This window comes from Streptomyces sp. NPDC006261, assembly GCF_040613515.1.
In the GTDB taxonomy this organism is placed as follows: domain Bacteria; phylum Actinomycetota; class Actinomycetes; order Streptomycetales; family Streptomycetaceae; genus Streptomyces.
In genome coordinates this window covers 1-57,331 of the sequence record NZ_JBEXSI010000002.1, presented here as the reverse complement: position 1 = coordinate 57,331, position 57,331 = coordinate 1, and the positions used below count along the sequence as shown (strand labels likewise).

The window sequence follows — 57,331 nt, the reverse complement described above, 5'->3', positions numbered from 1 at the left end:
CGCCCGCATCAGGGCTGGCAGCCCGGCGGCGTCGGGGAGCTCGAGGGTGTAGGTGTGCCGGACGCGCTGTTCGCTGGGCGGTTCCACGGTGGCGGACACGATGGCCGCGTCGGCCGTGGCGATCGCCTCGGTGAGGTCGGCGAGCAGCCGGGGGCGCCCGAAGGACTCGGCGACGAGCGTGACCCGGCAGGCGGCGGTGTCGCTCCAGCCGTCCTCGTCGCGCCAGCGGGCCGCGACGGATGCGCGGCCGATCTCCCGCATCCGGGCCACGGCGGGACACTCCTGGCGGTGCACGGTGACGGCACCGCCCCGGACCACGATGCCGACCACCGCGTCCGGGGGCACCGGCGTACAGCAGCCGGCCAGGCGGGTGGGGCTCTCCGAGCCGTCGACGACGACGTTGGCGGCCCGCCCGCCGGACCGGGTGCGGGCGGGCGCGGTGGACTGGGGGCTGTCGGCCGCCGACTCCGTACGGCCGTCGGCTCCGTCCGCTCTCCCGGCTCCCGCTCCCCCGGCTTCCGGGCCCGGGGCGTCGGGGTGGGCGGAGAGCCAGCCGGTGATCGCGATGCGGGCGGCGGGGGTGCGGGCGTGGTCGAGCCACTCCGGCGACGGGCCGGACGCGGTGTCCTGGGCGAGCAGCAGCTGCACGGTGTCGCCGTCGCTGAGGACGGTGGAGAGGGTGGCGAGGCGGCCGTTGACCCGGGCTCCGATGCAGGTGTGCGCCCGCTCCCCGTGCTGGGCGTAGGCGGCGTCGACGCAGCTGGCGCCGGCGGGCAGGCCGAGGGTCTGGCCGTCGGTGCGGAACACGGTGATCTCGCGGTCCTGGGCGAGGTCGGCGCGCAGGGTGGTCCAGAAGGTGTCCGGGTCGGTGGCGGACTCCTGCCAGTCCAGCAGCCGGGAGAGCCAGCCGGGCCGGGTCGGGTCGGCGCGTTCGTCGGACGGTTCGGCCTGCTGGGCGGCGGTGGCGTCGTGGGCGTACGGGTTGCCCAGGGCGACGACGCCCGCCTCGGCGACCTTGTGCATCCGGTGCGTGCGGATGAGGACTTCGGCGACGGCTCCCTCGGGGCCGACGACGGCGGTGTGCAGCGACTGGTAGAGGTTGAACTTGGGGGCGGCGATGAAGTCCTTGAACTCGGAGATCACGGGAGTGAAGCAGGTGTGCAGCTCTCCGAGGACCGCGTAGCAGTCGGCGTCCTCGCCGACCATCACGAGCAGCCGGCCGAAGTCGGTGGGACGCAGCTCGCCGCGTTTCCTGCGGACCCGGTGCACGGAGACGAAGTGGCGCGGCCTGATCAGGACTTCGGCGCTGATGCCTGCTTCCCGCAGGGTGGCCCGGACGCTGTCGGCGATGGGGGCCAGGGGGTCGCTCTCGCCCGTCACCGCGGCGATGAGGGCGCGGGTCTCCTCGTACCCCTTGGGGTTCAGGATCGCGAAGACCAGGTCTTCGAGCTCGATCTTGAGCGCCTGGACGCCGAGCCGTTCGGCCAGCGGGATGAGGACGTCCTGGGTGACCTTGGCGATCCGGGCCTGCTTGTCGGGGCGCATCACGGTCAGGGTGCGCATGTTGTGCAGCCGGTCCGCGAGCTTGATCGACATGACCCGGACGTCGTTGCCGGTGGCGACGAGCATCTTACGGAAGGTCTCGGGCTCGGCGGCGGCGCCGTAGTCGACCTTCTCGAGTTTGGTGACGCCGTCGACGAGATAGCAGACCTCCTCGCCGAACTGCTCCCGTACCTGTTCGAGGGTCACCTCGGTGTCCTCGACGGTGTCGTGGAGCAGGGACGCGGTCAGGGTGGTGGTCTCGGCGCCGAGCTCGGCGAGGATCAGGGTGACGGCCAGCGGGTGCGTGATGTACGGCTCGCCGCTCTTGCGCATCTGGCCCCGGTGCGAGGACTCCGCGAGGACGTAGGCGCGGTGGAGGATGCCCAGGTCGGCGTCGGGGTGGTGGGCCCGGTGCGCGTCGGCGACATGGCCGATGGCGTCGGGCAGCCGGTCGCGGGAGACGGGGCCGAGCAGCGCCACCCGGCCCAGCCTGCGCAGATCGATCCTGGGCCGGCTCCGCCTGCGCGGCGCAGCGGCGGGATCGGCGGCCTCTGCACTCATGGGGGCACCTCCGGCGACGTCGACCGGCGGTGGGGAGAGGCGGACGCTTCTCCGGGCCGGTGCTTGATGCTACCGACCCCACCACGTGGCGCAGTCCGGCTCTCGCCCAGCGTGAAACGGATCACCCATTCGAGCGAAGCTCGGACCGATCACCGTTTCGAGCCGGGAGCCGCCGACCGGCCGGCCGTGCAGCGCTTACCGGTCAGACCGTGACCGTTTCCAGCCAGGCCGGGTCGATGGTGCCCTCGGCGACGATCACGGCGGCGCCGGTCATGTCGACCGAACCGTCCGGGTGCTCGGTGATGGTCAGGGTGCCTCCGGGGAGGTCCACCCGGTACGTCGCGGGGAGGCCGGTCACCGCCGGGTCCGTGCCGTCCCGGCGGGCGGTGGCGACGGCCACCGCACAGGCACCGGTGCCGCAGGAGCGGGTCTCGCCGGAGCCGCGCTCGTGGACGCGCATGGCGACGTGGCGCGGGCCCCGGTCGACGACGAACTCGACGTTGACCCCGTCGGGGTAGACCGCGGCGGGACTGACCGGAGGGGGGGAGAGCAGGTCACCGGCGTGAGCGAGGTCGTCGACGAAGGCGACTGCGTGCGGGTTGCCCATGTTGACGTTGCGGGAGGGCCAGCTGCGCCTACCGACGGCGACCGTGGCGCTCGCCTGAGGCAGCAGCGCGCGCCCCATGGAGACGGTGATGTCGCCGTCCTTGGCGAGGTGGACCTGCTTGATGCCGCCCCGGGTGGCGACGGCGAGCCCGCCCTGCTCGACGAGGCCTTCGCGTTCGAGGTAGTGGGCGAAGACGCGCACTCCGTTGCCGCACATCTCGGCGATCGAGCCGTCCGCGTTGCGGTAGTCCATGAACCACTCGGCCTCGGCGGCCATGCCCTGGGCCTCTGGGTGGGCCGCGGAGCGGACGACGTGCAGCAGGCCGTCCCCGCCGATTCCGGCCCGGCGGTCGCAGATCCGGGCGACGACGGATGCGGGCAGCGCGAGGGCGTTGTCCGGGTCGGGGACGATCACGAAGTCGTTCTCGGTGCCGTGACCCTTGAGGAAGGTGATCTGCGAAGTGCTCACAGGGCAACTGTACGAGCCACCACCGACACTCCGCGAGGCCGGACCCGCGGGCGTCCCCCCGGGTGGCGTCGGAGCAGGCGGTGGACGTCAGCGCAGACGGGCCACGCGCCACACGGCGAGGGCGACCAGTCCGGCGCCGGTGGCGACGTACAGCGCGATCACGCGCCAGTCGAGTCGGTCCCCCGAGCCCCTGGCGGGCAGGCCGGGCCAGGTGTGGCCGACGCGGCGGGCCGCCATCATGCCCCAACCGGCCGCGCAGCAGCTGATCAGGAGCCCCAGCATGGCGACCACGGCGCCACCGTCACCGAACTCGAAGGCGAGCGGGAAGGCGAACATCAGGGAGCCGACGGCGGCCAGCACGACGATGGGCGCGAGCTGCCAGATCCGCAGTTTGCGGGTGGGGCGCAGCTCGACCTCGACCTCGGGTGCCACGTCCTGCTCGTCGGGCCCGTCGGGACTCAGCCGCCCCGCGATCTCCCGCGGTGGCGGTACGTCGTGCTGCTCCGTGTCGCGAGGGCCGGCCTCCATCGCCACGCGCCCTCCCTAATCGGACTCCGCTGGTGGATCGATGCTCGATGATGGCACGGTCGCGGGGGCCGAATTGACGGCCGGAGCGTCCCGATGCCATCACGTGATCAGGCTGTGACCGCTCGTTCGATCAACGTCAGCGTCCGGTGCGGGAGTTCTGCCCGGTCACGGTGTCCGCCACCGAGCCAGTGGACGCGCGGGTCGCGGCGGAACCAGGAGTCCTGCCGACGCGCGAAGCGCTTGGTGGCGCGTACGGTCGCAACCCGCGCCTCCTCCTCGGTGCACTCCCCCGCGAGCGCCGCGAGGACCTGCTGGTAGCCCAGGGCCCGGGAGGCGGTGAGTCCCTCGCGGAGTCCGGACGCCTCCAGGGCGCGCACCTCGTCCACGAGGCCGGCTTCCCACATCCGGTCGACGCGCAGGGCGATGCGCTCGTCCAGCTCGGGGCGCTCCACGTCGACGCCGATCTGCACGGCCTCGTAGACCGGCTCGTCGCCGGGGAGGTTGGCGGTGAAGGGCTTGCCGGTGATGTCGATGACTTCGAGGGCGCGGACGATACGGCGGCCGTTGCTCGCGAGGATGGACCGGGCGGCGTCGGGGTCCGCGGCGGCGAGCCGCTGGTGCAGGAAGCCGGAGCCGCGCTCGGCCAGCTCCGCTTCGAGCCGGGCGCGCACCTCGGGGTCCGTACCGGGGAACTCCAGGGCGTCGATGGCGCCCTTCACGTACAGTCCGGAGCCGCCCACGAGGATCGGCGTACGGCCTTCGGCGAGCAGCCGGTCGATCTCCAGCCGGGCCAGGCGCTGGTACTCGGCGACGCTGGCGGCCTCGGTGACGTCCCAGATGTCCAGCAGGTGGTGCGGGACGCCCGCGCGCTCGGTGGGCGTCATCTTGGCCGTACCGATGTCCATGCCGCGGTAGAGCTGCATGGAGTCGGCGTTGACCACCTCTCCGCCGAGCTCCCGGGCGAGGAAGACCCCCAGATCGGATTTTCCGGCCGCGGTGGGGCCGACGACGGTGATGACACGGGGGGCTGAAGCGGGACGGTTCACCGGGACAGTCTCCCAAATCCCCGGCGCCTCCACGCACACCGCCCGGGGCCGGGAAGAACGCCAGGAGAACGCTGAAGGGCGCGTAAAACCGGCAAGGAGGGACAGGTGACCGACAATGGGGGCGGGAGAACGCTCCCGCAGACCGTCCTCACTGCACGGAAGGTGACCCAATGGGGTTCCTGGACAACCTGAAGGCCAAGCTGGGACCGGCCAAGGAAAAGGTCGGCGACCTCGCGCAGCAGCACGGGGGCAAGATCGAGCAGGGCCTCGACAAGGCCGCGCGCACAGTCGACCAGAAGACCAAGGGCAAGTACAGCGACAAGATCGACACGGGTGCGCGCAAGGCCAAGGAGGCCGTGGACAAGCTGGGCCAGAGGGACGGGGGCACGTCTGGCGCGTCCGGCACCACGCCGCCCCCTCCGCCGCCCGCTTCCTGACGCGACAGCGGCAGACCCTCGACGGCGGTACCGGTTCTCTCCGGTGCCGCCGTCGGGCTGTGCGGGTCAGGACCAGGCGGCGACGGTGTAGCCCACCCCGTAGGGCGCGTCCTCGTACAGCAGCCGTCCGGCGAGGCCCGCTCCCCGTGCGGCGCCGCTGAGCAGCTGCCAGGGGGCCCGGCCGGCCGCCTTGAGCTCGTACGCGAGTGTCTCGTCCAGCGCGTCGAGTGCGGCGAGGTCCGCCGAGCCCAGCGCCGCGGTCGCCCGGGCGTCGAAGGCCTCGGCCCGCTCGTCGAGATAGCCGGGCGCCTTGAGCGTGCGGCAGGCGCTGCCGTCGCCCATCACGAGGAGCGCGACGCGGTCGGCACGGGCGGCCAGCTCCTGACCGGTCCGGGCGCACTCCGCGGCGGGGGTGCGCCCGTCCACCGCGAGCCCCTCGACCGGTGCACCCGCCCAGCGGGCCCGGCTCAGCAGCCATGCGCCGACGGCGAGGGAGTCCGCGAGCGCCGGTCCCTGCGCGGCCGGGTCCGGCTCGCCCAGGGTGACGTCGAGGCCGACGCCGAAGCCCCGGAAGGAGCCGTGCCCGCCCGCCGGGTACGCCCCCGAGGACCGGCCGTCTCCCGGTCCCACGACCACGAGCAGGTCGGGGCGGGAGGCCGCGAGCACCCCCACGGCGTCCAGGCACGCGGCCCGGGCGGGATCGAGTTCGGGTGCGGCCCCGGCGGCGATCTCGGGCACCAGGAGCGGCGGGCAGGGGCACACGGCGGCGGCGGCAAGCATGCCGGTCAGCGTACTTGCCGGGGCGCGGCGCACCGCGCCCCGTCGCCCCTCGTACGGATCAGCCGATGCCGCAGGCCGGGGCGGCGGCGGCCGGGAGCGGGGCCGGGGCGCCGACGGTGGGGAGGCCGAGCATCACTCCGGCCGGCTGGGCAGTCGCCGCCGTGGTGCGCTTCTCCCACGCGTCGCCCGCGCGGGTGCCCTTCACGGCGAGCGGGGTGCCCTCGGCGAGCAGGTGGTGCGGGGCGGCGTAGGTGATCTCCACGGTCACCACGTCACCGGGGCGCACGTCCTGGGCGGGCTTGGTGAAGTGCACGAGGCGGTTGTCGGGGGCGCGACCGGAGAGGCGGTGGGTGGCGCCGTCCTTGCGGCCCTCGCCCTCGGCGACCATGACCTCCAGGGTGCGGCCGACCTGCTTCTTGTTCTCGTCCCAGGAGATCTGTTCCTGGAGGGCGGACAGGCGCATGTACCGCTCCTGCACGACCTCCTTGGGGATCTGGCCGTCCATGTCGGCGGCCGGGGTCCCGGGGCGCTTGGAGTACTGGAAGGTGAACGCGTTGGCGAAACGGGCCTCGCGGACCGCGTGCATGGTCTGCTCGAAGTCCTCCTCGGTCTCGCCGGGGAAGCCCACGATGATGTCGGTGGAGATGGCGGCTTCCGGCATCGCGGCGCGCACCTTCTCGATGATGCCGAGGAAGCGCTCCTGACGGTAGGAGCGACGCATCGCCTTGAGGATGCGGTCCGAGCCGGACTGCATCGGCATGTGGAGCTGTGGCATCACGTTGGGCGTCTCGGCCATGGCGGCGATGACGTCGTCGGTGAAGTCGCGGGGGTGCGGGGAGGTGAAGCGGACGCGCTCCAGCCCCCCGATCTTCCCGCAGGCGCGCAGCAGCTTGGAGAAGGCCTCGCGGTCCCCGATGTCGGAGCCGTACGCGTTGACGTTCTGGCCGAGCAGGGTGATCTCGGACACGCCCTCGGCCACCAGGGCCTCGATCTCGGCCAGGATGTCGCCGGTGCGGCGGTCCTTCTCCTTGCCGCGCAGCGCCGGGACGATGCAGAAGGTGCAGGTGTTGTTGCAGCCGACGGAGATGGAGACCCACGCGGCGTAGGCGGACTCGCGGCGGGTGGGGAGCGTGGAGGGGAAGGCCTCCAGGGATTCGGCGATCTCGATCTGCGCCTCCTCCTGGATACGGGCGCGCTCCAGCAGCACGGGCAGCTTGCCGATGTTGTGCGTACCGAAGACGACGTCCACCCAGGGGGCCCGCTTGACGATGGTGTCGCGGTCCTTCTGGGCGAGGCAGCCGCCGACGGCGATCTGCATCCCGGGGCGTTTGGTCTTCATCGGGGCGAGCCGGCCGAGGTTGCCGTAGAGCTTGTTGTCGGCGTTCTCGCGCACCGCGCAGGTGTTGAAGACGACGACGTCGGCGTCGCCGTCGGCGCCCTCGGGGGCCCGTACGTAACCGGCGTCCTCCAGGAGACCCGACAGCCGTTCGGAGTCGTGGACGTTCATCTGGCACCCGTAGGTGCGCACCTCGTAGCTCTTCTGGACGTCCACTGCTTCTTCGCTCCGGTTGCCGCTGCTCATGTGACCAGGGTAGGCGGTGGCCGGGTGCGCCTCCGTCCGCGCCCGGCCGGGCCTGGTCAGTGGGGCGGTGAGCTGGCAGGATCGCGCGCATGCTCCACGCTCCGTCCCGATTCGGCCGGCACCGCACCCTTCAGGCGGGCGCCGTGCTCGCGGTCGTGCTCGGGCTGCTCGCGTGGTGGCTCCTCCCCTTGGGCGAACGGGCTCCGAGCGGGTCGCTGACCTTCTCCACCGGGGTGCCGAGCGGCGTCTACCAGCGGTACGGGGAACGGCTGGAAGGCGCCCTTGCCAAGGACATGCCCGAGGTATCGATAAAGCTCCTCACCAGCGAGGGGTCCCAGCAGAACCTCGCGCGGGTGGCGACGGGAGAGGCGGACTTCACCATCGCCACCACCGACGCCGTGGCCACCTATGTGCGCGACGGCAGGCCCGGCGCCCACCTGCTGCGGGGCTGTGTGCGGCTCTACGACGACTACGTCCAGCTGGTCGTCCCGCGCGACTCCGACATCGGGAGCGTGGCCGACCTGCGGGGCAAGCGGGTCGGCGTCGGCCAGGAGGGCTCCGGCGTCCGGCTGGTCGCGGACCGGCTGCTGAACGCGGCGGGGGTCCATCCGACGCAGGACGTGACCGCTGTGCCGGCGGGGATCGACACCATGCCGGACCGGCTCGTCTCCGGGCACCTCGACGCCTTCTTCTGGTCCGGCGGGCTCCCGACGGGGGCCGTGCAGGAGCTGTCGCAGCGGTTCGCGATCAAGCTGGTCCCGCTGGACGAGGACCTGATCAAGGAGTTGCAGTCGAACGGCGGCTCCGCCCGCTACTACCGGTCGGCCACGATCCCCGCCGACGCGTACCGCTTCGCCCAGCGCGGCACATCGGTCCCCACGGTCGCCGTCGCCAATCTGCTCATCACCACCGACCGTACGGATCCGGCCATGACCGAGGCGTTCACCCGTACCGTGATCAACAGCCGGGACCGGATCGGCCGCGAGGTGCACGCCGCGCAGCTGGTGGACCTGCGGACGGCGATCTACACGGACCCGCTGGCGGTCCACGAGGGCGCCAAACGCTACTACCGCTCGGTCAAGCCCTGAGCCGGATTCGCCGGTAGCCGCAGCCCTCAGGGTCTCCGGCAGGCGCAGCCCCTGAGGGCCGCAGCAGGCACGGGCCTCAGGGGGTGAGCGGCAGCTCGCGCGGCACGGAGACGGTGACCCGCAGGCCGTGCGGCTCGTGGCGCTCGTACGTGATCGAGCCCCCGCCCGCCGCCAGCAGCACGCGGGAGATGGAGAGACCGAGCCCCGACCCGCTCACGTTCTGGTGGCGGGTGCTGCGCCAGAAGCGGTCACCGACGCGCTCCAGCTCCTGATCGGTGAGGCCGGGCCCCCGGTCGGCGACCACGACGGCCGTCGCGGTGGTCCCCGGCGTCACCGTGACCCGTACGTCCTCTCCGGCCGGGGTGAACTTCAGGGCGTTGTCGATCACCGCGTCCAGCGCGCTGGAGAGGGCCACGGGGTCGGCCCAGGCGGTGGCGGCCGGGGCCCCGTCCTGGATGAGGCGTACGCCCTTCTCGTCCGCCACCGGGCGCCAGGAGGCGACGCGCTCGGCGGTGAGCGGGACGATGTCGGTCAGCTGGAGGTCGGCCTCGGTGTGTTCGGCCAGTGCCAGGTCGAGCAGGTCGTCCAGGACCCGGGCCAGCCGCTTCCCCTCGGTGCGTACGGCGGCGATCTCCTCGTTGCCCTCGGGCAGTTCCAGGGAGAGGAGCTCGATGCGCAGCAGAAGCGCGGCGAGCGGGTTGCGCAGCTGGTGCGAGGCGTCGGCGACGAAGGCGCGCTGCTGTTCCAGTACGTCCTCGACGTTGTCGGCCATCTCGTTGAAGGACCGGGCCAGCCGCCGCAGCTCCGGGGGCCCTCCGGCGGCCGCGACCCGTGAACGCATCCGGCCGACGGCGATGTCGTGGGTGGCCGCGTCCAGGATCCGTACCGGCAGCAGCACCCAGCCGGTGAGCCGGACGGCGGCGCCGACCGCGACCAGCATGGCCAGGGCCTCGCCGACCGCGATCAGCAGCCAGGTCCGCAGGATCCGGGAGCGCATCTCGTCGGTGGGCGAGTCGATGACGACCACGGCGACGACGTCACCGTCGCGCACCACGGGGGAGGCGACGACGACGCGGCCGTCCTGCCAGGGCCAGACCTGTGGGGGGTCGTGCGAACGGCGGCCGAGCAGCGCCTCGTTGAAGGCCGTGCGTCCCTCCCCCTCGGCGGGCAGCATCCAGGTGTCCGGAGCCTTCGCCAGGGCCAGGTCGTTGCGGTAGAAGACGCCGGCCCGGATCCCGTACACCGAGGCGTAGACCTCCAGGTCGGTGGCGAGCGTCAGACGGCGCTCGTCGTAGGCCGGGACGGTGTCGGTGACGGGCTGGGCGAGGGCGGCGAAGCGGGCGGTGTCGTCGATCCGGTCGATGACCAGGCGCTGCTGCTCGGCGGCGGCCACGCTCACCGCGAGCGGGAAGCCGAGGGTGAGCAGGACAGCCGCCATGAGGGTGATGAGCAGCGGAAGGAGACGGGTGCGCACCGGGGACGTACCGGCCCGTTAAGCGGACGGCGCGACGAGCCGGTAGCCGACGCCCCGCACGGTCTCGATGAGGGCGGGCAGCCGCAGCTTGGAGCGCAGCGAGGCCACGTGCACCTCCAGGGTGCGCCCGGTCCCCTCCCAGCTGGTGCGCCAGACCTCGCTGATGATCTGCTCACGGCGGAAGACCACGCCGGGCCGCTGCGCGAGGAGAGCCAGGAGGTCGAACTCCTTGCGAGTGAGCTGTACTTCCGCGCCGTCGACGCTGACGCGGCGGGTGGGCAGCTCTATCGCGACGGACCCCAGGCGCAGGGCGGCGACCGGCGTCGGGGCGGTGTCCTCGCCGCTGGTGGTGCGCCGGGCGACCGCGTGGATACGGGCGAGCAGTTCGCCGGTGTCGTAGGGCTTGGTGACGTAGTCGTCGGCGCCGAGGTTGAGTCCGTGGATGCGTGAGCGCACATCGGCGCGGGCGGTCACCATGATCACCGGGGTGGCCGTGCGCTTGCGGATCTTGCCGCACACCTCGTAGCCGTCCTGGTCGGGCAGGCCGAGGTCGAGCAGGATGACCCCGAAGGGCTCCTTCTCGGCGGGCAGCAGGGCCCGCAGGGCCTCCTCGCCGTTGCGGGCGTGCACGACCTGGAACCCGTGCCGGGCGAGCACGGCGGACAGGGCCGCGGCGACATGGTCGTCGTCCTCGACGAGCAGCAGTCTCATGGCCCTCCTCTCCGTCTCCCCGGGCCTTCGGGCTCTCCCGGACTCGTGCACGTAACCGGTCTCGATCTCACGCCACCGTCGCACGGCGTCACCGGGCGGCACCTCGAGCTTCGCGCCCTTCACCCGGAAGATCCCTGGCGAAAACTTTCCGTTCAGCGGTGCTTCGCGTTCTTTTGCCGCACAGGGCATCCACTCCGATGACGGGCACACCAGTCAAGGGGCTGCCGGTTACAGCAGGGTTTCCGTTATGCACCCGGTACGCCCCGGCGCTGCGCGTGGCGTCCCCTTCACGCGGAGTGTCCGGTTGCCGCCGGATCGTTATGCTCAATTTCCGCTCAGATGTAATGACGCTGGTCGCACCGCGTCATTAGTGTCCTTGGCACCCGAGGAGGACGGAGCAAGAAGCCGATGAGCGGAGTTTCAGTGACCAAGGCCGCCGAGGATGCCGCGCCCGCGGGCGACGACCTTGTCGTACTGAGCGACGTCAACAAGCACTTCGGCGCGCTGCATGTGCTCCAGGACATCGACCTGACCATCGCCCGTGGCGAGGTCGTGGTCGTCATCGGGCCCTCCGGGTCCGGGAAGTCCACGCTGTGCCGCACGATCAACCGCTTGGAGACGATCGATTCGGGTGCGATCTCGATCGACGGCAAGCCCCTGCCCCAGGAGGGCAAGGAGCTGGCGCGGCTGCGCGCCGACGTGGGCATGGTCTTCCAGTCGTTCAACCTCTTCGCGCACAAGACGGTGCTGGAGAACGTCATGCTGGGCCAGACCAAGGTCCGCAAGACCGACAAGAAGGCAGCGGAGGAGAAGGCCCGGACCCTGCTCGACCGGGTCGGCGTCGGCGTGCAGGCCGACAAGTATCCAGCACAGCTCTCCGGAGGCCAGCAGCAACGCGTCGCGATCGCGCGGGCGTTGGCGATGGACCCGAAGGTCATGCTCTTCGACGAGCCCACCTCGGCTCTCGACCCGGAGATGATCAACGAGGTCCTCGAAGTCATGCAGCAGCTGGCCCGGGACGGGATGACGATGATCGTCGTCACCCATGAGATGGGCTTTGCCCGCTCGGCCGCCAACCGCGTGGTGTTCATGGCGGACGGGAAGATCGTCGAAGAGGCCACGCCCGAGCAGTTCTTCAGCAATCCGCGCAGCGACCGGGCCAAGGACTTCCTGTCGAAGATCCTTCACCACTGACGACAACGACCTACGGCATAAGGAAATCTCCCATGAAGCTCCGCAAGTCGGCCGCCGTCGCGGCCATCGCCGTCCTCGCCCTGACCGCCACCGCGTGTGGTGGCAAGGAGGGTTCCGCCGGTGACAAACCGGGCGGCACCAAGCCCGGTTCCTCCGAGGCCCCCGAGCTGCCCAAGTACACCGTCGCCACGGACGTCTCCCTGGACTCCCCGGTCTTCAAGAAGGCGAAGGAGCGCGGCAAGCTGATCATCGGCGCCAAGGCCGACCAGCCGTTCCTCGGCTTCGAGGACCAGTCGACCAAGGAGCGTTCCGGCTTCGACATCGAGATCGCCAAGATGATCGCGGCGGACCTCGGCTTCTCGGAGAAGCAGATCGAGTGGAAGACCGTCGACTCCGGCATCCGCGAGACGGCGATCTCCAAGGGCCAGGTCGACTACTTCGTCGGTACGTACACGATCAACGACGAGCGCAAAAAGCAGGTCGGCTTCGCCGGTCCGTACTACAAGGCGGGCGCCGACCTCCTGGTCCGCAAGGGCGACGACTCGATCAAGGGCAAGGAGTCGGTGAAGGGCAAGAAGGTCTGCTCGATCGTCGGTTCCACGCCGCTCCAGGAGATCAAGAAGCCGGAGTACGGCGCGAGCGTCGTCGAGCTGGCCAAGTACTCCGACTGCGTGCAGCAGCTGCTGACCAAGCAGGTCGACGCCGTCACCACGGACGACTCGATCCTCAAGGGTTACGCGGCCGCCAACTCCGGCAAGCTCCAGGTCGTCGGCAAGCCGTTCACCGACGAGCCGTACGGCGTCGGCCTGAACAAGGACGACAAGGTGCTGCGCGAGGCGATCACCAAGTCGCTGGACGACCACATCAAGGACGGCACGTACAAGAAGATCTACGAGGCGACGCTGGGCCTGTCCGGTTCGGACTACACCGAGCCGCCGGCGCTCGAGCGCTACTGACGACACCGTCCGCCGTCCCACGGCTGACCTCCCGTCACTGACGCCCCGCGTGTGACTCAGGCGTCCCGTACGCCCGCCGCTCCCCAGGGTTCGGCGGGCGTAGGGGGCGCCCCTTCCCCTGCCCTGATGCCGCTGACCGCCGACGCGGAGACCTCATGAACGTACTGCTCGACAATTTCCCAGAGTTCCGCGACGGCTTCATAGGAACCGTGTCGATCACCGCCATCAGCTCGGTTATCGCCTTGGTGCTCGGTGTCATCATCGCCGGTTTCCGGGTCTCGCCGGTGCCGCCGCTGCGGTACTTCGGCACGGCCTGGGTGACGCTGATGCGCAACACCCCGCTGACGCTGCTCTTCCTGATCTTCTTCTTCGTCGTCCCGGAGATCCTCTTCCCGGGCATGAGCCCGTTCGTGCTCGGCTCACTGGCTCTCGGCTTCTACACCTCCTCGTTCGTCTGCGAGGCGGTCCGTTCCGGCATCAACACCGTGCCGCTGGGACAGGCCGAGGCCGCGCGCTCCATCGGGATGACCTTCGCCCAGACGTTGCGCATCGTGGTCTTCCCCCAGGCCACGAGGATCGTCATCCCGCCGCTGAGCAGCATCTTCATCGCGCTCACCAAGAACTCCGCGATCGCGGGCGCCTTCAGCGTCGCCGAGCTGTTCGGCTGGCAGAAGCTGATGAGCGACCGCGGTTACGACATCGTCCCCGTCTTCATCTGGGTGGCCCTCGGCTACCTGGTCGTCACGTTTACCATCAGCGGCCTCTTCCGGCTGCTGGAGCGTCGCATGGAGGTCGCCCGATGAGCGCCAGCGTTCTCTACGACGCCCCGGGCCCCAAGGCCGTCGTCCGCAACCGGGTCTACGCCGTCCTCGGCACCCTCGTCATCGCGGCGCTGCTCGCCGTGAGCCTGGTGCGGCTGGCCGACAAGGGCCACCTGGCGCCCGAAATGTGGGACATCTTCAACTACGCGGGCATCCGGCAGAACATCGCCGACGCCCTCATCGCCACGCTCAAGGCGTTCGGCCTGGCCGCCGTCGGCTCGCTCGTACTCGGCGTGCTGCTCGCGGTGGGCCGCCTCTCCGACCACCGACCGGTGCGCTGGGCGGCGACCACCTTCATCGAGCTGTTCCGCTCGCTGCCGCTGCTGATCACGATCTACGCCATCTGGGTCGGCTTCCTCACCGACTACTCGATGTGGGCGCTGGCAGCGGGCCTGTCCGTCTACAACGGCTGCGTCCAGGCCGAGGTGCTGCGCGCCGGCATCAACGCCGTCCCCCGGGGCCAGAGCGAGGCCGCGTACGCGCTCGGCATGAGCAAGACCCAGGTCATGGCCGGCGTCCTCATGCCGCAGGCCGTCCGGTCCATGCTGCCGACGATCATCAGCCAGCTCGTGGTGACCCTCAAGGACACCTCGCTCGGCTTCATCATCCTGTACCCGGAGCTGCTCCAGACGGCGCGTCTGATCGCCTCCAACACTCAGGTGAACGAGCAGTACCCGTACGTCTCGACGATCGCCGTCATCGGCACGATCTACATCGCGCTCTGTCTGCTGCTCTCGTCGCTGGCGACCTGGATCGAGAAGCGCGGCCGCCGTGCCAAGACCGGCATCGCGGTGGCACCGGCCGTCCAGGCCCCCGGAACCATCGACGCGACGGCCGGCACGTTCGGCCCGGACGCGGGGGGCGCAGGGGGCGCGGGCACCGGAGCTGACGGTGCCGGTGGGACGGGAGTGCAGCCGAACTGACCGTCGGCCCTCTTTCCCGGCGGAAGCATTCGAGGCAGCGGCGCACGCGTCGCTGCCTCGGTCACTTGACGCAAGCATCCCCAATAGGTTGCATACGTTCTGTGATCACGCACCCGGCTTCCACTGCCACGTTCCGCATGACCGTACGGGCCGGAGGACACGCGCCGTGGACCCGGTGATCGTCGTCGGTGCCGGACCCGTCGGTCTGACGCTGTCGCTGGCCCTCGCCGCCCAGGGCGTCCCGTGCGTGCTCCTGGACGAGGGGCCGGGCACCGAGGAAGTACGTCTCGCCCGCACGGCCGTGCTGCGTGAGGACACCGCCGATCTGATGGAGCGCCTGGGCGCCGCCGACCTGGAAAAGGACGGGCTGCGGTGGAGCGGGTGGCGCTCGATGCGCCGGAAGCAGCTGGTCCGTGATGTGCCGCTGCGTACAGGCTCTGCGGAGTTGGGCGCCTCCGGAGCCGCCGGTGACTTCGGTGCCTCCGGTGACTTCGATGACGAGGGCGCGCCGCTCCTCCCGGCCCCTCTGCACATCCCGCAGCACGCGCTGGCCTCCGCCCTGCGCGCGGCGGTCGCGGCGGCGCCACTGGTGGAGCTGGTGCCGCTGAGCCGCATCGACACCCTGGAGCAGGACCGGGACGGCGTCACGGTGCACGCCAAGGGGCCCGGTTCGGCCTGGTGGCGCGGCAGCTATGTGGTCGGCTGCGACGGCGCCCGTTCGACCGTGCGCAAGCTCCTGGACATCAGGTTCCCCGGCCGTACGGCGGTGGAGCGGCACGCCGTCGCCGCGCTCCGGGCCGAACTGCCCTGGCCGGGCGAGGCCGTGCTGCACCGGCAGCCGCCATGGCGCGGCGGGGGCGCCGAGGTCGGTGCGCGGCCGCTGCCGGACGGGGTCTGGCGGCTGGACTGGCTGCTCCCGCCGCGCGGCGACCTGGTCACCCCGGACGCCCTGATCACCCGTATCCGGGACACCTTGGCCGGCTGGTGCGGCGAGACGCCGCCGTACGAGCTGCTCGACACCGGCGTCCACACCCTCCACCACCGCCTCGCCCGGCGCTGGCGGGTGCAGCGGGCCTTCCTGGCGGGCGACGCGGCGCATCTGCTGGGGGCGCTCGGCACCCAGGGCCTGGACGAGGGCATCCGGGACGCCGAGAACCTGGCCTGGAAGCTCGCCCACGCCTGGCACCACCGCGGCGGCGGCCTGCTGCTCGACAGCTACCAGGCCGAGCGCCGGGCCGCGGTCGCCGCCCGGCTGCGCGCCGCCGACCAGTCCCTGCCGATACTGCGGGGCGGCGGGGGGCTGCGGACGCTCGTACCGGGCGCGGTCCGCAGCCACGACACCCTGCTCGCCGACGGGCACCTGGGACGCGGAGCCCTCGGTGCGCCCCCTTCGTACTCGCACTCCCCCCTTGCACCACCGCACGCTGAGGCGCACACCACAGTGGGTACGCCCCCCGGTGCGCCGGTCGCCGATGTACGGGTGACGGCACCGGACGGAGCGGCCGTACGGCTGCGCGAGCGGCTCGGGCAGGGGCATCCGCTGGTGATCCTGGTGGCGCCCGGCACCGGGGTCTGGGACCGGCGGCACTGGCTGACCGCCGGCATCATGCCGCGCCTGGTGGAAGCCGTGGAGGCGCTGCCGTCCGCGGCGGAACTGCTGGTCACGGAGAGCTATCCGGGTGCGTCGGCCCACACCGTTCTGCTGGTCCGGCCCGATGGCCACCTGGTGGCCGCCTTCGCCGGCGTACGGCCCGCTGAGTTGTTGGCCGCGGCGCGGGCGGCGCTGGGCGGGGCGCCTGAGCCCGAAGGCGGGGAGAGCGGCGATGACGGGCGGGGGGCGGCACGCGGGCCGGGGCCTCGCGAGCGGGTTCACGCCGACCGGACCGCCCGGATCAATTGACCGTCACGGGCGCACATGGTGTACTCCAGATCATGACCGACACCGATGTGCGCCTGTGGCGGAGGGTTCATATGGACCTCCTCCGTTACGCGGGCTGCGTGTGTCGCCCGTCCTGCTGAATCGCCTTTCCCTGCCGGTCCGTGCCGCTTTCCGCACGGCCGGGACCTCGCGCGAACTTCCAGGACGGTCCCTGTGTCTTCCCCCTCTCCTGCCGTGCCCACGGCTGCTTCCGTGCCCTTCCCCGCCGGTTCCGCCTCTCCTGCCGCCGCCGTGGCCTTGGCTCCCGCTGTCTCCGCGCGGGTCGGCTGGGCCGCCCGTGCCGTCTCCTCCGGCCCGACGGTCGCCGAGCTGCTCGCCTTCGTGCGCCGCGCCGCCGAGGACACGGCGCTCATCGCCTCTCTTCCGCTCGATCCGGAGGGGCGCACCTGGGTCCGGCTCGACGGGCCCGGCGGCAGCGAGGCCTGGCTGATCGGCTGGCCGCCGGGGACCGGGACGGGATGGCACGACCACGCCGACTCGGTCGGCGCCTTCACCACCGCGTCCGGCACCCTCAAGGAGCACTCGCTCGCCGTACGGCTGCCCACCGACGGCTGGAAGACCCTGGAGCTGAACGAAGGGGTGGACCGGTCACAGGAGCTGGCGGCCGGTCAGGGCCGGGCTTTCGCGCAGAACCACGTGCACGAGGTCCTCAACGCGTCCGACAGCGTGCATGCCGTCTCCGTCCACGCGTACTACCCGCCGCTGCCGCGGATCCGCCGGTTCAGCCGCACCGGCGCGTTGCTCCGCCTGGAGCAGACCGAGCGCCCGGAGGACTGGCAGTGAGCGGCGACGGCCGTGGCGGGGCTGAGCGCGTGGGGGCTACGGAACGGGTGGCCGCCACGGAACGAGTGGGCATCGACGAGCTGCTGGAGCGGGTCCGGGCCGGTTACGTCCGGATCGACCCGCAGGAGGCGGCCGCGGCGGCGACGGACGGCGCACTGCTGGTGGACATCCGGTACGCGGCCCTCCGGGACCGGGACGGGCTCATCCCCGGCGCGCTGGTCGTGGAGCGCAACGAGCTGGAGTGGCGACTCGATCCGCAGGGCAGCCACCGCGCCACCGAGGCGGTGAGCCACGACCTCCCAGTCGTCGTCATCTGCAACGAGGGGTACGCGTCGAGCCTCGCGGTGGCGTCGCTGCGGCAGCTCGGGCTGGACCGGACCACCGATCTGATCGGCGGCTTCCAGGCGTGGCGTGCGGCAGGCCTCCCCGTGATGCCGGCCACCGCCGAAGGCTGATACCGAGCTGGTGAGGGAGGGGGCGGCCACGGGCGTGAGGTGGCCGCCCCCTCCCTCATCCGTGTCTCATCTCTGACCGGGACACACCCGAACGCCACACTCCAGTAGAGCCAACGCCGTGCGCGACCGACATTCGCTTCACACAGAGGCGAAATGTACGGAGATGAAGCACTTATGGCGATTCCTGTTCTCACCCCCGACCAGCTGGACGCCCAGGCGTCCCAGTTGCACGACACACAGGCGTGGCAGAGCATCGTCTCGGGGTGGGAGCTCACCGCCCCCGAACCCGGGCCACCCCCGGCGGAGCGTACGGAACCGGCCCGCGCGCAGCCCCCGGCACCGGGCCGACCGCCTTCCGACTGGCGGAGCCTGCTCTCCGTCCCCGTCGACCAGCTCATCGACGACGCACTGCGGACACTGCCGGCGGCTCCTCCCCCCGAGCGCCCGCTCCCTGGCCGGCTGGGGGCGGTCCTGCCCGATCGCGTCCACGCCTGGCGGCGGGTCGGCCAGGCAGATCTGAGGCCCTCCGTCCACCTCAGCTACGCACGCCAGATCCTGACCGAGTGGGGCTGGCAGAACACCCCGTACCGGCTGCGCGACGCCCGTGGGGCCCGCTGCGTCTGTGGCGCGCTGCTCACCGCGCACCGGCTCGGCTACGGCTCCCCCACCACCGTGAACCGGGCCGGCGCCTGGCTGATCACCGAGCTCCGCTTCCAGGGATGGCCCGGGCTGATCGGCCCGTGGAACCGCGCGCCGGGCCGCACCGCTGCGGACGCGCTGGCGCTCGTCGACGCGGCCACCCGCCGAGCGGCCGCAGCCGGACACTGACCGGCCGACGGACCCTGCCCCCGTCCCCCGCCTGTCTGGGAGCAGCCGCACTCGATCTCCTCCGAACCGCCGCTCTCCTCAGAAGGGCTCGCCCAGTCCCTCCGTGTCCTCGCCCTCCTCCTCCAGCGCCTGGCGCACCACCCGCAGGGCCATGCCTTCCCCGTATCCCTTGCGGGCGAGCATGCTCGCGAGACGGCGCAGCCGCTTGTCACGGTCCAGACCGCGGGTGGAGCGGAGCTTGCGGGCCACCAGCTCCCGGGCCGTCTCCTCCTCCTGGTCGGCGTCGAGCCGGCCGACCGCCTCGTCGATCATGGACGGGTCGACGCCCTTGGTCCGCAGCTCGCGGACGAGGGCGCGGCGGGCCAGCCCCCGGCCGTGGTGCCGGGACTCCACCCATGCCGCGGCGAAGGCGGCGTCGTCGATCAGCCCGACGTCCTCGAAGCGCGCGAGGACCTCCTCGGCGACCTCCTCCGGGATCTCCCGCTTGCGCAGGGCGTCCGCGAGCTGCTTGCGCGTTTTCGGCGTCCCGGTGAGCTGGCGCAGGCAGATGTTGCGCGCCTGCTCGACCGGGTCGCGCGGCTCCCCCTTGTCCCGCTGACCACGCGGCTCCCCCTGCTCAGCCCTCGACGAGGAAGGGGAACCGCTGCTCCTGGTGCCGGAGCGGGCACGCCAGCCCGTTTCTTCGCCGAACCCGGCGCCCGCGTCCGCTCCCCCATGTGAGCGGCGTCCGGACCGCGCCCCGCGGCCGGTCCCCGGCTCGTAGGCGGACCCCTCCGTGGGCCCGTCGGCGAGCTCGGGGCCGTTTCCGGGCTCCGCGGGGCTTCCCGGCCACTCCGTACGACGCGTCACGGCCTAGCTCTTGGCCGCCGCGGTCTTGGCCGGCTTCGCCTTGGTCGCCGCGGCAGCGGTCACCGGCTTCGCCGCACCGTCCGCCGTGGCCCCCGCAGCCGCCGCGCCTTCTGCGGCCGGCTCGGCGGACTCGGCCTCCGGACGGACACCGACACCCAGCTTCTCGAGAATCTTCTTCTCGATCTCGTCGGCGAGGTCGGGGTTGTCCTTGAGGAAGTTGCGGGCGTTCTCCTTGCCCTGGCCGAGCTGGTCGCCCTCGTACGTGTACCAGGCACCGGCCTTGCGGACGAAGCCGTGCTCCACGCCCATGTCGATCAGCCCGCCCTCACGGCTGATGCCCTGGCCGTAGAGGATGTCGAACTCGGCCTGCTTGAACGGCGGGGCGACCTTGTTCTTGACGACCTTGACGCGGGTCCGGTTACCGACCGCGTCGGTCCCGTCCTTGAGCGTCTCGATCCGCCGGATGTCCAGGCGCACCGAGGCGTAGAACTTCAGCGCCCGGCCACCGGTCGTGGTCTCCGGCGAACCGAACATCACACCGATCTTCTCGCGGAGCTGGTTGATGAAGATCGCCGTGGTCTTGGACTGGTTGAGGGCACTGGTGATCTTACGGAGGGCCTGGCTCATCAGACGGGCCTGGAGACCGACGTGGGAGTCACCCATCTCGCCCTCGATCTCCGCACGGGGCACCAGGGCCGCGACCGAGTCGATGACGATCAGGTCCAGGGCGCCGGAGCGGACCAGCATGTCGACGATCTCGAGCGCCTGCTCACCGTTGTCCGGCTGGGACAGGATCAGGTTGTCGATGTCGACGCCGAGCTTCTTGGCGTATTCCGGGTCGAGGGCGTGCTCGGCGTCGATGAACGCCACCGAACCGCCGAGCTTCTGCGCGTTCGCCACGGCGTGCAGCGTCAGCGTCGTCTTGCCGGAGGACTCCGGCCCGTACACCTCCACCACACGGCCACGCGGCAGACCGCCGACGCCGAGCGCGACGTCGAGGGCGGTCGATCCCGTGGGGATGACCTCGATGGGCTCGTTCGGCCGCTCACCGAGGCGCATCACCGCGCCCTTGCCGAACTGTCGTTCAATCTGTGCGAGTGCGGCGTCCAGCGCCTTCTCGCGGTCGGTTCCTGCCATGGGTTCCACCCGATTTGCTTGAGTCGATCGCTTCACGTCAAAGACGCTAACCCCTGCCACTGACAATGGGCCTCGACGTCCTCCCGGCCTGTGGACAACTCCACGGTCGGGCCCGGAAAAACCCGGCCGAAATCCATGAGAATGGATGTTCGATTTTGGTGTCAAGCGCACCACGCGGGGCCCGGCCGGTCAGACCACGCGGGGCCAGGGCGGCCGGAACGGCTGGCCCGACCCGTCGGAACGGTGTGGCCCCCGGCGGCCGGAACGGTTGGGTACACCTACGCATTGTTCGACCTGCCCCCATGGATCGATTCTTCCTGAGGCGGCGGTGGCTCCGCCCCTCGTGCATCTGCCGGCCCCCCAAGATCGGCATCCGCCGTACGAGGCCGACGTCCCATCGTCCGGAGCCTCCGCCGTGCCCCTTCCTTCGCCCGCACCCGGTGTTCGCCGTGCGCGGGCCCCGCCGGACCCCAGCCGGTCCGGCCAACCCCTCAGGAGGAATCGCATGGTGTCTCAAGCTGCGGTGTGGCGTGTCGCCGCTGCCGCGTGTGCCGTCGGCGCACTGATCGCCGGCGCCGGTACGGCCGGGGCGGCACCCACGCCCCCGACCGCTGAAGGCCGCATCCTCGGCGCCGACCGGGCCGGCGTGGTGAAGGGCTCGTACATCGTCACGTTCAAGGACTCGGTGGCGCGGGCCGACGTCGACAAGGTGGCGAGATCCCTCGTCGGACGGCACGGCGGAACGATCGGCCACACCTACACCGCCGCCCTGCGCGGCTTCTCCGTGAAGGTGGACGAGGAGCAGGCCCGGTGGCTGGCCGCCGACCCCTCCGTCGCCCGGGTGGAGGCCGACGGAGTCGCGTACGCCCTCGGCACCCAGAACGACCCGACCTGGGGCCTGGACCGCATCGACCAGCGTGACCTGCCGGGCGACCGGAAGTACACGTACCCCAACACCGCCTCCGATGTGACGGCCTACGTCCTCGACACCGGGATACGCAATTCGCACCGGGAGTTCGGCGGGCGGGCGGTCAGCGGCTACGACTTCATAGACAACGACGCCGTCGCCCAGGACTGCAACGGGCACGGCACCCATGTGGCGGGCACGGTCGGCGGCGCGACGTACGGCGTCGCCAAAGCCGTGAAGCTCGTGGGCGTACGCGTCCTGAACTGCCAGGGCTCCTCCGGCTCCACCTGGGCGCCGGTGCTGGCCGGCATCGACTGGGTGACCAAGAACGCGGTCAAGCCGGCGGTCGCCAACATGAGCATCGGCGGCGGGCGGACCGCCTCGGTCGACGACGCACTGGCCAGATCGATCGCCTCCGGCGTCACCTACGTCGTCGCCGCGGGCAACGACGGGGCCAACGCCTGCGACACCTCCCCGGCGGCGGTGCCGGGCGCGGTGACGGTCGGCGCCACCGACAGCCGCGACGCCCGGTCGATCTGGCCGAGCGGCAAGTCCTCCAACCACGGCACCTGCCTGGACCTGTTCGGCCCCGGCTCCGACATCATCTCCGCCTCCCATCTCGACGACACCGGATCCCGTTCCGACGGCGGCACCTCCATGGCCTCCCCGCACGTGGCGGGCGCGGCAGCCCTGCTGCTCTCCGCAAACCCGTCCTGGACGCCCAAGCAGGTCCACGACCGGCTGATCGCCGACGCCACCCCGAACAAGGTCACCGACGCCAGGACCGGTTCGCCCAACCGTCTGCTGTACGTCCCGGGTGACGGCACCACGCCTCCGCCCGCCGGCAAAACCTTCGAGAACACCACCGGCTACCCGATCCGCGACAACGCGACCGTGGAGTCCCCCATCGCCGTGACCGGCATCACGGGCAACGCGCCCGCGACGCTGGCCGTCACGGTCGACATCCGGCACACCTTCCGCGGTGACCTGCGGGTCGACCTCCTCGCCCCCGACGGCGGTGTCTTCCGGCTCAAGGACTACAACGCCAACGACAGCGCCGACGACGTGCGCGGGACCTTCACCGTGAACGCCGCCTCCAAGCCCGCCGCCGGGACCTGGAAGCTGCGGGTGAGCGACAACTGGGCCAACGACACCGGCACGCTGAACTCCTGGTCGCTGAGGTTCTGACCGGCCGGGTTCGGTGACACCCCACCGAACTGCCGGTGATCCACGGTCCCGAACCCTGGTGGATCCCGGCGCACCCGGCCGGTGAGACCTCTCCGCGAACCTCACCGGCCGGACGGGGAGTGACGTCCGCGGCGCCCGCACACGCGCCGCGGGCGTCGCTCCCCTTCTCACCACCCTCGCGAAGGGCCATCATGCGCGGAGAGCCATCACGAGGCCGCCGGGCGGCCCGGTCGAACCGCCCGCCCGTCATGCCCATGCTGCCCACGGGTGCGGAAGGAAGCCGTGAACGCCGACCCGCCGATCCCCCTCCCCGCTGCCCTGGCCGGGCGTTCCGCGCTCCTGGACGACCTTCGCGCGGAGCTCGGCCGTCGGCCCTCCGTCGTGGTGATCACCGGTGAGGCGGGGGTGGGGAAGAGCCGGCTGGTCCGCGAACTCCTCACGCGGACCCGGTCGTCGGGCACCCCCACCCTGGCCGCCCGCTGCCAGGAGTCTGACGCCCCCTTCCCGTACGCACCGCTCATCGAGGCGCTGAGCCTCTGCCGGCCCCGTCCGGGAGACCTGCCACCGGTGACCGGGGCACTGCGCGGGCTGCTGCCCGAGCTCGCGGGCCTCCTGCCGCCGGCACCGCCTCCTGCGGACGATCCGCTCGCCGGACAGCACCGCGTTCTGCGGGCCCTGTGCGCGTTGACCGCATCCCTGGGGAGGGTGGTTGTGGCCGTGGAGGACCTCCAGTGGGCCGACGAGAACACGGTCGCCTTCCTCCGTGCGGTCGTCTCCGACCCGCCGCCGGACCTGGGACTCGTGCTCACCGCGCGCAGCCACCCCCTCCCCCACACCGACGCGGAGGGAGGCGACGGGCTCCCCTTCCCGCTGCGCCCACCGGCCCATGTGGTGCCGGCCGAACGTCGCCTCGCACCGCTGTCGGTGGCGGAGACAGGCGCGATGGCTGCCGGGCTGCTCGGCACGCGGGCGGTGCCGGAGGAGTTCACCGACCGTCTGCACCGGTTGACGGGCGGCCTCCCGTACGTGATCGAAGAAGTGCTGCGCGGGTGGCCCGACACCACGGCGTGCCCTACCGGGACGGCGGGGGAGCCGGAACCGCCCCTGCCCGCGTCCGTGCGCCGTCCGGTAGTGGAGCGGCTGCGTCACCTTCCTTCGGACGCGCGGCGGGTGGTCGCCGCGGCAGCGGTTCTCGGTGACCCCGCGCCCGTACACCTCCTGGGGGCGGTCGCGGGGCTGAACGAGCAGGAGACCCGTCGTGCGCTCGCCGCGGCTCTGAAGGAAGGCGTCGTACGGGCGGCGGACGGAACCTACGCCTTCCCCTACGGACTGGCGCGCCGAGCCGCGTACGAGGCGGTCGCCGAACCGGAGCGGCCCGTACTGCACCTGCGCGCGGCCCGTGCCCTCGCCCGGCACGGCGGCGGCCCCTTCCCCCTGGTGCGGGTCGCCGAGCACTACCGGTGCGCCGGCCTCCGTACCGAGGCGGTGCGCTGTCTGGAGGCGGCCGCGGACCGCGCCGCCCGGGACGGGGACGCCGGTACGGCCACGGCCCGCTACCTCGACGCCCTGCGCGGCGGGCCCTCAGCCGTCGTCCGCGACCGGCTCGCACTGAAACTGGCCCGCGTCGCGCTGAACGCCCGGCCCGGACCGCAGGTGCCCGCCGCCCTGCGGGAGGTGCTCGACCAGCGCTCCCTCGGCCCCGGGCCGAGCGGTGAGATCCGGCTGCTCCTGGGGTTGTTGCTGCGCAACCAGTCGGGTTCCGGTCTCGAGGCGTTGGAGGAGATAGCGCGTGCCGTTCCCGATCTTCTCGCCGTGTCGACAGGACAGGCCGCACGGGCGCTGGCGATCATCGCGATCCCGTCCCTCAAGTGCTGGCCGGTCGGCGAGCACCGGCGTCTGCTGGCCGAGGCGGAGCGGCTGCTGCCCCGGGTCGACGAGGAGGACCTGCGCACGGCCGTCCTGGCCAACCGCGCCACCGCCCTGGCCCTGATGGGTGACCCGTCGGCGTGGGACGCGGTGGCCGATCTGCCCGACGCCATCACCGGCGAGGCGGCGGCGAGGGTGCACGCCAACCTGGCGGGGGCCGCGACCGCCCTCGGCCATCCGGGACGCGCCCGCGCCTTCCAGGCCCGGGCGTGGCAGGCCGTCCGGACGAACCACGCCCCGTATCTCGAAGCGTTCGTGGAGACCACGGACATGCTCACCGCCTTCACGAGCGGCCGGTGGGCGGGGCTGCTGGAGCGGGCCGAGCGCGCCGAGGAGCAGTACCAGGACGTGCCCGACTTCCACGCGGAGGCCCTCCTGGTCTGCGGCCTGCTGCGCCTGCACACCAAGGGGCAGACCGATGTGGCGCGTCGCCTCCTGGAGCGGGCCGTCCACACGACCGCGCTGGACACCGGCATCGTGCTGACATCCGCCGCGGCCGCCGTAATGCGGGTCCATCTGGCCGCCGACCGCCCCGCCCAGGCCGTCCAGGCGGCGGAGGGGGTGCTGCACCACATCCGCCGTACCGGTGCGTGGGTGTGGGCGACGGCCCTCGCGCCGCCGGCCGTCCAGGCGCTGATCCGGGACGGCCGGGACGGGGAGGCCCACCGCCTCGTCGCGGAGCTGGCCGACGGCATCGTCCGCCGGGACGCACCGGCTGCCCGGGCCGCCCTGCTGACCTGCCGGGCGCTGCTCACCGCGACGACCGGCCCGCAGACCGCGGCCGGCGGGTCCGATGCCCTGTACGCGGCCGCCGCGGACGCCTGGGCGGCTCTGGAACGCCCCTATGAGGCCGCGTACGTCAGGGAGGCGTGGGGGTTGCGGCTGCTGGCCGCCGGCGCCGCGGGCGGGCGCACGGTGCTGCACGAGGCCATCGCGGCCTACCAGGACATCGACGCAGTATGGGATGTGCTGCGATGCCAGCGCGGGTTGCGGGAGCACGGCCAGGTCACCGTCCGCAGGCCCGGCGCTCTGGGGTACGGCGACCATCTCTCGCCCCGGGAGCGAGCGGTGGCCCGGCTGGCCTCGCTCGGTCTCTCGAACCGCGAGATCGCACGCGAGCTCGTCCTCTCACACCGGACGGTCGAGCACCACGTGGCACGTGCCCTGCGGAAGCTGGGGCTGTCGTCCCGCACCGAGATCGGCTCGCAGCTCGGGCCCTGAGGAAACGGGTGCCCTACATTAGGGCGGTATGGGACCATCTTCGACACCGGAAGCGCCGGACAGTTCACCTGCACCAAACAGTTTCCCTGCACCGGACAGTTCCGCAGCACCGGACCGTGCGCCTCTTACGGGCTCCGATCTCGCCGGACGGGTGGCGCTCGTCGCCGGAGGCACCCGCGGGGCGGGCCGCGGGATCGCCGTCCAGCTCGGCGCCGCCGGGGCGACCGTCTACGTCACCGGGCGTACGAGCGGATCCGAGCGCTCCGAGATGGACCGGCCCGAGACGATCGAGGAGACCGCCGCCCTGGTCGACGCGGCGGGCGGCCGCGGGATCGCCGTCCAGGTCGACCATCTGGTCCCCGACCAGGTCAGCGCGCTCGTCGCACGTATCTCCAGCGAACAGGGTGCCCTGCACATCCTGGTGAACGACATCTGGGGCGCTGAGATCGAGTGGAACAAACCCGTCTGGGAGTCGTCACTCGACACCGGGCTGCACACCCTGCGACTGGCCGTCGACACACACGCCATCACCAGCCACTTCGCGCTGCCGCTGCTGATCGAGACCCCGGGCGGCCTGGTCGTCGAGATGACCGACGGGACGGACGAGTACAACGCGGCCAACTACCGCGTCTCCTTCTTCTACGACCTCGCGAAGGCCGCCGTGAACCGGATGGCCTTCGCGCTCGCCCATGAGCTCGCTCCGCACGGTGCGACCGCCGTGGCGCTCACCCCCGGCTGGCTCCGCTCCGAGGCGATGCTCCAGGCCCATGGCGTCACCGAGGCCACCTGGCGCGACGCGATCGCGCACACGCCCCACTTCGCCGTCTCCGAGTCACCCGCCTACGTGGGCCGGGCCGTCGCCGCCCTCGCCCGTGACCCGGAGGTGGCCCGCTGGAACGGCCGGTCGCTCTCCAGCGGGCAGCTCGCCCGGGTGTACGGCTTCACCGACGTGGACGGCAGCCGCCCCGACGCCTGGCGGTATCTGACCGAGGTCCAGGACCGGGGACTGCCCGCCGATGTCACGGGTTACCGCTGACCTCCGGCCGTCGTCCCGCGCTTTGCACCGGTCGGAGCCGTGACCGCGCTCACCGCCGCCGCGCTGTTCGCCACGCACGGTCCGGGGTTCGCGGCCCTGCGCCTGACCGGGCGGCCCTGGACACGGGCGCACCGGCTCGTCAGGCGTACCGGGGCGGGTAAGTCCCTCGCCCTGACCGCCGTCCTGATGGGCGCCCGGGGTGCCCTGCCGCCGTTCGCGGGCCCGGCACTCCGTCCGGCGGCGCACGCCGCGGACCGGGCGACGCTCATCCTGCTCGTCCCCGTCCTGCTCGCGCTCTGCCCGCTGCTGGTCGCCGCCCAGGCGTGGACCTGGCACACCTTCCGGCACCGGGTGACGCACCCTTCGTACCTCTGACTCAGGTCTGTCCGTCCGCTCCGTCGCCGCTCCGGCCGGGTCCGCCCAACGCCCGGCGTATCCGGGAGAGGGCCGACTCCCCGCGCCGCGGTGGGGGGCCGCCGTGCACCCTGGGGTCGTCGGTGACGTCGTACCGCTTCACGTAGGCCCCCAGGAACGCCTGGAGCGTGGCGACGGCGGGGATGGCGATCAGTGCGCCGACGGCTCCCAGCAAGGCCGTCCCCCCGACCACCGAACCGAACGCGACCGCCGGGTGGATGTCGACGGTCTTCGCGGTCAGCTTGGGCTGGAGGACGTAGTTCTCGAACTGCTGATAGACCACGACGAAGCCCAGCACCCACAGCGCGTACCAGGGGTTGACGGTGAAGGCGATCAGCATCGGCAGGGCGCCCGCCAGATACGTACCGATGGTGGGGATGAACTGCGAGACGAGCCCCACCCAGACCGCGAGCGCCGGAGCGTAGGGCACACCGAGGACGACCAGCAGGATGTAGTGCGCGACGCCGGAGATCAGTGCCATCAGGCCGCGCGAGTAGATGTATCCGCCGGTCTTGTCGACCGCGATCTCCCAGGCGCGCAGTACCTCGGTCTGCCGGGCCGGCGGCAGTACGGAACAGAGCGCGCGGCGCAGCCGGGGGCCGTCGGCCGCGAAGTAGAAGGAGAACAGGAAGATCGTCAGCAGGCGGAACAGCCCGCCGAGGACCGTGGTGGAGACGTCGAGCACCCCCGTGGCACTGTTCTGGACGTACTTCTGCAGCCAGTCGGAGTGCAGAAGACTGTCCTGGACCTGGACCCGGGAGAGCTCGGTGTGGAAGGTCTGGTTGACCCAGTTGATCACCGAGTCGATGTACTTGGGGAAGTCGTCGACCATGTCCACGATCTGACCGGCCAGCATCGACCCCAGGAGGACGACGAACCCGGCGCTGAAGACCATCAGGCCGATGAAGACGATGAACGTGGCCAGCCCCCGGCGCATTCCGCGGGCCGCCATCCGGCCCACCGCGGGCTCGATGGCGAGGGCGAGGAAGAACGCGATCAGCACATTGGTCAGCAATCCGATGACCTGGTCGAACGCCCAGCTGCCGAGCTGGAAGCAGGCGTAGAGCGCCAGGGCCAGGACCATCGCGCGGGGCAGCCAGCCCGGCATGCGGGCGGGCCCCGGGCCGGACGGTGGCGCCGGGGGCCCGGCGGGCGGGGCGTCGGACGGCTGGGCCGGAACGGTCTCGTCTGTCGATGACACGGGACAAGTCTCGCCTACGCCACCGACAGCCGGTTCCCCGGCCGGAGAACCGGCTGAGGTCAGCGCCTGCCGACGGGGACGTCCGCGGGCGTCAGCGCTTCTCCGCGGGCACGTCCATCGACGTGCAGACCGCCCGCCAGACGTCCTTCGCGTCCCAGCCCGCGTCCAGCGCCTGATGCACCGTACGGCCGCCGAGTTCGGCCATCACATGGTCACGGGCGAAGGAGTCCGCGTACACGGCACCGAAGTGGTCCGCCATCCGCTCCCAGAAAATCGTCAACCGCATGCCCTCAGTATCGTGCTCCTGAGAGTGCAGCCGGTCCTCGGGGCATGTGCCAGGGCACTTTTCCCCTCTACGGTCGGTCCATGGCTGGAACCGGAGCACATCCCCTCGTCCGCGCCGAGCACTTCGTCTGGCTCACCGCCCGCGTCCTGGAACAGCGGAGGTTCGCCCACCGCTTCCTCGACGGCGCCCCGGACCCCGTGGAGACGGCACTCGCCGCCTACCGCAACGAGGACGGCGGCTACGCCCACGCGCTGGAACCCGATCTTCGCGGTCCGGTCAGCCAGCCGTTGCACACCGCCCACGCGCTGAGCGTCCTCGACTCGATCGGCCGCTGCGACGGCCTGCGGGTGGAGCGGATCTGCCGCTATCTGAGCGACGTGTCGACCAGAGAAGGGGCGCTTCCCGCGTTGCTCCCTTCACAGCGTGGATATCCCGCCGCACCGTTCGTCCCCGTGGTCGACGATCCGCCGGCCGAACTGCTCGCGACCGGTCCGATCGTCGGACTGCTGCACCGCAACGAGGTGTGGCACGCCTGGCTGTTCCGGGCGACGGACTTCTGCTGGAGCGCCGTCGACGCCCTGAAGCAGTCGCACCCCTACGAGATCGAGGCCGCGATCGCCTTCCTGGACGGGGTGCCGGACCGGGCCCGCGCCGAGCGGGCGGCGGACCGGCTCGGCCGGCTGGTGCGCGGGCAGCGGCTCGTGGTGCTCGATCCGTCCCGGCGGGCGGAGTACCCGGTGGCGCCGGGCTACGCACCGGGCGAGCACCACTTCCCGCACGACTACGCCCGTACGCCCGGGTCACTGGCCCGCCGCTGGTTCACCGACGAGGAGCTGGAGCGCTCGCTCGACCATCTGGCGGCCGAGCAGCAGGAGGACGGCGGCTGGCCGGTGAACTGGCGGCAATGGGCACCGGGCACCGCCCTGGAGGGGCGGCCCCTGGTGACGCTCAGAGCCCTGGAGACGTTACGGGCCTACGGCCGTCCCCCGGGCTGACCGGAGCCTGGCTCACCCCAAGGCGCGGACGCCCGCCGTGACGACCACGGCCGCGCCGACGACCACCAGGAAGGGGGCGCGCAGGACGAGGGCGAGCGCCGCGGCGGCGAGTCCGGCCGCCCGGGCGTCCAGGACGAGCTGCTGCCCGTCGCCGAAGGTCTGCTGAGCGGTGAGGGCTGCCAGCAGTGCCACCGGCAGCAGGGTCGCCATCCGCCGCACGAGCGGTCGCTCAAGCACTCCCGCGGGGACCAGCAGGCCCGCGTACTTGGCGAGGTAGCAGCCCGCCGCGGTCAGTCCGATGGCTATCCAGACGTTCATGAGTCCCGTCCGCCCTTCTCCGTGGTCTTCTCCCGCGTCTCCGTGCCGGGTCCCCGCTTGCGCCGTCCCATCAGGAAGAGGACGACGGGGGCCGCGAGCGCGGACAGCAGGACCGGCACGCCGGCCGGCAGGACGGGCAGCAGCGTCAGGGCAAGAAGCACCGCGACACCGGCGGTGACGCGTTCGGTCGTGCTCTTGAGCATCGGTGCGAGCAGGGCGAGGAAGACGGCCGGGCTCGCCGCGTCCAGACCCCAGGCTTCCGTGTCACCCAGCGCCTCGGCTCCCATCGCACCCGCAAGGGTGGTGAGGTTCCACAGCACGTAAAGGGTGAGCCCGGTGACTGTGAAGCCGAGGCGCGCGGAGCGCCGGTCCGGCTGGGCCACGGTGACCGCGGTCGTCTCGTCGATCACCCAGTGGGCGGCGAAGGGGCGCGCCGCGCGGGGAAGGGCCAGCAGCTGGGACAGCCGTAGGCCGTAGAAGGCGTTGCGGACGCCCAGGAAGAACGCTCCGGCCGCCGCGGTGTACGGGTTGCCGCCCGCGGCCAACGCGCCGACCAGGGCGAACTGCGAGGCGCCGGTGAAGACGAAGAGGCTCAGGACGCAGATCTGGAGCAGGCTGAGCCCGGAGCCGGCGGCGGTGACGCCGAAGGCGAAACCGGAGAGCCCGACGGCGATGCCGACGGCGAGCGCGTCCCGGACGACGGCCGCGTCGGGCTTGTGCGGTGAGGTGCCGGCCTCCTGCGTCCGGGCGTCCGGGCCGTCCGGCAGGGCGCCGGGCGCCGTCGGGCCGGGCGGCCCGGCGGATATGGCACCGATCGCGCCGGTGCTCTCTGGGGGTGCTGTCTGTTCTGCCACGCGCCGCACGTTACGGGGACGGTCAGGCCCCGGTCTTGTACGTTCTTGCACGCTCGCACCACCTCTGGCTTGCACGCTCGCACCACCTCTAGGGCACGTCCGCGCTCCTAGGACACGTCGCGCCCGCGCCGGCACACGCCGCGCTCGCGCTGGTACGCGCCGGGCGGCACCCCCACGATCCGGGTGAAGTGCCGGTTGAGGTGCGGCTGGTCGGTGAAGCCGACGGCGACCGCGGCCCGGGCGGGGGAGATGCCCGCGTCGAGGAGGCGACGGGCCCGCCGCACCCGGGCGTCGGTGAGCCAGGTGTGCGGCGGCATCCCGTACTCCTTCTTGAAGGCCCTCAGCAGCGCGAACGGGCTGGTGCCCAGCTCGGCGGCGAGCGTCTCCAGCGTGGGCGGCGCGTCCATCCGCCCCTCCAGCGCGCGGCGGGCGCGTTCGGCGTCCCGCGCGCCCCCGGCCCGGGGCGTCACGCCGGGGAGCGAGCTGCCGTGCCGGGTGAGCAGGCGGACGACCAGGATCCGCAGCAGGCTGTCGGCGGCCAGCGCGTTGCCCTCCTCCGCGGCCCGGTGCACCTGGGTGATCAGCCGGGCGGCGTACGGGTCGCTCACCCGCGTCTCGGCGAACCCGACCGTGCCGCGCAGGTGCGTCACGTCGGCCGCGATGTCGTTGACGACCTGGGAGGAGGGGTAGAGCGTGTCGTACGTCCAGCCCTCGGGCCGTCCGGGGCGGGCGGTGTGCGGCACTTCCGGGTTGATCATCACGACCGTGCCGGGGATCGCGTGCACCAAGCCGCCCGGCAGCCCCACGTCCTCCACACCACCGGTGACCGCGCCGAACACGTACCCCTCGTGGCTGTGCCGGGGGAAGGTGTGGCGGACGTACCGGGCGCGCAGGAGGTCGAGGTCGGGCAGCTCCGCGTACGTCCAGTGCCGCGCCCACTCCTTCGCCCGATCCGCTCCCGCCATGGCCACATTCTCGCAGGTCCCGGCGGTGCGCCGCAGGGTGAGGGGCGGCTCCGGGCGGTGTCGCGGGCCCGTTGTCAGTGGCGGGGTGCACGATGGGGGACATGACCGGCTCCGCTCTCGACGCCTTCTCGCCCGCGACCCGCAGCTGGTTCGCCGGTGCCTTCAGCGCGCCCACCGCCGCGCAGGAGGGTGCCTGGCGTGCCATCCGCGAGGGCAGTGACGTGCTGGTGGTAGCGCCTACCGGTTCCGGCAAAACGCTGGCCGCGTTCCTCGCCTCGCTTGACCGGCTGGCCGCCGGTCCGCCGCCCGCCGAGACGAAGAAGCGCTGCCGCGTGCTGTACGTGTCCCCTCTCAAGGCGCTGGCGGTCGACGTCGAGCGGAATCTGCGCTCCCCGCTCACCGGCATCCGCCAGGAGTCGGTGCGCCTCGGCCTGCCCGAGCCGGAGGTGCGGGTGGGCATCCGGTCCGGTGACACCCCTCCCGCCGAGCGGCGCTCCATGGTGACCCGGCCGCCGGACATCCTGATCACCACGCCCGAGTCGCTGTTCCTGATGCTCACGTCCTCCGCCCGGGACGCGCTCGCCGGCGTCGAGACGGTGATCCTCGACGAGGTGCACGCGGTCGCCGGTACGAAGCGCGGCGCCCATCTCGCGCTGTCCCTGGAGCGGCTGGACGAGCTGCTGCCCCGGCCCGCCCGCCGGATCGGGCTCTCCGCGACGGTCCGGCCGGTCGGGGAGGTGGCCCGGTTCCTGTCGCCGCAGCGCAAGGTGGAGGTCGTCCAGCCGCCGTCCACGAAGGAGTTCGACCTCTCGGTGGTCGTCCCGGTCGAGGACCTGGGCGAACTGGGCGGCTCCCCCGCCACCGACGGGGACGCCGCCCAGGCGGAGAAGCCCTCGATCTGGCCGCATGTGGAGGAACGCATCGCCGACCTGGTCCAGTCGCACCGCTCCACCATCGTCTTCGCCAACTCGCGGCGGCTGGCGGAGCGCCTGTGCAACCGGCTCAACGAGATCGCGTACGAGCGGGCCACCGGCACCGCCTTCGACCCGGCCAACCCCGCCCCCGACCTGCCGGAGGCGCACGCTCCCGCCGAGGTCATGGCCCAGTCCGGCACGGCCCGGGGTGCCCCCGCGCTGCTGGCCCGCGCCCACCACGGTTCGGTCTCCAAGGAACAGCGGGCGCAGGTGGAGGAGGACCTCAAGGCGGGAAGGCTGCCCGCCGTGGTGGCCACCTCCAGCCTGGAGCTCGGCATCGACATGGGCGCGGTCGACCTGGTGATCCAGGTCGAGTCCCCGCCCTCCGTCGCGTCCGGCCTCCAGCGGGTGGGCCGGGCGGGGCACCAGGTGGGCGCGGTCTCCACGGGAGTGGTCTTCCCGAAGTACCGCGGCGACCTGGTGCAGGCCGCCGTCGTCACCGAGCGGATGCGGACCGGGGCGATCGAGGCGCTCCGCATCCCGTCCAACCCACTGGACGTCCTCGCCCAGCAGCTGGTCGCCATGGTGGCGCTGGACAGCTGGCAGGCGGACGACCTGCTGGCCCTGGTCCGCCGGGCCGCCCCGTTCGCCTCGCTCCCCGAGTCGGCGTTCACCGCCGTGCTCGACATGCTCGCCGGACGCTATCCCTCCGACGCCTTCGCCGAGCTGCGCCCCCGCGTGGTCTGGGACCGGGTCGGCGGTACGGTCACGGGCCGCCCCGGCGCGCAGCGGCTCGCCGTCACGTCGGGCGGCACCATCCCGGACCGCGGCCTCTTCGGGGTCTTCCTGGCCGGCGCGGACCCGAAGAAGGGCGGCGGACGGGTCGGTGAGCTGGACGAGGAGATGGTCTACGAGTCCCGCGTCGGCGACGTCTTCACCCTGGGCACCACGTCCTGGCGGATCGAGGACATCACCCGCGACCGGGTCCTCGTCTCCCCGGCCCCGGGCGTTCCGGGGAGGCTGCCGTTCTGGAAGGGCGACCAGCTGGGCCGCCCGCTGGAGCTCGGCCGCGCCCTGGGAGCCTTCCTCCGCGAGATCGGCGGGCTCTCCGGGGAGGACGCCCGGTTGCGGCTGCTCGCCGCCGGGCTGGATGCCTGGGCGGCGGACAACATCCTGGCCTATCTCGACGAGCAGCGCCGGGCCTGCGGCCACGTCCCGGACGACCGGACGATCCTGGTCGAGCGGTTCCGGGACGAGCTGGGCGACTGGCGGGTCGTCGTCCACTCCCCCTTCGGCGCCCAGGTGCACGCCCCGTGGGCACTCGCCCTCTCCGCCCGCCTCGGCGAGCGGTACGGAATGGACGCGCAGGTCATGCACGCCGACGACGGGATCGTGCTGAGGCTCCCCGACGCGGACATGATGGGCCTGGACCTGCTCGACTTCGACGCTCCGTCGGCCGGGGACGCGGAGAGCGACGGACCGGCGCCGGGAGCCTTCTCGTACGACAGCGAACAGCCCCCGGTCGGCGCCACCGACGTCGTCTTCGACCAGGGCGAGGTGCAGCAGATCGTCACCGACCAGGTCGGCGGCTCCGCGCTGTTCGCCGCCCGCTTCCGCGAGTGCGCCGCCCGCGCCCTGCTGCTGCCCCGCCGCTCCCCCGGCAAGCGCACCCCGCTCTGGCAGCAGCGCCAGCGCGCCTCCCAGCTGCTCCAGGTGGCCTCCGAGTTCGGTTCTTTCCCGATCGTGCTCGAAGCCGTCCGCGAGTGCCTCCAGGACGTCTTCGACGTCCCCGGGCTCACCGAACTGATGGGTGACCTGGAGGCTCGCCGGGTCCGCCTGGTCGAGGTCACCACCCAGGAGCCCTCGCCGTTCGCCCGCTCCCTCCTCTTCGGTTACGTCGCCCAGTTCCTGTACGAGGGCGACTCACCGCTCGCCGAGCGGCGGGCCGCCGCACTCTCCCTGGACTCCCACCTCCTGGCCGAGCTGCTGGGCCAGGCGGAGCTGCGCGAGCTGCTCGACCCCGAGGTCCTGACCGAGCTGGAGCGGGAGCTCCAGTGGCTCACCGAGGACCGCCGGATCAAGGACGCCGAAGGGGTCGCGGACCTGCTGCGCGTACTCGGTCCCCTGACCGACGCCGAGCTGGCCGAGCGGGGCGCCGAGCCCTCCTGGGCGCCGGAGCTGGCCACGGCCCGCCGGGCCATCCAGGTCCGGATCGGCGGGGCCGGCCACTGGGCGGCGATCGAGGACGCGGGGAGGCTGCGCGACGCGCTGGGCACCGCACTCCCGGTCGGTGTTCCGGAGGCGTTCACCGAGCCGGTGAAGGACCCCCTCGGCGATCTCCTCGCCCGCTTCGCGCGGACGCACGGCCCGTTCACCGCTGCCCGGGCCGCCGAGCGGTTCGGCCTCGGCACGGCTGTCACGGACGGCGCGCTGCAACGGCTCGCCGCCTCCGGCAGGACCGTCCAGGGCGAGTTCCACCCGGCGGGCATCGGCCAGGAGTGGTGCGACGCCACCGTGCTGCGCCGGCTCCGCCGCCGTTCGCTGGCCGCGCTCCGCCAGGAGCTGGAGCCCGTGGAGCCCGCCGCACTCGCCTCGTTCCTTCCCCAGTGGCAGCACTTCGGCTCACACCGCCTGCGGGGCATCGACGGGCTGGCCCGCGCCGTCGAACAGCTGCAGGGGGCGCCCGTCCCCGCGTCGGCCCTGGAGAAGCTGATCCTGCCGAGCCGGGTCATGGGCTACACCCCGGCGATGCTCGACGAGCTGACGACCACGGGCGAGGTCGTCTGGGCCGGTGCGGGAGCGCTGCCCGGCAAGGACGGCTGGCTCTCCCTCTACCCGGCCGACAGCGCGCCGCTGCTGCTGCCCGCCCCGCACCCGCTGGAGCTGTCGGCACTCCACGAGTCCCTGCTCACCACCCTCTCCGGCGGGTACGGCCTCTTCTTCCGGCAGATCGCCGACCAGGTCCGGGCCACCACCCACCCGGACTGCACCGACCAGCAGCTCGCCGACGCTCTCTGGGAGCTGGCCTGGTCGGGCAGGCTCACCAACGACACCCTCGCCCCGCTCCGCTCGCTCCTGGGCTCCGGACGCACGGCGGGCTCCACCGCCCACCGCGCCCGGCGCAGCGTGCCCCGCGGACGGTACGGATCGCTCACCGCCGCCCGGCCCGCCTCCCGCACCGGCCCCCCGACGGTCTCGGGCCGCTGGTCCCTGCTGCCCCCGCGCGAACCGGAACCGACCCACCGCGCCCACGCCCTGGCCCGCACCCTCCTCGACCGGCACGGCGTGGTGACCCGCGGCGCGGTGCAGGCCGAAGGGGTGGAGGGCGGCTTCTCCGCGACGTACCGCATCCTGGCCGCCTTCGAGGACAGCGGCCAGGCCCGGCGGGGGTATGTGGTCGAGGGTCTGGGGGCCGCCCAGTTCGCGATGGACGGGGCGGTGGACCGGGTGCGGGCGGCCGCCACGGCCCGCGACCGCAGGGACCCGGGCACCGCGCCCCAGGCCTTGGTGCTCGCCGCTGCCGACCCGGCCAACGCGTACGGCGCCGCCCTGCCGTGGCCGGAGTCCCCGGACGGCGCCGGGCACAAGCCGGGCCGCAAGGCGGGGGCGCTGGTGGTCCTCGTCGACGGCGAGCTCGCGCTCTACATGGAGCGCGGCGGCAAGTCCCTGCTCGCCTGGCAGTCCGACCCCGAGTCACCCGCGCTCCTGGCAGCGGCCGAGGCCCTGGCCGCGTCCGCCCGCGCCGGTGCGCTCGGCACCGTGACGGTGGAGCGGACCAACGGGGTCTCCTCCCTCACCTCGCCGCTGGGCCGGACCCTGGAGGCGGCCGGGTTCCTCGCCACCCCGAGAGGCCTGCGCCTGAGGGCCTGAGCCCAACGGGCCCGCCGGGCCCATCATGGAGGTATGCCCGAAGGAGACACCGTCCTGCAGACCGCCGCCCGGCTGCACGCAGCCCTGGCGGGGCGGGTCCTGACCCACGCCGACCTGCGCGTCCCCCGGTTCGCCACCGCCGATCTGAGCGGCCGCACCGTCCTGGACGTCACCGCACGCGGCAAACACCTGCTGACGCGGATCGAGGGCGGCCTGACGCTGCACAGCCACCTCCGGATGGACGGGGCCTGGCGGGTGTACGCACCGGGTGAGCGCTGGAGCGGCGGCCCCGGGCACCAGATCCGCGCCGTTCTGACCAACGCCGACCACACCGCGGTCGGCTACCGGCTCCCCGTGCTCGAACTGCTGCGCACCAGCGAGGAGAGCAAGGCCGTCGGCCACCTCGGGCCGGACCTGCTGGGCCCGGGCTGGGACCCCGGTCTTGCCGTGGAACGCCTCCTCGCCGCCCCGGAACGCCCCCTCGGCGAAGCGCTCCTGGACCAGCGCAATCTCGCGGGCATCGGCAATGTCTACAAGTGCGAGCTGTGCTTCCTGGCCCGCTTCACCCCCTGGCTTCCCGTGGGCGCCCTGCCCGACGGAGCCCTCCCCCGGCTGGTCGCCCTCGCCCACCGCCTCCTGGACGCCAACCGCGAGCGCCCCACCCGCACCACCACCCTCCGCGCCGAGCGCCGCCCCCGCCCCAGCACCCCGGCCCCCGCTCATGGCCGAAGGCCGCTCCCGCCCCCTCGGGTACAGGAACCCCTGTACGTCTACGGCAGGGCCCGCCGCCCCTGTCTGCGCTGCGGAACCCCGATCCGGAAGATCGTCCAGGAAGACCGGCCCACGTACTGGTGCCCGGCCTGCCAATCGGGCCCCACGCCCTGAGCAGCACAAGGCCCGAACGTCAGTTGACGACCCGTCAGGTCCAGCCGTACGGTCCCCTCATGCCCCTCTCCGCGTACGACGCGTACGACCTCACGGGCCGCTCCGCATTCGTCACCGGGGCCGCCAGCGGCATCGGCCGGGCGAGCGCCGTACTGCTGGCCGAGGCCGGAGCCACGGTCCACTGCGCCGACCGCGACGAGACGGGCCTGCGCCGAACGTACGAGGTGATCACGAGCGCGGGCGGCACGGCCCGCACCCACCCCCTCGACGTCACCGACCGGGACAGGGTCCACGCGGCCGTCCGGGCGGCGGGCGAGCTCGACGTCCTGGTCGCCGTGGCCGGGATCATGCACACCAGCAGCGTCCTGGAGACGGAGGACGACGATCTGGACCGGGTACTGGCCGTCAACTTCAAGGGGGTGCTGTACGCCTGCCAGGAGGTGGCCCGCTCCATGATCGCCCGCTCCGCGCCCGGTTCTCTGATCACGATGGCGTCCGGCGCCGTGGACTCCGCGAGCGCGGGCCTGCTCTGCTACAGCGCGGCGAAGGCGGCCGTGGTCCAGCTCACCAAGACGCTCGCCACCGAGCTGGGCCCCCACGCCATACGGGTGAACGCGGTGGCCCCGGGCTGGATCCGTACGCCGATGACCGATCGGCACGGAGCCGGACAGCAGCAACGGGCGGAGGCCACGATGGCCCGGATCTCTCCCCTGGGCCGGGTCGGCGAACCGCAGGATGTCGCCCACACCGTCCTGCACCTGGCGTCCGACGCGTCGGCCTTCACCACCGGCCAGATCCTCCGCCCGAACGGCGGCGTCGCCATGCCCTGGTGAACCCGGCCGCAAGCCGCCCAGGAGCCGCCGCAAGCCGCCGCGGCCCGCCCCGTGAAACCCGCTCCCCCGGCCCCGCGCGCTCGACCGGCACCTCCGCCGCACCCCCCGGGGCCCCCGACGCCACCGAGGCCACGTGGACCGGCAGCAGGCTCAGCCCCCAGCCGCCCGCCGCCACCGCGCCCTCCACCACACCGGCCTGCTCCGGCTGGAGCGCCAGCCGCAGCACCGCCCACCACCACAGCCCGCCGAGGACCAGCGCCGGCACCCGTCGCCGTACCATCGCTGCCCTCCTGCGGCCGACGCCCTTTCGGGCAGTTTCCCCTGGCAGCGGCACCCCTGCATCCAGAACGTACGGCCGACGGCTCCCCGCACACGTGGGTGCCCCCGCCGGAGATCGGCGGGGGCACCCGGGTTGCTCAGGCGTCCGGAAGGGTCCGGCGCTCAGGGAGCAGCGGCCGCGAGGGGCTACCTGTCGTTGTCGTCGCGGAGCGAGTCCGTGACGCCCTTCGCACGGTCGCCGGCCTCGTCGACCTTGTCCTTGGCCGCGGCCTTGGTCTGGTCGGCCTTGCCCTCGGACTCCTTGCGGCGGTCGCCGGTCAGCTTGCCTACGGCCTCCTTGCCCTTGCCCTTGAGCTTGTCCATGGCGTTGTCACCAGTCACGATGTCGGTTCCTTCCGCTCAGGCACTTTCGGCCTGGAACATCCAGGCGTGCTTTTCGAGGTCTGCCGTCAGTGAGATCAGGATGTCCTGGGTGATGGGATCCGGCGCGTCGGTGACGTCGATGCGCTCCCGCATCCGCCCGATGACCACACCCAGGGCGTCCACGAGCGCCTTCACTGCGTCGGTGTCCTTGATCCAGCCGTCGGGGACGGACCGGATGGCGGTCTCCTTGGCCACGGTCGCGGAGCGGCCGTCCGGGTTGACCCCGATCGCGGAGGCTCGCTCGGCGACCGTGTCGGAGTGCTGCCGGGCCGTGACGACCACGTCGTCGAGCTGAAGGTGCACGGACCGGAAGCGCGGGCCGACCACGTTCCAGTGGATCTGCTTCGCCACGAGGGAGAGGTCGACCAGGTCGACCAGGTCGACCAGCGCGCCTTGCAGCGCTTCTCCGACGAGCTTGAGATCGCTGTCGGACAGTGGGCTCTTCACCACAGACATGCACAACTCCCATCCGTCAGGCGTACTGCTGACCGTCGTCAGGCGTTTCGCTGACCGTTTCGGCGCACCACTTACGATGGCACAAAAGAAACAAAACAGTCATGTTGGCCTCAACCTCCGTCTGCCCGCTCCCTCGCGCCTCACACACGAAAGGCGCACACGAAAGGCATCCACGGAAAGGGCGCTCGGAGCGCCCACGTAAGCCGCACACGCAAAAGTCCCGGCCGACCCCTGTGGGGGCCGACCGGGACTCCGTTCGAGCACTGTGCCGCGCGCGGATCAGGCGGCGACGACGTCCACCGCTTCCGCGGGCGCCTTGATGGTCACCCGTCCCGACGGCACTCCTGCGACCGACGACACGGAGACGGAATTGAGCATGGGACGAACCGGTACTGGGACCGGATCACTGGCAGCTGCCGACTCGGCCAGCTCAGCGAGCGAGAGCTCGTCGCTCACTTCACGCATGAGCTCGGACATCCGTACGTCAAGCGCGTCGCAAATCGCGGAGAGCAGCTCGGAGGATGCCTCCTTCTGCCCCCGCTCCACCTCGGACAGATAACCGAGCGAGACCCGGGCGGACGAGGAGACTTCGCGCAGAGTACGGCCTTGGCGCTGGCGCTGCCGACGCAGCACGTCACCCAGCAGGCGACGGAGCAGAATCATCGGTGGCTCCCTCCTCGGACCGCGTAGCCGCATCCTTCACGCCCTACCGTACCGCCTTGTGCTGCGGCCGTGCGGGGAGCGATGTCGTGTTCACTCAGGGCTGCAAACATCAATTCCCCCCGATCTGTTCCGTATCCTGTGCCCGCGCATTCTCTCCGAGTTCGTCGGCCAGTAGATCGAGGACGCTTCGTACACTCTCTCTACGGATGTCCGCCCTCGGACCATTCAATCGCAGAGCGGACACTTTCTCGATGCCGGAAGGTCCAGCGACGGCCACGTAGACCGTCCCGACGGGCTGCCCGTCCTGCGGCTCCGGGCCGGCGACACCGGTCGTGGAGAGGCCCCAGTCCGCGCCGAGAGCGCGGCGCACCCCGGCCGCCATCTGCCGCGCGACCTCGGGATCCACCGCCCCGTGCTCAGCCAGGAGGGTCCGGTCCACGCCGAGGACCTCGCCCTTGAGAACCGTGGCGTACGCCGTCACCGATCCGCGGAAGGACCGGGAGGCGCCGGGTACGGAGGTGAGTTCGGCAGCCACCAGGCCGCCCGTCAGCGATTCGGCGACGGCGAGCGTCTCACCGCGCTCCACGAGCCGCTCCAGCACCCGGGCAGCGGCTGTCACCGCTCGGCCTCCGCGCCGTCACGCGCACGCACGGCGGGCTCCGCAGGCGTCGAACCACCGGACACCCGCACGGCCGCCCCAGGAACACCGGCGTCCGCCGCACCGGCAGCACCGGCGTCCGCGACAACGGCCCCAGGAGACCCGGCCGCCTCGTTCAGCGCCTCCGCGGTCCGGCCGACGGCGGCGCGCTCCGCGGCGAGGCTCCTGCGGCGCAGGACGACGGCCTGGCGTACGTAGTCGAGGCCGGTGACGACCGTCAGCACGACGGCCACCATCATCATCCAGAAGCGCAGGGTCGCCAGCGGGCCGGTGAGCACGAGGACGTACATCCCGGCCGCCGTCCCCTGCGCAAGCGTCTTCAGCTTGCCGCCTCTGCTGGCCGGGATCACCGCATGCCGGATCACCCAGAACCGCATCAGCGTGATGCCCAGCTCACGCGCGAGGATCACTCCGGTGATCCACCACGGCAGGTCGCCCAGAACGGAGAGGGAGACCAGGGCCGCTCCCATGATCGCCTTGTCGGCGATCGGGTCGGCGATCTTACCGAAGTCCGTGACCAGGTCGTACGCCCGCGCCAGATGCCCGTCGAACAGATCGGTGATCATCGCGACGGCGAAGGCCGCCCAGGCGAAGGAGCGCCAGACCGGGTCGTATCCGCCGTCGTGGAACAGCAGGAGGACGAATCCGGGGACGAGCAGCAGCCGCACCATGGTCAGGATGTTGGCGATGTTCCAGAGGCTGGCCTGGTTGACGGCCGCAGTGCCCAGCTTGCCGCCGCGGACCGGCTTCGCGCCGGAACCGCCTGCCGCGGATGCCGGGGCTCCCGTCATCTGGCCGCCTCCGCAAGCTCGTGGTGTTCGGCCACCAGGTCGACGCCCTCGGTGCCCACTGCCTTTGCCTCGACCATACGGCCCGGCACGAGTCCCTCGCGTGTGGTGAAGACCACCTGGCCGTCCGTTTCCGGGGCCTGGTGCGCGGCCCGGCCGATCGCGACCTCGCCGTCCTCGTCCGACTCGACGGACTCCACGAGCACCTGGAGGGTCTCGCCGACGCGCTCCTCGGCCCGCTGCGAGGTCAGTTCCTCGGCCAGCTGCGAGATGTGGGCGAGCCGCTCGGCGATCGTGTCGGCGTCCAGCTTGTTCTCGTAGCCGACCGCCTCGGTGCCCTCCTCGTCGGAGTACCCGAAGACGCCGATGGCGTCGAGCCGGGCACCGGTGAGGAAGCGCTCCAGCTCGGCGAGGTCGGCCTCGGTCTCGCCGGGGAACCCGACGATGAAGTTGGACCGGGCGCCGGCCTCGGGCGCCTTGATCCGGATGGTGTCCAGGAGCTCCAGGAAGCGGTCGGTGTCGCCGAAGCGGCGCATCGCGCGCAGCACGCCGGGCGCGGAGTGCTGGAAGGAGAGGTCGAAGTACGGCGCGACCTTGGGCGTCGAGGTGAGGACGTCGATGAGGCCGGGGCGCATCTCGGCGGGCTGGAGGTAGCTGACCCGGATCCGCTCGATGCCGTCCACGTCTGCCAGCTCGGGCAGCAGGGTCTCCAGGAGGCGGATGTCGCCGAGGTCCTTGCCGTAGGAGGTGTTGTTCTCGGAGACGAGCATGACCTCCTTGACGCCCTGCTCGGCCAGCCAGCGGGTCTCCTGGAGCACGTCCGAGGGACGGCGGGAGATGAAGGAGCCGCGGAAGGAGGGGATGGCGCAGAAGGAGCAGCGGCGGTCGCAGCCGGAGGCGAGCTTCACCGAGGCGACGGGGCTGGTGCCGAGCCGTCGGCGCAGGGGTGCCCGCGGTCCGGAGACCGGCGCTACGCCCTCGGGAAGGTCCTCAGGCGCCGGGGCAGGTGCCTCCTGGGCGTGCCCGGGCAGCGCCACGGCGGCGTCCTGCCGCTCGGCGGGACTGATGGGGAGCAGCTTGCGGCGGTCGCGCGGGGTGTGCGAGGCGTGGACGCCGCCGTTGAGGATGGTCTGCAGCCGGTCGGAGATGTCGGCGTAGTCGTCGAATCCGAGGACGCCGTCCGCCTCCGGCAGGGCCTCGGCGAGGTCCTTGCCGTAGCGCTCGGCCATGCAGCCGACGGCGACGACGGCCTGGGTGCGGCCGTGGTCCTTGAGATCGTTGGCTTCGAGCAGGGCGTCGACGGAGTCCTTCTTGGCGGCTTCGACGAACCCACAGGTGTTGACGACTGCGACATCCGCGTCGGAGGCATCCTCGACGAGGTCCCAGCCGTCCGCTGCCAAGCGGCCTGCAAGCTCCTCCGAGTCCACCTCGTTACGGGCGCAGCCAAGAGTGACAAGGGCGACGGTACGGCGTTCGGGCATGGACTCAAGACTACTTTGTCCCGGCGGTCCTCCCGCCGTGCAGGGTTGCCTGCCTCCCTCCTGCTACGGGGAGTAACAAGCGTCGAGACCGGAGGGAGACGCCGACGGGCGCCCGGCACGAGGCCGGACGCCCGTAGACAGGGTGGGAAAGCGCGGGGTCAGCCGGCCTCGGGGTCACCCTTGGTGTAGGTGAGCCGCTGGACCTGACCCGGCTCGAAACGGTCCTGGAGCTTCTTCCCGTTCACGAAGAGCTCCATCACCCCGGCGTTGCCGAGGACGAGGTCGATGCGCTCCTCGTCCTGGAAGGTCTTGGACTCACCTTCTAGCAGCAGCCCGTCGAAGAGCAGTCGGCCGTTGTGATCCTTGACGGAGATCCAGCTCTCGTCCCGGCTCACGCCGAGCTTGACCGTCACCTTGTCCCGGGGGGCGGCGGCGATGGCACTCTCGGACGGCACGGGCTTGGGATCGGCCGGCTTGGTGGTGGTGGGTTTGGCCGCGGTCTTGTCGGGCTTGGAGCCCTCCGCGACCTGGGCGGTGTTCGAGGGCTTGTCGTCTCCGCCGTTGAAGAGGGTGAAGCCGACGAACCCGATCACGGCCACGATGGCCGCGACCATGGCCGCGGTCCAGTTGGGCCGCCGCGGTTCGGATCGGATGCGTTCCGCTTCGAACAGCGGAGCCGCGGGGGTCGGTGCGGGACGGCCGCCGTGGTCGCCGTCGTAACGCTCGACCAGGGGTTCCGGGTCGACACCGACGGCACGGGCGATGTTGCGGATGTGGCCGCGTGCGTAGACGTCGCCGCCACAGCGCGAGAAGTCGTCCTCCTCGATCGCGTGCACGATGGGGATGCGCACCCGGGTGGAGCTGCTGACTTCCTCGACCGTCAGACCTGCGGTGATGCGAGCCTGCTGAAGGGCACGACCGATCGAAGGCCGGTCGTCTTCGGGGGAGTTGCCGATGGACACGGGGGCGCCTTTCGAGCGTGAGCCACCTGCTGGATGTTCAGTCTAGGGGGGGTACGAAAGGGAGGGGCAACCGGGAGGGACGGCTTTGTACGCCATCGGGTTCGCCGGACGGCCCCGCGGGCCGCTCCGCGCGCGGAGCGGGGACGGGACCGTGCCCCGATCGAGGACTGGGCAACCTGGAGTGGGCCGAACAGGGGGGACAACGGGCTGGGCGGAAGGTAGGAGCATCGTCCGCCCCTCCCTCCAACTGGACGTACGACCGCACGAAACGGTTGCCCACGAAACCTTTACGGGTGGATTACCTCTACGGAGCGGATTCCCCGCGGATGACGGCCAACACCCCGTCGAGCTCATCCGGTTTCACCATGACGTCGCGCGCCTTGGACCCCTCACTGGGGCCGACGATGCCGCGGGACTCCATCAGGTCCATCAGCCTCCCCGCCTTCGCGAAGCCGACCCGCAGTTTGCGCTGGAGCATCGAGGTCGACCCGAACTGGGTGGAGACGACCAGCTCGGCTGCCTGGCAGAGCAGGTCCAGGTCGTCGCCGATGTCCTCGTCGATCTCCTTCTTCTGCTTCGTACCGACCACGACGTCGTCCCGGAAGACCGGGGCCATCTGGTCCTTGCAGTGCTGGACGACAGCCGCGACCTCGTCCTCGGTGACGAACGCGCCCTGCATACGGGTGGGCTTGTTGGCGCCCATCGGGAGGAACAGCCCGTCGCCCTTGCCGATGAGCTTCTCGGCGCCGGGCTGGTCGAGGATGACCCGGCTGTCGGCGAGGGAGGAGGTGGCGAAGGCGAGCCGGGAGGGCACGTTCGCCTTGATCAGACCGGTCACCACGTCGACCGAGGGACGCTGCGTGGCAAGCACCAGGTGGATCCCGGCGGCCCGGGCCAGCTGGGTGATGCGGACGATGGAGTCCTCGACGTCGCGCGGGGCGACCATCATCAGGTCGGCCAGCTCGTCGACGATCACCAGGAGGTACGGGTACGGGGACAGCTCCCGCTCGCTGCCCTCGGGCGTCTTGGCCTTGCCGGTGCGCACGGCGTGGTTGAAGTCGTCGATGTGCCGGTAGCCGAAGGCGGCGAGGTCGTCGTAGCGCAGATCCATCTCCCGCACGACCCACTGGAGCGCCTCGGCCGCCTTCTTCGGGTTGGTGATGATCGGGGTGATCAGGTGCGGGATGCCCTCGTACGCGGTGAGCTCGACGCGCTTGGGGTCGACCAGGACCATCCGGACGTCCTCCGGGGTGGCCCGCACCATGACCGAGGTGATCAGGCAGTTGATGCAGGAGGACTTACCGGAGCCGGTCGCACCGGCGACCAGGACGTGCGGCATCTTCGCCAGGTTGGCCATCTCGTAGCCGCCCTCGACGTTCTTGCCGAGCGCCACGAGCATCGGGTGGTCGTCCTCGGCCGCGTCCGCCAGGCGCAGAACGTCGCCGAGGTTGACCATCTCCCGGTCGGAGTTGGGGATCTCGATGCCGACGGCCGACTTGCCCGGGATCGGCGAGATGATCCGTACGTCTGGACTGGCGACGGCGTACGCGATGTTCTTGGCGAGCGCCGTGATCTTCTCGACCTTCACGGCGGGGCCGAGCTCGATCTCGTACCGGGTGACCGTCGGGCCCCGGGTGAAGCCGGTGACGACGGCGTCGACCTTGAACTCGGTGAAGACGTTGGTCAGCGAGGCGACGACGGCGTCGTTGGCGGCGCTGCGGGTCTTGCCTGGCCCGCCGCGCTCCAGCAGGTCGAGCGAGGGCAGCGAGTACGTGATGTCGCCGGAGAGCTGGAGCTGCTCGGCCCGGGCGGGCAGGTCCCCGGTCCGCTCGGGTACGGGCTTGGTCAGATCGGGTACGCCGCCGGGGTCACCGGACACGGCGGCGGAGGCGGCCCCCGCCTTGCCCGCGCCCGAGTCCTTGCCCGCGCCCCGGTCCTTGCCCGTGCCGCCGTGCTGTCCGGCCTCCCGGGCTCCGGGCACGGGCGGGGAGCCGGTACGGTCCCGTTCCCGGTCCACCGAGACGCCCTGGGTCAGGTCGGCGACGACCGGCGAGGGCGGCATGCCGTTGAGCACGGCCCCGTCGAGTGCGGCGGCCGCGGCCGCGGCGACGTCCACCGCGTCCAGGGGCCGGTTCATCGCGGGCTGGGCGGCGGGCCGACGGGGCCGCCTGCGCTTGGTTAGCGCTTCGGCCTCGGCGCTGTCGTGGTCGTACACGGCGTCGTCGGCGTCCGGGGCCTGCCGGCGCGCGGAGCCGCGCCGCGTCCCGGCTGGCAGCGCCTCGCGCCACTGCTCGTCGTAGCGCTCGTCGTCGTCCTCGTACAGCTCGCCGGGTTCGTACGCCGGTTCCACGATGCCGAGGCGGACGCCGAGCTGCCGCAGCCGGCGCGGGATGGCGTTGACCGGGGTCGCGGTGACGACGAGAAGGCCGAAGACGGTGAGCAGCACCAGCAGCGGTACGGCTAGGACCTCGCCCATCATGAAGATCAGCGGCTTCGACGCGGCCCAGCCCACCAGCCCGCCCGCGTCCTGCATCGCCTCGGTGCCGTCCTCGCGGCCCGGCGACCCGCAGGCGATGTGGACCTGGCCGAGGACGCCGACGACCAGGGCGGAGAGCCCGATGACGATCCGGCCGTTGGCCTCGGGCCGCTCCGGATACAGGATCAGCCGAACCGCCATGGCGCCGAGCAGTATCGGCGCGAGCAGATCGAGCCGGCCGAACGCCCCGGTCACCAGCATCTCCACCAGGTCGCCGACCGGCCCTTGGAGGTTGGACCAGGTGCCCGCGGCCACGATCAGCGCGAGGCCGAGGAGCAGGAGTGCGAGGCCGTCCTTGCGGTGGGCGGGGTCAAGTCCCTTCGCACCGCGCCCTATGGAACGGAACACCGCGCCGACGCCGTGGGCGGTGCCGAGCCAGATGGCGCGCACCAGCCGGTAGATGCCGTTGGTGGGGGACGGTGCGGGTTTGGGCGCGGGCCTCCTGGCCGCCGCTTTCTTCGCGGGCGCCTTCCTCGCGGTCGCGCTCGCCTTCTTCGGGGCGGACTTCCTGGCGGGCGCGGCTTTCTTCGCCGGCCCGGGAGTACGGCCGACGCGCTTCGCGGTGCCCGCCGTGCCCTGGGAACCCTTGCCGGACGTACGTGAGGCCATGGTGCCGAGGTTACCGTTGTCGACGCCCGTGAACACGTTCGCCTACCGGTTCACCCGACCGTGTCGCCTCTGGATGATCGGGAGCTGACGCTCCCTCAGGGCGAGGAGCGCTCCGGACACGCCCCGAAGCCCCTCGATTCGCACGAATGCCCTCGGTTCTCCTGCTGCGAGGCCCTAGTTCTGAGCGGGCAGGATCCCGGCGCCGCCGCCCGTACCCGGCTCCAGCGCGTCGAGCGCGCGGCGCAGGCCGGTCAGCTTGCGTTCGAGATGGGCCGCCGTGGCGACGGCCGCGGCGTCGGCGGACTCGTCGTCGAGCTGCTTGGAAAGGGCTTCCGCCTGCTCCTCGACCGCCGCGAGCCGCGCGGAGAGTTCGGCCAGCAGACCGGCGGGCTCCTTCTCGTGCCGGCCGCCCGCGTGGCCGTCGCCCTCCAGCTGGAGCCGCAGGAGCGCGGCCTGCTCGCGGAGCTTGCAGTTCTTCATGTACAGCTCGACGAAGACCGAAACCTTTGCCCGCAGAACCCACGGGTCGAACGGCTTCGAGATGTAGTCCACCGCGCCGGCCGCGTATCCCCGGAAGGTGTGGTGCGGGCCGTGGTTGATCGCGGTGAGGAAGATGATCGGGATGTCCCGCGTCCGCTCCCGCCGCTTGATGTGGGCGGCGGTCTCGAAACCGTCCATGCCCGGCATCTGGACGTCCAGCAGAATGACCGCGAAGTCGTCCGTGAGCAGCGCTTTGAGCGCTTCCTCCCCTGACGATGCCCGGACCAGTGTCTGATCGAGCGCAGAGAGGATGGCCTCCAGCGCCAGCAGATTCTCCGGCCGGTCATCGACCAGGAGGATCTTGGCCTTCTGCACCATGGCCCGTCCTCCTCGCCCCGGAAATGCGCCGGGTGCCGCCCCAGGGGACGACTCCCTTACGCCGTCCGTCCTTGTGCCGGTCATGGTAGCCGCACCCCGCCCGTCACCACACCCTGTCACCGCGATGTCACTGTGCACATACCGCAAACGCGGTGCGAGACCAGAAGGTTCCCCGGATGCAGGGCGTTCACACCCGTTCGCGCACAGCTGGTCAACGACTCAAGCTGATTCGTGCACCAGCCGATCACTCTCCGTGCATCCACTGCTCCATCACCGCAAGCAGATGATCAGGGTCGACCGGCTTCGTCACATAGTCGGAAGCCCCGCAGTCGATCGCCTTCTCCCGGTCGCCCTTCATCGCCTTCGCGGTGAGCGCGACGATCGGCAGCCCGGCGAACTGCGGCATCCGCCGGATCGCGGTCGTGGTCGCGTACCCGTCCATCTCGGGCATCATGATGTCCATCAGTACGACCGTCACATCGTCGTGCTGCTCCAGGACTTCGATGCCCTCACGGCCGTTCTCCGCGTACAGCACGGCGAGACCGTGCTGCTCCAGCACGCTGGTGAGCGCGAACACGTTACGGATGTCGTCGTCGACGATGAGCACCTTCTCACCGCGGAACCGGAACGTCCGCCGAGGCTCCGCAGCCTCCTCCGTCCCGGACGTGCTCCCCTGCACCCACTCCTCCTGCGGGGCACTCTCGGCCGCAGGCCGCCCGGCGGGCAGTGCGGGCCGTCGGGCGGCGTCCCCGAGGGCCTTGCGCCGCCGCCGGAAGGTCCCGGCGGAGTTGGCCGGGTCCCCGAGCGGGGCGGAATCGCCGCCCTGCGACGCCTGCCCGTTCTCGGATCCCGCGCCCAGCCCCTCGGTCGAACCGGAACCCACCTGCGGGTAGCCCTGGGGAGGCAGTTCGGCGCGGTGCAGCGGCAGGTACAGCGTGAAGGTGGAGCCCCGGCCCGGCTCGCTCGCCGCGTGGATCTCGCCGCCGAGCAGCCGCGCGATCTCCCGGCTGATGGAGAGCCCGAGGCCCGTGCCACCGTACTTGCGGCTCGTCGTCCCGTCCGCCTGCTTGAACGCCTCGAAGATCACCAGCATCTTGCTGGAGGCGATTCCGATCCCGGTGTCGGTGACCGAGAAGGCGATCAGCTCGGCGTCCGCGTCCCGCAGCGAGCCCGCCTCCAGCAGGTGCTCCCGGATCGCGTTCGGCACATCGGCGCCGGCCGGCCGGATCACCAGCTCCACCGCCCCGCCGTCGGTGAACTTCACCGCGTTGGACAGCAGGTTGCGCAGCACCTGGAGGAGGCGCTGCTCGTCGGTGTGCAGCGTCGCCGGAAGCTCCGGCGAGACCCGTACGGAGAAGTCGAGACCCTTTTCCGCGGTGAGCGGGCGGAAGGTCGCCTCCACGTAGTCGACCAGTTGGACCAGAGCGATCCGGGTCGGGCTGACGTCCATCTTGCCCGCCTCGACCTTCGACAGATCGAGGATGTCGTTGATCAGCTGGAGCAGGTCGGAACCGGCCCCGTGGATCGTCTCGGCGAACTCGACCTGCTTCGGCGACAGATTGCCCTCGGCGTTGTCCGCCAGCAACTTGGCCAGGATCAGCAGCGAGTTGAGCGGCGTACGCAGCTCGTGCGACATGTTCGCCAGGAACTCGGACTTGTAGCGCATCGAGACGGCGAGCTGCTCGGCGCGCTCCTCCAGGACCTGCCGCGCCTCCTCGATCTCGGTGTTCTTGACCTCGATGTCGCGGTTCTGCTGGGCCAGCAGCTCGGCCTTCTCCTCCAGTTCGGCGTTGGACGCCTGGAGGGCCTTCTGCCGGTTCTCCAACTCTTGCGAGCGGTCGCGCAGTTGCTCGGTCAGCTCCTGGGACTGCTCAAGGAGCTTCTCGGTCTTGGTGTTGACGCTGATCGTGTTGACGCTCGTCGCGATCATCTCGGCGAGCTGGTTGAGGAAGTCCCGCTGGATGTGTGTGAACGGCTGGAACGAGGCCAGTTCGATCACGCCGAGCACCTTGCCCTCGAAGAGGACCGGCAGCACGATCACATGCGCGGGCGGCGCCTCGCCGAGACCGGAGGAGATCTTCAGATACCCCGGCGGCACATTGTCGACCTGGATGGTCCGCTTCTCCTCGGCCGCTGTCCCGATGAGCGTCTCACCGGGCCGGAACGAGGTCGGCATCGAACCCGCGGAGTAGCCGTAGCTCCCCCGCATGCGCAGCTCGTACGAGCTGTCGTCGGCGTTGTCCGGACCCACCTCGTCCGAGTCGCCCGGGGACATGGCCAGGAAGAACGCGCCGTGCTGCGCCGAGACCACCGGCGTCAGCTCGCTCATGATCAGCGAAGCCACGTCGTCCAGATCGCGGCGGCCCTGCATCAGACCGGAGATCCGGGCCAGGTTGCCCTTCAGCCAGTCCTGCTCCTTGTTGGCGAGGGTGGTGTCGCGCAGGTTGGCGATCATCGTGTTGATGTTGTCCTGGAGGACCTGGATCTCGCCGGCCGCGTCCACGTCGATCTTCAGGTTCAGATCGCCGCGGGTCACCGCCGTGGCGACGGCCGCGATGGCGCGCACCTGGCGGGTCAGGTTCCCGGCCATCTCGTTCACCGACTCGGTGAGGTCGCGCCAGGTGCCGTCGACGTCCCGGACCCGCGCCTGACCGCCCAGCTGTCCTTCGGTACCCACCTCGCGAGCGACCCGGGTGACCTGATCGGCGAACGAGGAGAGCTGGTCGACCATCGTGTTGATGGTGTTCTTCAGCTCCAGGATCTCACCGCGGGCGTCGATGTCGATCTTCTTGGTCAGGTCGCCCTTGGCGATGGCTGTGGTGACCGTGGCGATCTGACGCACCTGGCCGGTCAGGTTGGAGGCCATCGAGTTCACGGACTCGGTGAGGTCCTTCCACGTCCCCGAGACTCCCGGCACCCGGGCCTGGCCGCCGAGCTCACCTTCCGTACCCACCTCACGGGCCACACGCGTGACCTCGTCCGCGAACGAGGACAGCGTCGTCACCATGGTGTTGACGGTGTCGGCCAGCTCCGCGACCTCGCCGCGCGCCTCAACGGTGACCTTCTTCGTCAGGTCGCCGTTGGCGACCGCGGAGGAGACCCGGGAGATGTTCCGCACCTGGCTGGTCAGGTTGTTGGCCATCAGGTTGACGTTGTCGCTGAGGTCCTTCCAGATGCCGGTCGCCCCGCGCACCCGTGCCTGACCGCCGAGGATGCCCTCGGTTCCCACCTCGCGGGCCACTCGCGTGACCTCGTCCGCGAAGTTGAGCAGCTGGTCGACCATCGTGTTGACGGTCGTGACCAGTTCGAGGATCTCGCCCTTGGCGTCGACGGTGATCTTCTTCGAGAGATCGCCCTTGGCGACCGCCGTGGTGACCTCGGCGATGTTGCGGACCTGGAGGGTGAGGTTGTTCGCCATGCCGTTGACGGAGTGGGTGAGGTCCTTCCACGTACCGGACACGCCCTGCACCTCGGCCTGTCCTCCGAGGATGCCCTCCGTACCCACCTCGCGGGCGACCCGCGTCACCTGCTCGGCGAAGTTGGACAGCTGGTCCACCATCGTGTTGAGGGTGTTCTTGAGCTCCAGGATCTCGCCCCGGGCGTCCACGTCGATCTTCTGCGACAGGTCACCTCGCGCCACCGCCGTGGCGACCTGCGCGATGTTGCGGACCTGAGCGGTGAGGTTCCCCGCCATGCCATTCACCGAATCGGTGAGATCGCGCCACACCCCGGCCACACCGGGCACCTGCGCCTGACCGCCGAGCCGCCCGTCCGTACCCACCTCGCGGGCGACGCGGGTCACCTGGTCGGCGAAGGCCGAGAGCTGGTCGACCATCGTGTTGATCGTGTTCTTGAGCTCCAGGATCTCGCCCCGGGCGTCCACGTCGATCTTCTGCGACAGGTCACCTCGCGCCACCGCTGTCGTCACCTGGGCGATCTGCCTCACCTGGGAGGTGAGGTTTCCGGCCATGAAGTTGACGGAGTCCGTGAGCTCCTTCCACGTGCCAGAGACGCCGTCCACCCGTGCCTGACCGCCGAGGCGGCCCTCGGTGCCCACGTCCCGGGCCATCCGCGTCACCTGGTCGGCGAAGCTGGACAGCTGGGCCACCATCGTGTTGACGGTGTTCTTCAGCTCCAGCATCTCCCCGGCCACGTCCACGGTGACCTTCTGCGACAGGTCACCGTTGGCGACCGCCGTCGTCACCTGGGCGATGTCCCGGACCTGGCCGGTCAGGTTACGGAAGGCGGTGTTCACCGAGTCGGTGAGGTCCTTCCACGTCCCCGCGGCGCCCGGCACCTCGGCCTGACCGCCGAGCCGGCCCTCGACGCCGACCTCCCGGGCGACCCGGGTCACCTCGGAACCGAACGACTGGAGCTGGTCCACCATCGTGTTGACGGTGTTCTTCAGCTCCAACATTTCCCCGGCCACGTCGACCGTGACCTTCTGCGACATGTCGCCGCTGGCCACAGCCGTGGTCACCTGGGCGATGTCGCGCACCTGGGTCGTCAGATTACGGAAGACCGTGTTCACCGAGTCGGTGAGGTCCTTCCACGTCCCCGCGGCGCCCGGCACCTGCGCCTGGCCACCGAGGAGCCCCTCGCCACCGACCTCGCTCGCCACACGTGTCACTTCGTCCGCGAAGGTGCGCAGCGTCTCGGTCATCTGGTTGATCGTCTCGGCGAGCTGGGCGACCTCGCCGCGCGCGCTCACCGTGACCTTCTGCGTCAGGTCACCGCTGGCGACCGCCGTCGTCACCTCCGCGATACCCCGCACCTGGGAGGTGAGGTTGCCCGCCATCGTGTTGACGGAGTCGGTGAGGTCCTTCCAGACCCCGGCCACACCCGGCACGGTCGCCTGACCGCCGAGCTCACCCTCCGTACCCACCTCACGGGCGACGCGCGTCACCTCGGAGGAGAACGAGGACAGCTGGTCGACCATCGTGTTGACGGTGTTCTTCAGCTGGAGCATCTCGCCGGCCACATGGACGGTGACCTTCCGCGACAGATCACCCTTGGCGACCGCCGTCGTCACCAACGCGATGTCACGCACCTGGGCGGTCAGCCGGTACGCCATGGTGTTGACGGAGTCCGTCAAATCCTTCCAGGACCCGGACATCCCGCGCACCTGGGCCTGCCCGCCGAGCTTGCCCTCGGTACCGACCTCGACGGCGACGCGGGTCACCTGTTCGGTGAAGACCGAGAGCTGGTCGACGAGGTTGTTGACCGTACGGGCGACCTTCAGGAACTCGCCGCGCAGCGGGCGTACCGTCTCGTCCGTCGTGTGCGACCGCAGCTCCATCCGCTGCTCCAAGTCACCGTCGGCGACCGCCGACAGCACCCGGCCCACCTCGGAGACCGGTCGCGCGAGATCGTCGACGAGCTCGTTGGACGCATCGATCGCCGCCGCCCAGGAGCCCTCGCAGGCCCCCGTCTCCAGCCGCTCCGTCAGCTTGCCCTCACGCCCGACCACACGCCGTACCCGCGCCAGCTCACCCGTGAGGTGGAGATTGCGGTCGGCGACCTCGTTGAAGACCGCCGCGATCTCCGTCATCACGCCGTCGCCGGAGACGGTGAGCCGCCTGCGGAAATTGCCGTCGCGCATCGCCACGAGTCCCGCCAGCAGCCTGTTCAGAGCTGCCGCGTCCACTTCGACGGTGCCATTGCGCTGCTTTTTCACGGACTGCCCGCCTTTTGTACGCGTTTCTGAACCCCGCGCCGCCACGCCAGACTCCACCGTGTCCCTCCCGCAGGGGTTGGCCGTTTCGCTCGGGCCTATCCGGATAGCTTGCCCAGTTCCACTTTGGCTCACCGCCACAGCACACCGTCAACGGGTGAGCGGGCGGACGTCAAATCGTTGCAACGTACCAGGCCGGAACAGGTCGGCGGGCAACCTCCCCCGCTCGCACCCCGTCACTCCCACCGGGAGACATACTCGTGCGCCCGCGCACAACTCCTGCGGCGTCCTGTCCCGATCTCGGCCCTCGTGTACCCGGCACCCTTGCCGAACGTCTAGCCTGGCAAGCGAATCGAAGCGGCAAGAAACGGGCACAGGACTCGGGGAAGCGACGAGACACCATATGGGGAGTGCTGTGATCACCGCGCGCGCGGCCGCCACCTTCGAACCGGTCGGGCGCTCGGTCGCGACCGCCCGCGCCTTTGTCCGGGACACCCTCCAGGGGTGGGGATACAACGATGTCGTCGACGACGCCGTCGTCCTCACCAGCGAGCTCGTCACGAACGCGGTGGTCCACGCGGGGACGGCGGCCGACGTGCTCTGCCTGCGCACCGAGGACGGCGTACGCGTCGAGGTCGCCGACCACTATCCGGAGCGTGAGGTCCCGCTCCAGAGCAACGGGCTCGACTTCGGCTCCCCGGACCGCGAGAACGGCCGCGGCCTGCTGCTCTGCGCCGCCCTGGCCTCCCGGTGGGGTGTCGAGTACACGCCCACTCGCAAACATGTCTGGTTCCAGCTGGACCTCCCCGAGCGTCCTGTCGGCATCCGCTCCGCAGGACCGCTCCTGCCCGTCGCGCTGCTGCCCGTGGCGGACCAGCGCGTACGGGTGGCCGTCGTCCAGATCGACCACTCCGGCTCGATCGCCGCGTGGAACGACGACGCGGCCTTCCTCTTCGGGCACGCGGCGGACCAGGTGTCCGGCAAGCAGCTCACCGACTTCGTGGCCTGGCCGCACACCCCCGGCACCAACACCGGCATCGCGGACGCGCTCCAGCTCTCCCGCTGGGAGGGCAGCTACGGGATCCGCTGCGCCGACGGCCGGGTCACCCCCGTCTACGCCTCGCACCTACGGGTCCGCGACACCGAGGGGGAACCGTCCACGGTCTGCCTCCTCGTCCGCGACTACGAACGCGCTGTGCTGCAGTCCCCGGTCCGTGCCCCGGTCTCCGACGCCTCGTCCGAGAGCCGCTCCACGGACCCGTTCGAGGTCTTCATCGGCTCCCCCGCCCCCGACGACCTGGACGGCCTGCTCCAGCGGACGGTGGAGCGGGCACGCGACATGCTCGACGCGGATTCCGCGTTCCTCCTCCTCGCCACCGACGACGAGACGGAGCTTGAGGTCCGCGCCACGACGGGCCTCCCCTCGGCCCGCCAGCGCTTCGCGAGAGTCCCCGTCGAAGCCGGCACCGGACGGTACGGCTCCGCCCGGATGCCGGCGGTCCACGAGGACCTGACCGCAGTCCCCGGCGCCGTCCCCCTGCTCACCGACACCGGGATGCGCTCGGTCGTCACGGTCCCGCTGAAGGTCGAGGGCCGCCTCACGGGCTCCCTGGGCGTCGCCGCCGAGGCCCCCGGCCGCTACTCGAACGAGGAGGCCCTGCGCCTCCAGTTCGCCGCCGACCGCATCGCCCTGGCGGTGGAGTCCGCACGCCTCGGCGAGCTGGAACGGCTGCGCCGCGGCTCCCTCTCCTTCCTCGTCGAGGCCTCCGACCTGCTGGCCGGCACGCTCGACCGCGACCAGACGCTGGCGCTCATGGCCCAGATGACGGTCCCGACCCTGGCCACCTGGTGCGCGGTCTACACGATCGCGGACCAGTCCTCGGACCCGTACCTCTCGTACGTGCTCCACGAGGACGAGGACCTCATCGACGGCCTCAAGGCCCTGCTCTCCAGGATCGCCCCGCCCGACCCGGTCCCGACGCCGGGCGCCCGCATCTGGGCCGCCCCGTCCGAGGCCGGCCACCGCGCGGCGCTGTCCACCTCCACCCGCAGCCTGGACCACGACGCGCCGCTGAGCATGAGCACGGCCACCCGCACCATCCTCGCCACGGCCCAGGCCGTCGGCGGTGAGACGGTGGTCCTGCCGCTGGTCGCCCGCAACCGCGTGATCGGCATGCTGACGCTCGGGAAGCCTTCGGACGACCACTTCCGCCAGGAGATCCTGGAACTGGCCGAGGACCTCTCCCGCAGAGCCGCCCTGGCCTTGGACAACGCGCGCCTGTACTCGGAGCGCATGGCGATCAGCCAGTCCCTCCAGCGGAGCCTGCTGCCTCCAGGCCTCCCCGACGTCCCGAACGTCGAGATCGAGGTCATCTACCGCGCCGCGGGCGAGGGCAACGAGGTCGGCGGCGACTTCTACGACGTCTTCCCGATCCACGACGGTGCCTACGGCTTCGCCATCGGCGACGTCTGCGGTACGGGCCCGGAAGCGGCCGCCGTCACCGGCCTGGCCCGCCACGCCCTGCGCCTGCTCGCCAAGGAGGGCTTCACCGGCCCGGCGGTCCTGGAGCGCCTCAACGCGGCCATCCTCGACGAGGGCGCCCGCAGCCGCTTCCTGACCCTCCTCTACGGCGAACTGTGGCCCCAGGAGGACGGCAGCGCCCTCCTGAAGATCGTCTGCGCCGGCCACCCGCTGCCGCTGCGCCTGCGCCCGGACGGCTCCGTGGAGTCAGCGGCCGAACCGCAGCCCCTGCTCGGCGTCCTGGAGGACCTGGAGCTGTACGAGCAGGAGGCGACCCTCGACCCGGGCGACGTCCTCCTCTGCGTCACCGACGGCGTCACCGAACGCCGCGAGGGCACCCGCATGCTCGGCGACGACGGCCTCGCGGACGTCCTGTCGACCTGTACGGGCCTGACGGCCGGAGCGGTCGCCGCACGCATTCTGCGGGCCGTGGAGCGCTTCGCCGCGGAGCCCGCCTCGGACGACATGGCCATCCTGGCAATGCGCGTCCCGGAGCCGCCCCGCATCTGAGGCCGGCAGCCGGCGGTAATGCACCAAAGCGAAAGGCCCCCGCCAATGGCGGGGGCCTTTCGCTTTCTCTCTGAGCCCCAATGCGGAATCGAACCGCAGACCTTCTCCTTACCATGGAGACGCTCTACCGACTGAGCTATTGGGGCCTTGCTGCGCTGTGGCAACGAGGTAAACCATACACGGGATCCGGGCATGCTCATAATCGATGCCGCCACGAGTTTGCCGGCCTGCTCGGCGACAGACCGACGACAGCTCAGCACCGTTCAGCCGTGCCGGGACGAGCGCGTCGGGTCCGGAACGCAGAAAAGCCCCGTGCCAATGGCACGGGGCTTTCCCGGAAAAATTGTTCGGCGGCGTCCTACTCTCCCACAGGGTCCCCCCTGCAGTACCA

At 71.5% G+C, this 57,331-nt stretch carries 46 protein-coding genes and 1 tRNA gene (1 of these 47 cut by a window edge); 20 read left to right on the top strand and 27 right to left on the bottom strand.

The window, feature by feature from the left end:
* From ABZ154_RS01545 to miaA, 4 genes are all read right to left on the bottom strand, one after another.
* Positions 1-2,103, bottom strand: partial view of an HD domain-containing protein gene (locus ABZ154_RS01545; RefSeq protein WP_356827971.1) — the 5' portion only. Its footprint begins 63 nt before the window's first position; the window shows 2,103 of its 2,166 coding nt (coding positions 1-2,103); it begins with the start codon at positions 2,101-2,103; the stop codon falls past the left edge of the window.
* A gap of 202 nt (positions 2,104-2,305) precedes the next feature.
* Entirely contained in the window at positions 2,306-3,178 is an 873-nt protein-coding gene (gene dapF / locus ABZ154_RS01540; RefSeq protein WP_356827969.1) for a diaminopimelate epimerase, read from the bottom strand.
* Between the two features lie 87 nt (positions 3,179-3,265).
* Entirely contained in the window at positions 3,266-3,706 is a 441-nt protein-coding gene (locus ABZ154_RS01535; RefSeq protein ID WP_356828175.1) for a hypothetical protein, read from the bottom strand.
* A gap of 107 nt (positions 3,707-3,813) precedes the next feature.
* Entirely contained in the window at positions 3,814-4,752 is a 939-nt protein-coding gene (miaA, locus tag ABZ154_RS01530; protein ID WP_356827967.1) for a tRNA (adenosine(37)-N6)-dimethylallyltransferase MiaA, read from the bottom strand.
* Between the two features lie 170 nt (positions 4,753-4,922).
* Between miaA and ABZ154_RS01525 the strand changes: the two genes are divergently transcribed.
* Complete coding sequence (locus tag ABZ154_RS01525; RefSeq protein WP_356827965.1) at positions 4,923-5,189, top strand: antitoxin; 267 nt, start codon at positions 4,923-4,925, stop codon at positions 5,187-5,189.
* Positions 5,190-5,255: 66 nt separating this feature from the next.
* Here ABZ154_RS01525 and ABZ154_RS01520 read toward each other — a convergent pair whose 3' ends face one another.
* Positions 5,256-5,969, bottom strand: coding sequence for a class III extradiol dioxygenase subunit B-like domain-containing protein (locus tag ABZ154_RS01520; RefSeq protein ID WP_356827963.1), 714 nt, complete (start codon positions 5,967-5,969; stop codon positions 5,256-5,258).
* A gap of 58 nt (positions 5,970-6,027) precedes the next feature.
* Positions 6,028-7,551 (bottom strand): tRNA (N6-isopentenyl adenosine(37)-C2)-methylthiotransferase MiaB, encoded by a 1,524-nt coding sequence (gene miaB / locus ABZ154_RS01515; RefSeq protein ID WP_356827961.1) that lies wholly within the window; start codon positions 7,549-7,551, stop codon positions 6,028-6,030.
* Between the two features lie 89 nt (positions 7,552-7,640).
* Here miaB and ABZ154_RS01510 point away from each other — a divergent pair, with 89 nt between their 5' ends.
* Positions 7,641-8,639 carry a TAXI family TRAP transporter solute-binding subunit gene (locus ABZ154_RS01510; protein ID WP_356827959.1) on the top strand — a complete coding sequence of 333 codons (999 nt, stop codon included), beginning with the start codon at positions 7,641-7,643 and terminating at the stop codon, positions 8,637-8,639.
* Positions 8,640-8,715: 76 nt separating this feature from the next.
* Here ABZ154_RS01510 and ABZ154_RS01505 read toward each other — a convergent pair whose 3' ends face one another.
* The gene (locus ABZ154_RS01505) at positions 8,716-10,113 is read right to left on the bottom strand and encodes a HAMP domain-containing sensor histidine kinase (protein WP_356827957.1); all 1,398 of its coding nucleotides are present in this window, start codon (positions 10,111-10,113) and stop codon (positions 8,716-8,718) included.
* Positions 10,114-10,131: 18 nt separating this feature from the next.
* A complete protein-coding gene (locus ABZ154_RS01500) occupies positions 10,132-10,824 on the bottom strand; it encodes a response regulator transcription factor (protein ID WP_109163258.1) in 693 nt (230 codons plus the stop codon).
* 408 nt (positions 10,825-11,232) lie between these two features.
* On the opposite strand from ABZ154_RS01500, the gene ABZ154_RS01495 reads away from it, so the two are divergent.
* The 9 genes from ABZ154_RS01495 (at position 11,233) to ABZ154_RS01455 (ending at position 18,723) form a co-directional block, all read left to right on the top strand.
* Positions 11,233-12,018 (top strand): amino acid ABC transporter ATP-binding protein, encoded by a 786-nt coding sequence (locus ABZ154_RS01495; protein ID WP_356827955.1) that lies wholly within the window; start codon positions 11,233-11,235, stop codon positions 12,016-12,018.
* A 32-nt stretch (positions 12,019-12,050) separates the two neighbouring features.
* Entirely contained in the window at positions 12,051-12,974 is a 924-nt protein-coding gene (locus ABZ154_RS01490) for a glutamate ABC transporter substrate-binding protein (protein WP_356827953.1), read from the top strand.
* Between the two features lie 155 nt (positions 12,975-13,129).
* Positions 13,130-13,777, top strand: a complete 648-nt coding sequence (locus ABZ154_RS01485) for an amino acid ABC transporter permease (RefSeq protein WP_128844553.1) — start codon at positions 13,130-13,132, stop codon at positions 13,775-13,777.
* Positions 13,774-14,718 (top strand): amino acid ABC transporter permease, encoded by a 945-nt coding sequence (locus tag ABZ154_RS01480; protein WP_356827951.1) that lies wholly within the window; start codon positions 13,774-13,776, stop codon positions 14,716-14,718. The genes ABZ154_RS01485 and ABZ154_RS01480 overlap by 4 nt, the downstream gene beginning before the upstream one ends.
* Before the next feature lie 166 nt (positions 14,719-14,884).
* Positions 14,885-16,618 (top strand): FAD-dependent monooxygenase, encoded by a 1,734-nt coding sequence (locus ABZ154_RS01475; protein WP_356827949.1) that lies wholly within the window; start codon positions 14,885-14,887, stop codon positions 16,616-16,618.
* Positions 16,619-16,650: 32 nt separating this feature from the next.
* Complete coding sequence (locus tag ABZ154_RS01470) at positions 16,651-16,737, top strand: putative leader peptide (protein ID WP_311307652.1); 87 nt, start codon at positions 16,651-16,653, stop codon at positions 16,735-16,737.
* Between the two features lie 73 nt (positions 16,738-16,810).
* Entirely contained in the window at positions 16,811-17,440 is a 630-nt protein-coding gene (locus tag ABZ154_RS01465) for a cysteine dioxygenase (RefSeq protein ID WP_356827947.1), read from the top strand.
* Positions 17,441-17,487: 47 nt separating this feature from the next.
* A complete protein-coding gene (locus ABZ154_RS01460) occupies positions 17,488-17,895 on the top strand; it encodes a rhodanese-like domain-containing protein (protein ID WP_356827945.1) in 408 nt (135 codons plus the stop codon).
* 174 nt (positions 17,896-18,069) lie between these two features.
* Positions 18,070-18,723: a hypothetical protein gene (locus ABZ154_RS01455; RefSeq protein ID WP_356827943.1), complete on the top strand. Its 654-nt coding sequence runs from the start codon at positions 18,070-18,072 to the stop codon at positions 18,721-18,723.
* Between the two features lie 78 nt (positions 18,724-18,801).
* Here ABZ154_RS01455 and recX read toward each other — a convergent pair whose 3' ends face one another.
* Together recX and recA are read right to left on the bottom strand one after the other, a co-directional pair.
* Positions 18,802-19,572 carry a recombination regulator RecX gene (recX, locus tag ABZ154_RS01450; RefSeq protein WP_356827941.1) on the bottom strand — a complete coding sequence of 257 codons (771 nt, stop codon included), beginning with the start codon at positions 19,570-19,572 and terminating at the stop codon, positions 18,802-18,804.
* Positions 19,573-19,575: 3 nt separating this feature from the next.
* Positions 19,576-20,709, bottom strand: a complete 1,134-nt coding sequence (recA, locus tag ABZ154_RS01445) for a recombinase RecA (protein WP_356827939.1) — start codon at positions 20,707-20,709, stop codon at positions 19,576-19,578.
* A 505-nt stretch (positions 20,710-21,214) separates the two neighbouring features.
* On the opposite strand from recA, the gene ABZ154_RS01440 reads away from it, so the two are divergent.
* From ABZ154_RS01440 to ABZ154_RS01425, 4 genes are all read left to right on the top strand, one after another.
* Entirely contained in the window at positions 21,215-22,804 is a 1,590-nt protein-coding gene (locus tag ABZ154_RS01440) for a S8 family peptidase (protein WP_356827937.1), read from the top strand.
* Positions 22,805-23,086: 282 nt separating this feature from the next.
* Positions 23,087-25,951, top strand: a complete 2,865-nt coding sequence (locus ABZ154_RS01435) for an AAA family ATPase (RefSeq protein ID WP_356827935.1) — start codon at positions 23,087-23,089, stop codon at positions 25,949-25,951.
* A gap of 28 nt (positions 25,952-25,979) precedes the next feature.
* A complete protein-coding gene (locus tag ABZ154_RS01430; RefSeq protein WP_356827933.1) occupies positions 25,980-26,987 on the top strand; it encodes an SDR family oxidoreductase in 1,008 nt (335 codons plus the stop codon).
* A 39-nt stretch (positions 26,988-27,026) separates the two neighbouring features.
* Complete coding sequence (locus ABZ154_RS01425; RefSeq protein WP_356827931.1) at positions 27,027-27,362, top strand: hypothetical protein; 336 nt, start codon at positions 27,027-27,029, stop codon at positions 27,360-27,362.
* Position 27,363: 1 nt separating this feature from the next.
* Here ABZ154_RS01425 and ABZ154_RS01420 read toward each other — a convergent pair whose 3' ends face one another.
* Both ABZ154_RS01420 and ABZ154_RS01415 read right to left on the bottom strand, forming a co-directional pair.
* Entirely contained in the window at positions 27,364-28,509 is a 1,146-nt protein-coding gene (locus ABZ154_RS01420) for an AI-2E family transporter (protein WP_356828174.1), read from the bottom strand.
* A gap of 184 nt (positions 28,510-28,693) precedes the next feature.
* Positions 28,694-28,888, bottom strand: coding sequence for a DUF3046 domain-containing protein (locus tag ABZ154_RS01415; protein ID WP_326703166.1), 195 nt, complete (start codon positions 28,886-28,888; stop codon positions 28,694-28,696).
* Between the two features lie 80 nt (positions 28,889-28,968).
* Between ABZ154_RS01415 and ABZ154_RS01410 the strand changes: the two genes are divergently transcribed.
* Positions 28,969-29,883, top strand: a complete 915-nt coding sequence (locus ABZ154_RS01410) for a hypothetical protein (protein ID WP_356827929.1) — start codon at positions 28,969-28,971, stop codon at positions 29,881-29,883.
* 12 nt (positions 29,884-29,895) lie between these two features.
* Here ABZ154_RS01410 and ABZ154_RS01405 read toward each other — a convergent pair whose 3' ends face one another.
* From ABZ154_RS01405 to ABZ154_RS01395, 3 genes are all read right to left on the bottom strand, one after another.
* A complete protein-coding gene (locus ABZ154_RS01405; RefSeq protein ID WP_326703168.1) occupies positions 29,896-30,201 on the bottom strand; it encodes an AzlD domain-containing protein in 306 nt (101 codons plus the stop codon).
* Complete coding sequence (locus ABZ154_RS01400; protein ID WP_356827927.1) at positions 30,198-31,055, bottom strand: AzlC family ABC transporter permease; 858 nt, start codon at positions 31,053-31,055, stop codon at positions 30,198-30,200. Before ABZ154_RS01400 ends, ABZ154_RS01405 begins: the two co-directional genes overlap by 4 nt.
* A gap of 107 nt (positions 31,056-31,162) precedes the next feature.
* Positions 31,163-32,020: an AraC family transcriptional regulator gene (locus tag ABZ154_RS01395; protein ID WP_356827925.1), complete on the bottom strand. Its 858-nt coding sequence runs from the start codon at positions 32,018-32,020 to the stop codon at positions 31,163-31,165.
* A gap of 101 nt (positions 32,021-32,121) precedes the next feature.
* Here ABZ154_RS01395 and ABZ154_RS01390 point away from each other — a divergent pair, with 101 nt between their 5' ends.
* From ABZ154_RS01390 to ABZ154_RS01380, 3 genes are read left to right on the top strand one after another with little or no spacing between them, the layout of a single operon-like run.
* A complete protein-coding gene (locus ABZ154_RS01390; RefSeq protein ID WP_356827923.1) occupies positions 32,122-36,804 on the top strand; it encodes a DEAD/DEAH box helicase in 4,683 nt (1,560 codons plus the stop codon).
* A gap of 33 nt (positions 36,805-36,837) precedes the next feature.
* Positions 36,838-37,689 (top strand): DNA-formamidopyrimidine glycosylase family protein, encoded by an 852-nt coding sequence (locus tag ABZ154_RS01385; RefSeq protein WP_356827921.1) that lies wholly within the window; start codon positions 36,838-36,840, stop codon positions 37,687-37,689.
* Between the two features lie 59 nt (positions 37,690-37,748).
* Entirely contained in the window at positions 37,749-38,522 is a 774-nt protein-coding gene (locus ABZ154_RS01380; protein ID WP_356827919.1) for an SDR family NAD(P)-dependent oxidoreductase, read from the top strand.
* Here the strand turns inward: ABZ154_RS01380 and ABZ154_RS01375 are convergent.
* The 11 genes from ABZ154_RS01375 to ABZ154_RS01325 form a co-directional block, all read right to left on the bottom strand.
* Positions 38,470-38,802 (bottom strand): hypothetical protein, encoded by a 333-nt coding sequence (locus ABZ154_RS01375; protein WP_356827917.1) that lies wholly within the window; start codon positions 38,800-38,802, stop codon positions 38,470-38,472. The genes ABZ154_RS01380 and ABZ154_RS01375 overlap by 53 nt on opposite strands.
* Before the next feature lie 185 nt (positions 38,803-38,987).
* Positions 38,988-39,164: a CsbD family protein gene (locus ABZ154_RS01370; protein WP_356828172.1), complete on the bottom strand. Its 177-nt coding sequence runs from the start codon at positions 39,162-39,164 to the stop codon at positions 38,988-38,990.
* A gap of 36 nt (positions 39,165-39,200) precedes the next feature.
* Positions 39,201-39,680 carry a DNA starvation/stationary phase protection protein gene (locus tag ABZ154_RS01365; RefSeq protein WP_356827915.1) on the bottom strand — a complete coding sequence of 160 codons (480 nt, stop codon included), beginning with the start codon at positions 39,678-39,680 and terminating at the stop codon, positions 39,201-39,203.
* A 279-nt stretch (positions 39,681-39,959) separates the two neighbouring features.
* The gene (locus tag ABZ154_RS01360) at positions 39,960-40,343 is read right to left on the bottom strand and encodes a helix-turn-helix transcriptional regulator (protein WP_003965837.1); all 384 of its coding nucleotides are present in this window, start codon (positions 40,341-40,343) and stop codon (positions 39,960-39,962) included.
* A 109-nt stretch (positions 40,344-40,452) separates the two neighbouring features.
* Positions 40,453-40,962: a CinA family protein gene (locus ABZ154_RS01355; RefSeq protein WP_356827913.1), complete on the bottom strand. Its 510-nt coding sequence runs from the start codon at positions 40,960-40,962 to the stop codon at positions 40,453-40,455.
* A complete protein-coding gene (gene pgsA, locus ABZ154_RS01350; protein ID WP_356827911.1) occupies positions 40,959-41,792 on the bottom strand; it encodes a CDP-diacylglycerol--glycerol-3-phosphate 3-phosphatidyltransferase in 834 nt (277 codons plus the stop codon). The genes ABZ154_RS01355 and pgsA overlap by 4 nt, the downstream gene beginning before the upstream one ends.
* Positions 41,789-43,270: a 30S ribosomal protein S12 methylthiotransferase RimO gene (gene rimO / locus ABZ154_RS01345; RefSeq protein WP_356827909.1), complete on the bottom strand. Its 1,482-nt coding sequence runs from the start codon at positions 43,268-43,270 to the stop codon at positions 41,789-41,791. Before rimO ends, pgsA begins: the two co-directional genes overlap by 4 nt.
* A gap of 158 nt (positions 43,271-43,428) precedes the next feature.
* Positions 43,429-44,232, bottom strand: a complete 804-nt coding sequence (locus ABZ154_RS01340; RefSeq protein ID WP_356827907.1) for a RodZ domain-containing protein — start codon at positions 44,230-44,232, stop codon at positions 43,429-43,431.
* 304 nt (positions 44,233-44,536) lie between these two features.
* On the bottom strand, positions 44,537-47,377 hold the full coding sequence (locus ABZ154_RS01335; RefSeq protein ID WP_356827905.1) for a DNA translocase FtsK: 2,841 nt from the start codon (positions 47,375-47,377) through the stop codon (positions 44,537-44,539).
* A gap of 174 nt (positions 47,378-47,551) precedes the next feature.
* A complete protein-coding gene (locus ABZ154_RS01330) occupies positions 47,552-48,235 on the bottom strand; it encodes a response regulator (protein WP_356827903.1) in 684 nt (227 codons plus the stop codon).
* A 244-nt stretch (positions 48,236-48,479) separates the two neighbouring features.
* Positions 48,480-53,912, bottom strand: coding sequence for a HAMP domain-containing protein (locus ABZ154_RS01325; protein WP_356827902.1), 5,433 nt, complete (start codon positions 53,910-53,912; stop codon positions 48,480-48,482).
* Positions 53,913-54,312: 400 nt separating this feature from the next.
* Between ABZ154_RS01325 and ABZ154_RS01320 the strand changes: the two genes are divergently transcribed.
* A complete protein-coding gene (locus ABZ154_RS01320; protein ID WP_356827900.1) occupies positions 54,313-56,940 on the top strand; it encodes a SpoIIE family protein phosphatase in 2,628 nt (875 codons plus the stop codon).
* 73 nt (positions 56,941-57,013) lie between these two features.
* Here ABZ154_RS01320 and ABZ154_RS01315 read toward each other — a convergent pair.
* Positions 57,014-57,086 (bottom strand) — tRNA-Thr (locus ABZ154_RS01315).
* Positions 57,087-57,331: the final 245 nt, after the last annotated feature.

What these genes read in the sequence shown, in the direction of transcription:
- ABZ154_RS01370 (WP_356828172.1), bottom strand. Translation starts at nt 39,164, where the DNA reads ATGGACAAGCTCAAGGGCAAGGGCAAGGAGGCCGTAGGCAAGCTGACC.
- ABZ154_RS01330 (WP_356827903.1), bottom strand. Translation starts at nt 48,235, where the DNA reads ATGGTGCAGAAGGCCAAGATCCTCCTGGTCGATGACCGGCCGGAGAAT.
- miaB (WP_356827961.1), bottom strand. Translation starts at nt 7,551, where the DNA reads ATGAGCAGCGGCAACCGGAGCGAAGAAGCAGTGGACGTCCAGAAGAGC.
- ABZ154_RS01490 (WP_356827953.1), top strand. Translation starts at nt 12,051, where the DNA reads ATGAAGCTCCGCAAGTCGGCCGCCGTCGCGGCCATCGCCGTCCTCGCC.
- ABZ154_RS01335 (WP_356827905.1), bottom strand. Translation starts at nt 47,377, where the DNA reads ATGGCCTCACGTACGTCCGGCAAGGGTTCCCAGGGCACGGCGGGCACC.
- ABZ154_RS01440 (WP_356827937.1), top strand. Translation starts at nt 21,215, where the DNA reads ATGGTGTCTCAAGCTGCGGTGTGGCGTGTCGCCGCTGCCGCGTGTGCC.
- ABZ154_RS01480 (WP_356827951.1), top strand. Translation starts at nt 13,774, where the DNA reads ATGAGCGCCAGCGTTCTCTACGACGCCCCGGGCCCCAAGGCCGTCGTC.
- ABZ154_RS01380 (WP_356827919.1), top strand. Translation starts at nt 37,749, where the DNA reads ATGCCCCTCTCCGCGTACGACGCGTACGACCTCACGGGCCGCTCCGCA.
- ABZ154_RS01395 (WP_356827925.1), bottom strand. Translation starts at nt 32,020, where the DNA reads ATGGCGGGAGCGGATCGGGCGAAGGAGTGGGCGCGGCACTGGACGTAC.
- ABZ154_RS01320 (WP_356827900.1), top strand. Translation starts at nt 54,313, where the DNA reads ATGGGGAGTGCTGTGATCACCGCGCGCGCGGCCGCCACCTTCGAACCG.
- ABZ154_RS01510 (WP_356827959.1), top strand. Translation starts at nt 7,641, where the DNA reads ATGCTCCACGCTCCGTCCCGATTCGGCCGGCACCGCACCCTTCAGGCG.
- ABZ154_RS01415 (WP_326703166.1), bottom strand. Translation starts at nt 28,888, where the DNA reads ATGCGGTTGACGATTTTCTGGGAGCGGATGGCGGACCACTTCGGTGCC.
- ABZ154_RS01360 (WP_003965837.1), bottom strand. Translation starts at nt 40,343, where the DNA reads ATGATTCTGCTCCGTCGCCTGCTGGGTGACGTGCTGCGTCGGCAGCGC.
- ABZ154_RS01375 (WP_356827917.1), bottom strand. Translation starts at nt 38,802, where the DNA reads ATGGTACGGCGACGGGTGCCGGCGCTGGTCCTCGGCGGGCTGTGGTGG.
- ABZ154_RS01470 (WP_311307652.1), top strand. Translation starts at nt 16,651, where the DNA reads ATGACCGACACCGATGTGCGCCTGTGGCGGAGGGTTCATATGGACCTC.
- ABZ154_RS01485 (WP_128844553.1), top strand. Translation starts at nt 13,130, where the DNA reads ATGAACGTACTGCTCGACAATTTCCCAGAGTTCCGCGACGGCTTCATA.
- ABZ154_RS01390 (WP_356827923.1), top strand. Translation starts at nt 32,122, where the DNA reads ATGACCGGCTCCGCTCTCGACGCCTTCTCGCCCGCGACCCGCAGCTGG.
- ABZ154_RS01520 (WP_356827963.1), bottom strand. Translation starts at nt 5,969, where the DNA reads ATGCTTGCCGCCGCCGCCGTGTGCCCCTGCCCGCCGCTCCTGGTGCCC.
- ABZ154_RS01535 (WP_356828175.1), bottom strand. Translation starts at nt 3,706, where the DNA reads ATGGAGGCCGGCCCTCGCGACACGGAGCAGCACGACGTACCGCCACCG.
- ABZ154_RS01405 (WP_326703168.1), bottom strand. Translation starts at nt 30,201, where the DNA reads ATGAACGTCTGGATAGCCATCGGACTGACCGCGGCGGGCTGCTACCTC.
- ABZ154_RS01410 (WP_356827929.1), top strand. Translation starts at nt 28,969, where the DNA reads ATGGCTGGAACCGGAGCACATCCCCTCGTCCGCGCCGAGCACTTCGTC.
- ABZ154_RS01495 (WP_356827955.1), top strand. Translation starts at nt 11,233, where the DNA reads ATGAGCGGAGTTTCAGTGACCAAGGCCGCCGAGGATGCCGCGCCCGCG.
- ABZ154_RS01430 (WP_356827933.1), top strand. Translation starts at nt 25,980, where the DNA reads ATGGGACCATCTTCGACACCGGAAGCGCCGGACAGTTCACCTGCACCA.
- ABZ154_RS01500 (WP_109163258.1), bottom strand. Translation starts at nt 10,824, where the DNA reads ATGAGACTGCTGCTCGTCGAGGACGACGACCATGTCGCCGCGGCCCTG.
- pgsA (WP_356827911.1), bottom strand. Translation starts at nt 41,792, where the DNA reads ATGACGGGAGCCCCGGCATCCGCGGCAGGCGGTTCCGGCGCGAAGCCG.
- rimO (WP_356827909.1), bottom strand. Translation starts at nt 43,270, where the DNA reads ATGCCCGAACGCCGTACCGTCGCCCTTGTCACTCTTGGCTGCGCCCGT.
- ABZ154_RS01420 (WP_356828174.1), bottom strand. Translation starts at nt 28,509, where the DNA reads ATGCCGGGCTGGCTGCCCCGCGCGATGGTCCTGGCCCTGGCGCTCTAC.
- recA (WP_356827939.1), bottom strand. Translation starts at nt 20,709, where the DNA reads ATGGCAGGAACCGACCGCGAGAAGGCGCTGGACGCCGCACTCGCACAG.
- ABZ154_RS01455 (WP_356827943.1), top strand. Translation starts at nt 18,070, where the DNA reads ATGGCGATTCCTGTTCTCACCCCCGACCAGCTGGACGCCCAGGCGTCC.
- ABZ154_RS01525 (WP_356827965.1), top strand. Translation starts at nt 4,923, where the DNA reads ATGGGGTTCCTGGACAACCTGAAGGCCAAGCTGGGACCGGCCAAGGAA.
- ABZ154_RS01385 (WP_356827921.1), top strand. Translation starts at nt 36,838, where the DNA reads ATGCCCGAAGGAGACACCGTCCTGCAGACCGCCGCCCGGCTGCACGCA.
- ABZ154_RS01365 (WP_356827915.1), bottom strand. Translation starts at nt 39,680, where the DNA reads ATGTCTGTGGTGAAGAGCCCACTGTCCGACAGCGATCTCAAGCTCGTC.